The following is a 57671-nucleotide window of genomic DNA, read 5'->3' as shown; positions in this document are numbered from 1 at the left end:
AAGAAGCAGCTAAGAGCTGCTTCTTATGAAAAAACTTGAAATTATTTGTCGCTTAAGCGTTTTCCACCAACTGCATAATGGTTTTTAGACATTTCTTCGATGAAAACAACGATGTTTTCTTCAGGAGCACCAGTTGTTTCGCTTACTGCTGCTGTTACTTTCTCAGCAAGAGCTTTCTTTTGTTCCTCTGTGCGTCCTTCTAGCATTTTCACTGTTACGTATGGCATGTATAATCGCTCCTTTTATGTAAGTTACACTCTTATTATAGCGGATTATGAGGAAGAACAATCGGAAAAACAAATAATTTCTTTTTTTGACATATGGAAGAGGAGATGAGTTATGGATCAGTTATTTAGATACCCATTGCAACAAATTCCATTGGTAGCAATGGCAATTATTATTGCGCTATCTGTGCATGAATTTGCACATGCGTATGTTGCATATAAATTTGGAGACGATACAGCGAAAAAGCAAGGACGTTTAACGTTATCACCGATGGCTCATTTAGATCCTATCGGTATGATTGCTGTACTAATTCTTGGATTCGGTTGGGCAAGACCAGTACCTGTTAATCCGTATAACTTTAAAAGACCGCGTCTTGCGGGAATATTAGTTTCTATTGCGGGACCGATAAGTAATCTTATCTTAAGTGCAATTGGTTTAATTATTTGGTATAGCTTAATAACGTTTGGTGTGTTAGATGCGATGCCACTTGCAGTAGCAGATACGCTGGATCAATTTTTCCAAATTTTTATTATGCTTAATATTGTTTTACTTGTATTTAATTTATTACCAATCCCGCCACTTGATGGTTATCGCGTTGTGGAAGATTTAGCACCAGCAAATATTCGTGCGAAAATGACACAGTATGAAAAGTATGGATCAATTGCGTTATTAATTCTTGTTATTACACCGCTTAGCAATTACACAATTCAACCTATTTTCAATGTTGTTATTCCATATGTATTAGTATTTTTACAAAATATCATTGCGCCTATTTTCAGGCTTTTTTAATCATTAAGCGAGGAGGAGTTTACATATGACAGAGAAAAAGAAAAAAATCGGTTTTAATATCGTGAAAAATGATTCAACAGATGGACATGGTGGTTTTGGCGTTGGGGCATTAAGTTTAGAAAATATTTCTCCTGTATTTGTTGATGTATTAGAGAAAACTGCGTTCGTTGATATCGGTGCGATGCATGCGCGTAGTACAGTAGAAAAAGGAATTAAGTTTTTAACAAATAAAGATGAAGTTCCAAACGGAAAACCGTTTTGGCTTGTTTGGGTAACAATTGAAAGAACACCAAACGGTGCTTATTACGCAGGTGCAACAGCCTGTGAAATGACAGTTGATCGTGAAATTCGCCGCGGATATAAATCACTTCCAGAGCATGTAAATAAAATGGATAAATCCCTAAAGCGTCACATCATGATTGATCATATGGATGAATCATCTAAAAAAGTACTTGGTACATTCTTAAAAGAGCATAATGAAGCAATTTGGAACGAATCTAGTGAAGAATTGCGCCACGCATTATTAGGCGAATAAAAATAGCTGACGGATTTCCGTCAGCTATTTTTTTACCATGGGAGATATTTTTTCCACCAACCCGTCTTTTTCTTCTCTTCACTAACCTTTTCGAACTCTTCCTTATCATCAACGTGATCCATACAATACTCTGTTGGCTCTGTACCTTTTGCGAAATACATTTTCACAGAAATGGGACAATTTTTTGTAGCAATCTTACCGTTTTCAGGATTAACATCGACTGCAACAACATCTGCCGGTTGTTTGAACTCTTGTTTAGGCTGTCCATCTAATCCTTTTTCCATTGTATCGGTCCATATTTTTTTTGCGTATCCTTGTTCTGCTACGTTTGAAATGGATTTAGGTTGATCGTATCCAATCCAAACGCCTGTTACGAGCTGCGGGGTAAATCCAATCATCCAACTATCAGTTTCTGTAGAACCAGACTTTCCAGCATATGTTCTTGATAGTTTTGATAACATCGATTGACCGGTCACAGCGGCATAACTGCTTAGTTTTTTATTAAACATACCTGCCATCATTTCTTCCATCACAAAGGCTTTGCTTTTATCTAGAACTTGTTTACTTTCTAAATGAGCGTCGTATAGCATATTTCCTTCATGATCAACGATGCGCCTTATAAAGATTGGTTTTACTTCTTTCCCGCCGTTTGCAAACATGCTATAAGCATTGACCATTTCAATTGGTTTTACAGGAGATGTGCCGAGAGCAAGAGACGGAACATCTTTTAATGCGCTAGTAATACCGAATTGCTTCGCTGTTTTTGTAAGAATGTCTTCGCCTAAAAATAGATTTGTCTTCACAGCATATACGTTATCAGAAACAGCGAGTGCTTGTGCCATTGTCACAAAGTCGTCTGCATAATAGTTTTTATAATTTTTCGGTTTATATTTGGAAACACCGTCACCTAAAGTGAATACAGTATATTCGCTTTTTAAGCGCGTAGCAGGGGTGAATCCTCGTTCTAAGGCTGCGTAATATAGAAATGGCTTAAATGTAGAGCCGGGCTGACGAGCGGCTTGTGTAGCTCTGTTAAATTGACTCGTATTATAATCAGTTCCACCAACAAGGGCAGCCACTTCACCCGTTTTTGGATTCATAGAGACGAGGGCAGTTTGGATGTTTGTTGTTTCAGGTATATAATTTTTTACAGCTTGCTCTGCTACAGATTGTAATTTAGGGTCTAGCGTTGTATAAATACGTAAGCCACCTCGCTGTAAGGCTTGCTCATCTAATCCGATATCCCGAAGAAGAGAAGCTTGTACAGCATCTTGGAAATAAGGTGCGACCTCTGCAACTTTTTTCGTATCCAATGAAGCAAAAGTAAGAGTTTCCTTTTTTGCTGAGGTAGCTTGCTGTTTTGTAATATAACCTTGTTCTACCATTTCATCTAGTATGAGAGATTGACGCCCTTTAGCACGCTCCTCTTTTAAAAAGGGAGAGTAGAAGCTAGGTCCTTTCGGAATGCCTGCGAGCATACTAGCTTCTGCTAATGTTAATTCTTTTGCAGTTTTATCGAAATACAGGCGAGAAGCAGCTTCGATTCCGTAAGCACCATGCCCGTAATAAATTGTATTTAAATATCCTTCTAAAATATGATTTTTATTATAGTTCACTTCAAGGCGAACGGTATACATTGCCTCTAATAGTTTACGCTTCCACGTTTTATCATGATCTAAGTATAGGTTACGAGCATACTGTTGTGTAATAGTACTAGCACCTTGTACTTTTGCCATTGCTTTTAAATCGGCAACAATGGCACCAACAATGCGCTTTATATCAAACCCATGATGTTTGTAGAATCGTTGATCTTCAATAGATAGTGTTGCCTCTTTTACATAAGGAGAAATTTCATCAAGAGATACATTATAGCGCTTTTGTGTTTCATTACTTTGTCCTATAATAGTGTCATCATTAGCGTAAAAGACACTCGTTTGCGGCACTGCAACAGGGGGAGGCCCCATAATTTTTGCAGCTATAATGATAATAAAAAAGGAAAAAACGAAAAAAAGAACACAAGAAAACATTACGGTGAAGAAAAGACGTTTATATTTTTTAAGTTTTGGATTCATAGTTTGATCCATCTTTTTCAGCCCCTCATTAATACAAGCATTATTGTATTAGTATTGAGGGTTTTCGTTTATTTTAAACAATGAAATTTTGAAAACAAAAAAGCCCCTTCAATTAAGAAAGGAGCTCAAAGGCACGTGCTGGCCAATCGGTAATGATGACATCTACACCATAGTCAATCATAGTTTGTAAATCTTTATATTCATTAATAGTGTAAGGACGAAAAACGTATCCTTGCCCCTGTGCTAATTGGACAAACTCTTTCGTTAATAATTGAAAGTTTGGATGTAATCCAGTCGCCTCGCGCCTTTTTGCTGCAGCAATAGGATCTGCAAGTGGTGTATCGTACAAAATCGCTCTTGGAATTTCTGGAGCAATTTCTGCTAATAATGAAACGGAATCGTGGTTAAATGATGAAAATGCAATTTGATTGGATAGATGATATTCACGAACAAGAGCAACAACTTTTTCTTCAATATTTGGATAATGAAGAACATCTGTTTTTAATTCAATGTTAAGTTGTAAATTTGTTGTAGAGAGCCAAATAAATACTTCTCGTAATGTTGGGATTTTCGCCTCATGGAAAGAAGGATCTTTATGGCTACCAGCATCTAAAGCTTGTAATTCCTCTACAGTTTTCTCAGAAACAAGTCCCACGCCATTTGTTGTGCGGTCCACCGTTTCATCATGAATAACAACTAGTTCACCATCTTTTGATAGATGAACATCAAGTTCAATTCCGTGAGCCCCAATGCGTTCAGCCTCTTGGAAGGCAATCATCGTATTTTCTGGATGTGTTCCTTTTACCCCGCGGTGAGCGAAAATAAGTGGTTTATTCATGTGAAAATCTCCTTATCATCTCTTTTCTTTCATTATGAAACTGCTTTGAGAAAAATACAATTCATATGACAAACATTTACAAAAGTATAACAGTTGCACAAAAGTTAACGTTAACGTAAAATGTAATAATTGGTGAAGGGAGGAATACACATGTATAAAATTGATGAAGTAACAAAGCAAGTTGGTTTAACAAAGCGTACACTTCGTTATTATGAGGAAATTGGTTTAATTCATCCCCCAGAACGCAGTGAAGGGAACATTCGCCTGTATACAGACGAGGACATTGCGAGAATTAAAAGGATTGTGGAAGCGAAAGAAGTACTAGGAATTACGCTTCAAGAAATGCAACATTTCTTATCGTTAAAAGAAAGAATGGAACAAAGAAGAAACAGTGAGAATCCGCGTGACCGTGAAGTGATTCAAGAAATTAAAGAGATGCTTGAAAAACAAGTGCAAACGTTAGACGAAAAAATGGAGCAAATGCAGCGTGTTAAGGCAGAGCTAGAGGATAGTTTAAGCCGTGCAGTTACATTTTTAGAGAATACAAAAGGAGAGTAATCAAAATGGAGAGCAAACAAAAATTAGGGAGATTGATTACAGTGGTGGCTACCTTCCTTGCCTTTTCAGGTATAGGAGTAGTCGACCCAATTTTACCAAGTATTGCTGAACAAATTGGTGCTTCGCATTGGCAAGTCGAGATGTTATTTACAGCATATATTTTAACGATGGCAATTATGATGTTACCAGCTGGAATATTTGCATCAAGATTTGGTGATAAACGAATGATGACGATCGGTCTTGCGATTGTAACTGTATTTGCATTTATATGTGGTATATCGCAAACGATTGCTCAATTATCTCTTTTCCGCGCGGGGTGGGGATTAGGAAATGCGATGTTCTTCGCAACGGCGATGACATTATTAATTGCATTAAGTAAAGAAGTTCATGAAGCAGTAGGATTATATGAAGCAGCTATCGGTTTAGGGATGGCAGGTGGACCTTTATTAGGCGGTATATTAGGTGGACATTCTTGGCGTTACCCATTTTTTGCGACGAGTATTTTAATTTCTTTAGCATTTATTTTAGTTTTCTTTTTTGTAAAAGAACCGGAGCGAAAAGTGAAGCGTAAAGCGGCAGGCGTAGGAGAATTACTTAACCTGGTGAAGTATAAACCGTTTATGCAAGGTGCTATTTCGGGGATGTTATATTACTACGGATTTTTCGTCGTGTTAGCATATTCACCACTTATTATGCATTTATCTGCTATTCAATTAGGATTTGTATTTTGCGGATGGGGATTAGCATTAGCTTACGGATCAGCAATTTTAGCGCATAAGCTAGAAGGTAAATATGAACCAAAAACATTGTTAAAAGGTAGTTTACTCGTATTTGCGATTTTCTTAATTGCACTATTCTTCGTTAAAATTATGTGGTTACAAATCGTGTTAATTGTTCTATCAGGATTAGCATCAGGCTTAAATAACGCGTTATTTACAAGTTATGTAATGGATATTTCACCTTATGAAAGATCTGTTACATCAGGTGTTTATAACTTCGTTCGTTGGTTAGGAGGCGCGATTGCTCCAATTTTATCAGGAGTCATCGGTCATACAGTTTCACCACAAAGTCCGTTTTTAGTCGGTGGAATTGTTGTGTTAGTTGGTTGCGTAATGATCTTAATTCCGATTCGTAAACCGGTAGAAATAGAGACAAAAACCCTTTCTTAAGAAAGGGTTTTCTTTCCTATTACAGAGCAATCCCTTTTCACATATATGTTAGAACCCTCTGACTAAAATATATTTTCGGTATTTTTGTACTTTTAACTATACTTTTTGGATGTTTTGTTTTATTTTTGTTAGGGGACATTAATGATGTCCCTATTATAAATTTGCATTGAAAGGCGTGATTGTACGATGGAACTATGGTTCACTGAAAAACAAACAAAGCATTTTGGAATTACGGCGCGTATTAACCGCACATTACATACGGAGCAAACAGAATTCCAAAAACTTGATATGGTTGAAACGGAAGAGTTCGGAAACATGCTTATTTTAGATGGCATGGTTATGACAACAGAAAAGGACGAGTTCGTTTATCATGAAATGGTAGCGCACGTACCTTTATTTACACATCCAAACCCTGAAAACGTATTAGTAGTAGGTGGTGGCGATGGTGGTGTTATTCGTGAAGTATTAAAACACCCAAGCGTAAAGAAAGCAACTCTTGTTGAAATTGATGGGAAAGTAATTGAGTACTCTAAACAATACTTACCATCAATTGCAGGCGCATTAGATGATGAGCGTGTAGAAGTAAAAGTAGGAGACGGTTTCCTACACATCGCAGAAAGCGAAAATGAATATGACGTAATTATGGTAGATTCTACTGAGCCAGTAGGCCCAGCAGTAAACCTATTTACAAAAGGCTTCTACGCTGGAATTTCTAAAGCGTTAAAAGAAGATGGTATTTTCGTTGCTCAAACGGACAACCCTTGGTTTACACCAGAACTAATTACAACTGTGTTTAAAGACGTAAAAGAGATTTTCCCAATTACTCGTCTATACACAGCAAACATTCCGACGTATCCAAGTGGACTTTGGACGTTCACAATCGGATCTAAAAAACATGATCCATTAGAAGTAAGTGAAGAGCGTTTCCATGAAATCGAAACGAAATATTACACAAAAGAATTACACAATGCAGCATTCGCATTACCGAAATTTGTTGGCGATTTAATTAAGTAAGAGCGTTAAATTGAAATAAATAAAGTGTAAGTAACTCATTTAAGGTGTTTGTCTAGAAGGCTTGAACATGCTAGTTACTTACACTGCTACAAATGAAGTAGTCTTCTTGTGATAACAAGAAGGCCCAGGTAAATCGAGAAAGAGGAGCAATGCGCTCCAAATTTGAGAAATAGTGAAAGGTTGGGATACCTTAAGTTCCACATAAGGAGGAAAAGAATATGCGTTTTGATGAAGCTTATTCAGGTAAAGTATTTATTAAAAGTCATCCAAGTTTTGAAGAGTCAGAGGCAGTTATTTACGGGATGCCTATGGATTGGACAGTAAGTTTCCGTCCAGGATCTCGCTTTGGCCCTGCACGTATTCGTGAAGTATCAATCGGTCTTGAAGAATATAGTCCGTATTTAGATCGTGAACTAGAAGAGGTAAAATATTTTGATGCGGGTGATATCCCATTACCATTTGGGAATCCACAGCGCAGCATAGACATGATTGAAGAATATGTAACAAAACTATTAGATGCCGGTAAGTTTCCACTAGGTCTCGGCGGAGAGCACTTAGTGTCTTGGCCAATTTTTAAGGCAATGGCAAAAAAATATCCGGATTTAGCAATCATCCATATGGATGCTCATACTGATTTACGTGAGTCATATGAAGGAGAGCCTTTATCCCACTCTACACCAATTCGTAAAGTGTGCGATTTAATTGGTCCGGAAAACGTATATTCTTTCGGTATTCGTTCTGGAATGAAGGAAGAATTCGAATGGGCAAAAGAAGTAGGTATGAACTTATATAAATTTGACGTATTAGAACCGTTAAAGGAAGTATTACCGAAACTTGCAGGACGCCCAGTCTATGTCACAATTGACATCGACGTATTAGACCCAGCTCACGCTCCTGGAACAGGAACATTAGAAGCTGGAGGTATCACATCTAAAGAACTATTAGAGTCCATCGTAGCAATTGCAAATTCAAATATAAAAGTAGTCGGAGCAGACTTAGTAGAAGTAGCTCCAGTCTACGATCATAGTGATCAAACACCAATCGCAGCAAGCAAATTCGTGCGGGAAATGCTGCTCGGTTGGGTTAAATAAAAGCGTAGGCAGCTCGCTCAGAATCGCAGGTCATTGGAACGCTCGACCGAGAAGCGCTTTTGGCTTCGAACGAGAGTGTGAAATGGCCGGAGATTCTAGCTGCTGTAGCTGGATAAAATAAAAGCGCAAGCCACCGATCATTCTAGCCGCTGTAGCTGGATAAAGTAAAAGTGAAGCCGACTCAAAAAGTGTTTTGAGCCGGCTTCTTTTATTAATAGGTAGGTTATTATTGTCTTATTTAGTAGTTAAGTCGATATATGCGGAGTTGTGTTCAATATAATTTCACTTACCGTCACGCGACATAAAAAAGAGCTATTCTCAAACGATGAGAATAGCTCCCTTTCTTTACGCAACTTTCTCTTCCGAAGTAATTCCGCGAATTTCATCAGCAGAACGGATTGGATATTTGCGGAACACAATGGAACCGACGTATCCAACAATAGTGGTAACGATTCCACATAATACGGCAGCAATCGTTACTTTTATTACATCATTAAATCCGAACAGTACGAGAAGTCCTGGAATTGGTGATGCTGTCCCTGGTGCATTATTAACGAGCTGGAACAGCGACGTAATAATACCGGCAAGCGCACCGCCAACAAAGTTTGTCATATAGATAGGAATTGGATTTGCTGAGACAACATCGGCCTGTGTTAACGGCTCGATTGCCACGGCGATTGTATCTTTCTTTGAACAGATTTTTAGTCGTTTAAAGAAAATGAAGTTCATTGGGGCAGAAGCTGCTACGGCAAGACTACCAATTGCCATTGGTAAACCAGTTAATCCAAGCATTGCAGTTAGTGCCATAGAACTTAATGGAGATGTAGAAATAACTGTTATTAATCCACCAAGCATAATACCCATAATGATAGGACTTTCTGTAGTTGCAACTGAAATCATAGAACCGATTTTACCGAGTGTTGCGTTAACGAGTGGATCCATAAGCATGGCCATTCCACGTGAAATTGGTGCGGCAATACATAGGATTGCTAAAAATTCTACACCAGCTGGTAATTTCTTTTCGAGAAATTTCACGACGAAAGCACAAACGTATCCAGCGAAAAATCCTGGTAAAATACCGAATCCACTAGTAGCTATACCGATTAAAACAGCGTATACGGGTGAAACACCGATTGCTAATGCGACTAAAATTGCCGCTGCGACACCGCTCATACTACCAGAAGCTTCTCCTACTGATTGTAAAAAGTCATTATGAAACATTTCTCCACCAATATAACGGTGAAATGCTTCAATAAGAAAACTTGCGATTGCTGCATTAGCTAAAGCGCCCATTGCTTTCATTCCGTAAGGCGCACGGTAACTGAAAAGTGTAAATAGACAAAGTACAACAAGTAATAGTGCTAAACCTTGCAAGATAGCCATTTGAAAACTGTCTCCTTTGATTTTTGTAATAAAAATTTGTATCATTCAATAATAATATAAAAGTTTGTTAAACGGAAAAATTTTTTATTGGGAAATTGCTGTAAGGTGAAAAACTCTTACAATAATGTAAGGAAAGTGTAAGGCATTTCGATAGAGTATAGTATGCCTTTTTTCGTATAATACAGGTATAGACATACGGTTAGTGAGAAAGCAGTGCAAACAGGAGGCGCATTTATGAAATTGGTAATTAAAGTTTTAGCTGTGTTCGCCATTATTTTAGGTGGAACAGCATATTATTTAAACACGAAAACAGAAGGTGTGCATGCTTTTGTAGACAACTTCTTTTCAAATAAAGAAATACAAGATTATTATGCTGTTATAGATAAAAGTGAGAAAAAAGACGATGAATATTTGTATACATTTAAAGGGTATACAGAAGATGGAAAGTTACAAGTTATTAAAAGAATGGTGAACCGTGAATTGCATACGGGTGCTTTTATAAAAATTTATGCAAAAGGTATGCAGGGAAAAGGATGGGCTGAAATCTCGAAAGAATCAATCCCGCAAAAAGCGTTGCAAAAAATAGAAAAACCATAAAAGGAGCGAATCGTTCGCTCCTTTTTTAGTGCGTTAAAATGGTGATAGCTGAACTTTCTTTATTAGAAATGATTTTTGCCCTTCCGCCAATTGGGAAAGTAAAGATTGGAGTTGTATGTCCGAAACTGGCATTCGCAATAATAGGGATATGAGCAAGTTCAGGCTTTGAAGCAATCATTTCTTGAATGTCCTCTATCATACATTCTGCTCCTTTTTGCATTCGTCCTATAAGAATGCCTTTTACATGTTCAAAGTCAGGTTGCTGCATAAGAGAATGTAAATATCGATCAAAAGTTTTTAGGGTAGATTTTCCTGTTAAACTATCCTCTTCAAGAAATAAAATTTTGCCCTGTAAGCTTGGCATATATGGTGTACCTTGCAGTAAATTAAATGTGCTCATATTGCCACCAATAATATCTCCCATCGCTTCCCCTTCTTGAATTGAAACATATCCTTCATTTTTAATAAATTCTCGATTTTCTTGATCCATATACCAAGAGTCATCGCTCCAAGTTTCAGCTGGTAGTATTTCAATAGGTTCATGAGAAGTTAAGCACTTTAAAAAGTAATCGGTCGTATAATCGAGCCCTTTCTCCATTCCAAATGAAGAGAAGTGAGGACCTGAATATGTAACTAAGCCTGTTTTAGCATAAATCGCGTTACTTAAAGCGGTAATATCAGAATAACCGCAGAAAATTTTCGGATTTTCTCGAATTAAATCATAATCGAGATGTTTCAATAAACCATTAGAGTTGTATCCGCCAAGTGTCGTCAAAATAGCTTTTACATTAGGATCTCTAAATGCTTCGTGGAGGTCTTGAACTCGTGAAGAAATAGAAGAGGAAGCGAATCGATCTATCTCATCAGCATATTTTGAGAATGTAACTTGAAAGCCTATGTCGGTTAATCTTTTTATAGCAAGGTCTCTGTTTTCATTTGAGACAATACTTAAACTACAAGATGGTGAAATAACCCTTATTTCATCACCTTTTTTTAATTTTGTTGGTAGCACCAAATTCACCCCTTTAAATGAAAGAATATTTAGATTTAAAAAATATTTTAACATATGAAATAAAGTGAAGGTGAATTATTTTTTGAAAAGGAGTTTTCCTGATTTTTCAGCAGACAGACAGAGTCTTTTTTTGATATGATAGGAAAAGTGATTTATTATAAGTAGTATTTAATATCTATAACATTTGAAGGGTGTGCAAGACGTGAAGAAACAACTTGCAGGCTTGCCGGTACACGTTCATTTCGTAACAGAAATCCGTGAAGGGGCGAGGAAGGAAACCGTTGCTTTTGAAGCAAATGGTCAATACTATGTAAAAGGTCAAGGTACATATATAACATTCCAAGAGCCGAACGAACAAGGCGAAGTGAAAACAATTATTAAAATTCAAGATGAACAAGTTCTCATTATGCGTTCAGGTGCTATTTCTATGCGTCAGACGCATGTGAAAGGTGAATGGACAACTGGTACGTATACGAGTGAACTTGGTACGTTTGCATTGCAAACGAAAACTGATAACGTTCTTTTTAAATGGTCGGATGAAAAGAAAAAAGGACAACTCTTCTTAACGTACGCATTGCTTCTAAGTGAACAAGAAGCTGGCAGATATACAATTACACTTAATTTGAAGGAGGCAAAATAATGAATTCTTTAGAACAAGTAAAAGGATTGATTAAAGAAGAAATTCAAGCTGCTGTATTAAAGGCAGAACTAGCGACAGAAGAACAAATTCCAAACGTTGTATTAGAATCTCCAAAAGATAAAACAAATGGTGACTTCTCTACAAATATGGCAATGCAACTTGCACGCGTTGCGAAAAAAGCACCTCGTATGATTGCAGAAGACTTAGTTGCAAACTTCGATAAAGCAAAAGCTTCTATTGAAAAAATTGAAATCGCTGGTCCTGGTTTCATTAACTTCTACATGGATAATAGCTACTTAACAGACTTAATCCCAACAATCGTCAACGCTGGTGAAGCATACGGTGAAACGAATACTGGTAAAGGTGAAAAAGTACAAATTGAGTTCGTATCTGCGAATCCAACAGGTGATCTTCACTTAGGACATGCACGTGGTGCGGCAGTAGGTGACACTTTATGTAACGTATTAGCAAAAGCAGGATATGATGTATCTCGTGAGTACTACATTAATGATGCTGGTAACCAAATTCATAACTTAGCTCTTTCTGTTGAAGCTCGTTACATGCAAGCTTTAGGTTTAGAGAAAGAAATGCCAGAAGACGGTTACCATGGTGCGGACATCATTGGAATCGGTAAACGCTTAGCTGAAGAGTTTGGCGATCGTTATGCAAAAGCTGATGCAGAAGAAAGCTATGAATTCTATCGTTCATACGGTTTAAAATATGAGTTAGCAAAACTTCAAAAAGATTTAGCAAGCTTCCGTGTTAACTTCGATGTGTGGTTCTCAGAAACATCATTATACAAAAACGGAAAAATTGATCAGGCTCTTGCTGTATTAAAAGAGCGTGACGAAATCTTTGAAGAAGGCGGAGCAACTTGGTTCCGTTCAATGACTTACGGTGACGACAAAAACCGTGTATTAATTAAAAATGACGGTTCTTACACATACTTAACGCCAGATATCGCTTATCACCGTGATAAATTAGAGCGTGGTTTCGATAAGCTAATCAACATTTGGGGTGCTGACCACCACGGTTACATTCCTCGTATGAAAGCTGCTATTCAAGCACTAGGTTACGATAAAGAAACACTTGAAGTAGAAATCATCCAAATGGTACAACTGTACCAAAATGGTGAAAAAATGAAAATGAGTAAGCGTACAGGTAAAGCAGTTACACTTCGTGAGCTTATGGAAGAAGTAGGCGTGGACGCAATGCGATACTTCTTCGCAATGCGTAGCGGTGATTCTCATTTAGACTTCGATATGGACTTAGCTGTATCAAAATCTAATGAAAACCCAGTATACTATGCACAATATGCACATGCTCGTGTATGCAGTATCCTTCGTCAAGGTGAAGAGTTAGGATTAGCTATAGGCGGAGATGTAAATTACAAACTTGTTACTTCTGAGAAAGAAGTAGAGTTACTGAAAAAACTTGGTGAATTCCCGGCTGTAGTTGCGGATGCAGCGCAAAAACGTTTGCCACACCGCATTACAAGCTATGCATTTGAATTAGCTGCAGCATTACACAGCTTCTACAATGCAGAAAAAGTATTAAACCAAGATAACTTAGAATTAAGTAAAGCTCGTTACGAATTAATGAAAGCAGTACGCACGACACTTCAAAATGCATTAGCAATCGTAGGAGTATCTGCACCAGAAAAAATGTAATAAAGAAAAGATGTCTATTTTTGTTTAGAATTGATATACAAGTTGATATATAAACTTCTGATCAGTCTATAGACTGATCAGAAGTCAAAGAAAGAAGAGCACCGAAAAGTCGTGTGGCTTGATAAGGGGAAGTTGAAACAGAAAAAGAGATGGCAAAGCTATCTCTTTTTCTGTGCCAATTTTCTAATCTAAATACATGTGACAAATATATGTTATGGTGATGGAGTGAAAATAGTAAAATACCAATTAACTATTGATTTTTAGGAACGATTCTAGAATAATAGACTGTTGGGGGTAAGATTATCAAAAATCCATATATGTATTATTAGTTGGTGGAATGTTACTAGAAAATGGTGTGATTATTGTAAAAAACATTGTTACAGCTATGCCAAATACTAAAAGAACAATTCATCTAACCAAGTATTTAAACAATTAGTAATTAATCTTGAAAACTTCCAACTTAGTCAAGAAACTAGGGGTGGTATGTTTAAAATAGTACATATAGTACAATTAAAGGTTTCATGATTTGATAAAAAATAATGAAAGGATATAAATTTCTCGGTTTTGATATTATCATCATATATAAGCTCATTTTAATTCTTCGACATAGCCATGGAACCCATTAGGAAAAGGGTTTTTTCTCGACACTCATTTATATACTCCAAAAATGAAAAGGCTGAATTTCGTATTTCTATACGATTTACATGAAATCAGTTGACAATCATACTCTTTTTTAGTTACCCCCAAATTCGGTCCACTGTATTCAAATTTGGAGAATATGACTATCATCTTGCATAGGCAAACAATACTTCATCCAGAGCGTTTTTAATTATATAATGCTGGCGGTGGAACGCTTCTTGTTCTACTTGTTTCGGTGTGTAGGTCGGCTGTGTAACTAAACACAAAATGTTTTAACATATGGCCAATTTCACCTCAACTCATAATGGCAGAAAATGCATCTTCAATAACATCTTTTAGAATACGAGTATCCTAGCATGTTTCACAGTCGTAACCTTCTTCGGCTGATATGCTAAATTCGATTATAGATTGTACTTCTTGTTATTCTTTATGAGGATAAGTAAGGAAGTTGACCAAATGCATATTTACTGTGAAGTAGCTCTTCCATACTTGTCGACAATGAAATTTTTGCATTTATAGAGCAAACGTTTGCGTTGGTATGGAGAAATTTCGGAAACTCTACAGCATAATAAGACAATGACCGTCATGAGTTTTATCGTGAGTGCTTGTTGAGTGGTCTTCTTCTGACTTTGAAGTTGTTTGTTCGTTCATGGGTATTTGTAATTTGAATTCCTTTATCAAAATTTGTCCTGTATCTGTTTTTGTTAAACAGTATATACGATAAATAAAATGTCGGAGAAATTAGATGAATCTATATAAAAGTCAAACTGCAATTTTTTAAGTAGTAGAAGGATTGAAAAAGAGAAAAAGATGATAATAGCTGTCAAACAAGTTTTAGTAAAGTGGCTTAATGACATTGAATAGTAGAATCTTTGTCATAGTATGCTTGTACCAGGATCTATCTATTTTTAATTTTATAGGAGGATAACATAAAATATGTATTTAAAAAGAGTTACTTCGATTTTTTCGATTATAATGATTTTTATGTTTACTATAGGTCAAAGTCTTTTACCTATAGTAGCAAATGCACAAGAGCTAAACACAGCAGGACTTGTGGATAGTTTTCAGATTGGTAAAACAAATCTAAGTACCACAGAAAGGACTAAAGTAACTGTAAACTTCAGTGAAAAAGATGGACTTAGGCTGAAGCCTGGAGACACACTAACATTAACACTGCCTCCAGAGTTAAAAGGATTAAATAGCGAGTTTCTATTAAATGACTATGGTACTTGTAAAGTTACAGCAGGTACTGTGGTATGTACATTTAATGATCAAGTGGATACATATGAAAATATTCAAGGGTATTTAAACTTTTTCGTGGAAGCTACTAATGTAGGAACGGATCAAAAGAAAGAGATTGAAACCAATTTTGGTACAACTGTAGATAAGCAGTCTGTAACAATTACCGGTCCAAGTAGTGGTGGTGGCACAGATCCTGGAAAGCCACCGTTTTTTTATAAAACTGGTGATATGAACTCAGGTAAGGACAATGAAGTACGTTGGTTCTTGAATATAAATTTAAATAAAGAAGAGTTAAGTCGTGATATTGTTGTGACTGATAATTTACAGGAAGGTCAAACACTTAATAAGGATAGTTTCTATATAAGTGTAGATGATTATCTAGGTCGTCGATCTTTAACGCTACAAGAGTTTGAAAAGCAAGGTTACGGAACGATTACCTTTACTGGAGACAGATCATTTAAAGTTATGCTTAATAAGGATAAAGCACGTCTTGCTGCCTTTACGATTGGTTATACATCTACTATAACGGAAGCTGGGAAGAAGCAAGAGTTTTTTAAGAATGATTATACGATTGATTACCAAGTCCTAAACAAAGAACCAGTTACTGAATCGGGTACTCATCCAGTCGAAAATATGACAGCTGGTGGTGGTGCTACTGGTAACAAGGTTCCAAAAGGAAAGCTGAAAATTGTTAAACATATTGAAGGAAATAAAGAAAAAGTAATTCCGAATGTTTCGTTTAAGTTGTATAAAGAGTCTGGTGAACAAGTTGGGGGCGAATATAAAACAAATGAAAAAGGGATAGTTGAAACTCCTCAATTATCACCAGGTAAATATTATGTACAAGAGGTTTCAGCTCCAGACTATATTGATTTCGATCCTCAGAAAAAAGTAGAGTTTGAAATAAAATCAGATGATGAAAATGGAGTCGAACTGGATATTCCAAATAAAGTGAAAACTACATCTGTTTCAGGAACGAAGATGTGGAAAGGCGATAACGAGAAAGATCGTCCGACGATGATTAAAGTAGACTTACTACAAAATGGCCAAGTAATCGCAACACAAGAAGTAACAGAAGCAACAGGTTGGAAATATGAATTCAAAGATTTAGCGGCATACGATGCCGAAGGTAAGGCATACAAGTATGAAGTGAAAGAACAAGCAGTAGACGGATATCAATACGAAGTAAAAGGTTATGACATTACAAATACAAAAGTAGGTCAAACAAAAGTAGAAGGAACGAAAACGTGGAAGGATAACAATTCACCGGATCGTCCGAAAACAATCAAAGTAGACTTACTACAAAACGATAAAGTAATCGCAACGCAAGAAGTAACAGAAGCAAGCGGTTGGAAGTATGAATTCAAAGATTTAGCGGCATACGATGCCGAAGGCAAGGCATATAAGTATGAAGTAAAAGAACAAGCGGTAGATGGATATCAATCCAAAGTAAAAGGTTATGACATTACAAATACAAAAGTAGGTCAAACAAAAGTAGAAGGAACGAAAACATGGAAAGACGATAATGCGAAAGATCGTCCGAATATGATTAAAGTAGACTTACTACAAAATGGCAAGGTAATCGATACAAAAGAAGTAAGCGCAGCAAGCGAATGGAAATATGCGTTTACAGATTTAGCGGCATATGATGCCGAAGGTAAGGCATATAAGTATGAAGTAAAAGAACAAGCAGTAGACGGATATCAAACAGAAGTAAAAGGTTATGACATCACGAATACAAAGGTTGGCAAAACAAAAGTAGAAGGAACGAAAACATGGAAAGACGATAATTCATCAGAACGTCCGACGATGATTAAAGTAGACCTACTACAAAATGGCCAAGTAATCGCAACACAAGAAGTAAGCGCAGCAAGCGAATGGAAATATGCGTTTACAGATTTAGTGGCATACGATACCGAAGGTAAGGCATATAAGTATGAAGTAAAAGAACAACCAGTAGACGGATATCAATCCAAAGTAAAAGGTTATGACATTACAAATACAAAAGTGGCGCAAACAAAAGTAGAAGGAACGAAAACATGGAAAGACGATAATGCGAAAAATCGTCCGAATATGATTAAAGTAGACTTACTACAAAATGGCCAAGTAATCGCAACGCAAGAAGTAATAGAAGCAGGCGGTTGGAAGTATGAATTCAAAGATTTAGCGGCATATGATGCCGAAGGTAAGGCATATAAGTATGAAGTGAAAGAACAAGCAGTAGACGGATATCAAACAGAAGTACATGGTTATGACATCACGAATACAAAGGTTGGTCAAACAAAAGTAGAAGGAACGAAAACGTGGAAAGACGATAATGCGAAAGAACGTCCTTCAATGATTAAAGTAGACTTACTACAAAATGGCCAAGTAATCGCAACACAAGAAGTGAGTACAGCAAGTGATTGGAAATATGCGTTTAAAGATTTAGCAGCATATGATGCTGAAGGTAAGGCGTACAAGTATGAAGTGAAAGAACAACCAGTAGCGGGATACAAATCCGAAGTAAATGGTTATGACATCACGAATACAAAAATCAAGGACGAACCAGGTGTAGATCCAAAAGATCCAAGTACAGATCCGAAAGATCCAAGCACAGATCCAAAAGATCCAAGCACAGATCCGAAAGATCCAAGCACAAATCCAAAAGATCCAGGTACAGATCCAAACACAAATGCAGACAAAAATAGCGATTCAAAAGTTCCACCTACTACAGAAAATGATAAGCCAACATTACTTCCTAACACAGGAGGAACATCAGCAGAAATGAGTTCAATTCTTGGAGGTATGGTATTATTCCTTTTAGGTGGAATCCTACTCGCTCGTCAGCGAATAAAATAATAAAAAAGATTTAGATTATTGATTACACTGTAATCTGAGTAGCAGACAAATTAAAAAATTACTATTGATATTACGCCCTTTAGGTAAGTATTCAAAAACACTTCACGATAAAGTGAAGGGAAGAATGCAACCTGAAGGGCTTTTTTTAGAAAAAAGAGAACAATTTCAGGTTGGACTCAATCAGCGGCCGAATAATATGGTCAGCTTTCATAGAGATAAGCGGCTCTAAAGTAACAATGAAATCGTTTTTGATAAGTCGATTATGTATTGGACCATAAGCTTAGAATGTGGTGTGGTATCTCATGTAATTTAAGATCAATGACCATGTTCCGTTAAGTTTTGGATGAATGCATAGCCATTTTTATGGCTAATTTAGAAATAGTATTTTGTAAAGCTTTGCTCGTGAGTAGCTGCATCAGCGTTTGTTTCAGGAATAAAGGCATTTGTTCCTAAAAATAACTGTTAAAGCTAACACAAATGCAAGAATAATCTTTTCATAGTAGAAAGCCTTCTTTATTAGATGTAATTACTAGTATTATTCTACATGGTAATACCATTCAATAATACAATTACATTAATATATTACGTTTTATATTATACACAATAAATCGTATAATTGATATACTTAAATTAATGTATTAAGATTTTTTTAGGGTAATAACGCCATGTAACAAATATGCTATTATACATATTTATTTTTCCTTAATAAAAAGCCACCGATTAATCGGTAGCTTGAAATAGTATTAAGCAGCTTTTTGCCCTATTTGAGTAACAGGTTTTTGAAGAGTGTTATAAACACCAGTTCCAATAACTTCTAATGCCATTTTCATACGTTCTGGTGAAATGTTCTCAAATACGTTATCTTGCGGCGTGTGATATACCTTTTCGATATGATAGATTAATGGATTCCAACTATCGACGCCCATCCAAATAAATAGTGCAGAAGGGATACCCACTTCAGCAAATGGTACGTGATCACTAGAGCCAAATTTTCCTTGAAGAACGAGGTTATTATTTAATTGTTTACCTGCTTGTAAGGCAGCATCTGTTACAAGGTTTGTTGAGCCATCAGGAGTCATTACATATAAATTCTTTGCTTTATCATAATTTGTTGCAACCATGTCTGCGTTAAAGACACCTAAAATTCGATCACGTTCCTTTTGGGACAGACTATTAACATAATAATCAGAGCCAAGTAGGCCAGTTTCCTCAGAACCAAAAGCAATAAAACGAATTTCTTTATCAGTTTCTACATTTTGAAAAGCACGAGCCAGTTCTAATACTAATCCTGTACCAGAAGCATTATCATTTGCCCCAGGTGCTCCAACGACACTATCGTAGTGTGAACTTACAACGACAGCTTTTTCATTACCTGTACTATTTTTTGGTTTCTTTTTAGCGATGACATTTAAGGATGTTAAATTAGATTCATGTCTCGATTTTAGGGAAAGAATTGTTGCCTCTTTTTTAGCGATTTCTTCTTTAAACGCATTTCCTTGAGCATAAGCAAGACCGAAGACAGGGATAGACTGTTTTTTAGTTAAGCGAGGATTGAAAGTTTGTCCGTAGTTTCCACGCCCTCCAATTAAACTGTATAAAAGAACACCTTTTGCCCCTTTACTAACAGCATTTTCAACCTGTTTATTATAATCTGCTACTGTTGCACCCCTTTCGAATAAAACAATTTTTCCGTTTACCTCATTTGGAATATCGTCCAATTTTGTACCACCTTGAACAAAGATAAGCGGAGCTGTAACAGCTTCTGTAGAAATTAGTGAATTTGGAGCAGCACCAGCTTGCCAATTACGCTTTGTCCCTAATGGTGATTCGATAAATCCAACGTATTGATCCGGCACTTGAAAGGGTTGATACTCTACTTCATATCCCATTGATTTAAGCTTCATACCAACATAGCGAGAAGCCCATTCTTCTGATTTTGTACCACCTGGACGGGGACCGATTGTTTCGGATAAGAAACGGATATGCTCGATGGCGCGGTTTGCATCAACTTGTTTTGTAATAGGTGGAGTCTGTGTAATTTCTGACGTGGAATCAGCTTTTGCTTGTCCGATTGGAGCTAAGCTAACGGCGAGTGATACAGCAAGCAAGGAGCTTACTATTTTTTGTTTCAGTGATTTTCTCATTTTTTCCTCTCCCATTCTTCTATTCTCTCTGACTGACAAAAGAAGACGGTCAACGACTTTATTTTACCTTTATATGTATGAATTTTCAATAAATGTATGTTGAGAAATAAAAAACGCTATATGCATATTTGCATATTTTTAGCGGAGATATGTATGCTATCATTTTAAATGAAGGATCGCTTTCTGTTTGGAAGGCTCCTACATTGCATGAATCTAGTGTACCCAAACTTTAGATTATGTAGGGAAAAGAGATCCGTTATAGGATTTCTTTTCTTTTGTTTGAATCATGTGATGATAACTATGTTTCCGCATTTCATAATTATCATCAGTGATATATGTAAGGCATCCATATGAAAATACGAGGCTGTTCAAGAGTTTTCCGTACTTTTGGACAGCCTCACCCCGTTAAAAAGGTGATACTTTGATGTATCACCTTTTTATTTTTATAAGCTTTCTGTTTATGGGGATGTTACATAATCAAAAACAGCCGCTTTAGTAGAAGGAATCTACAAAACGGCTATTTTTGATTATAGTTGAGTTAAAATAATTGGCTCGCCACGAGTGACGACAACTGTATGTTCACATTGTGCAACAAGGCTTTTATCTGGTGTAACGAATGTCCAACCATCATCACCGCGCTCAATGATATGATCAGCTTTCATAGAGATGAATGGTTCTACAGCGATAACAAGACCGTCTTTTAGAAGCGCATTATCCATTGGATCATAGTAGCTTAAGATGTGGTTTGGAGCTTCGTGTAAGCTAAGACCAATACCGTGACCAGTTAAGTTTTGAATAACGTTATATCCACTTTTATGTGCAAAGTTAGAAACAGCACGACCAATTTGATTTTGTTTTGATCCAGCTTTTACTTTTTTCATTGCTTCCCAAAATGAGTCTACTGCTGCTTGGCAAAGTTTTTCTTTTTCTTCATCGTCGCCAAGAACAAATGAGATACCTGTATCTGCATAATATCCGTCAAGTGCTGCCGATACGTCTACGTTTACTAAATCGCCTTCTTTTAATACGCGATCGCTTGGAATGCCGTGAGCAACTTCTTCGTTTACACTAATGCAAGTTACACCTGGGAATTTATATTCTTTTTCAGGCGCTGAAATAGCACCGTTCTCGTCTAATACTTTTTTACCAATTAAATCAAGCTCTTTCGTTGTCATACCTGGCTTCGCTTGTTTTTTCATTTCTTCGCGTGCAAGTGCAACGATGCGGCCGATTTTTCGTAAACCTTCTAAATCTTGTTCATTACGAATAATCATGAAAACCACTGTCCTTCCTCGAATATATGTCTTATCCGATTGTATCATGTTTGTTTTTGTACTGCTACTCGCATGCGGTATGCAGGCTGATTCCTCTCATAAAGAATACATGACAATTGTCATATGGATGTCATGACGCATCATACTGTTTCCTAACTTTTCCAGCACATACAATGTAAATATAAGAAACGGCGGGGGTGGAGAGATGGAAAAGATTATTGAAGTAAATGGTGTTTCTAAAACATTTAAACATAAAAAAGCAGTAAATAACGTTTCATTTCATGTAAATAAAGGGCAAATAGTAGCATTACTCGGCCCAAATGGTGCGGGGAAAACAACGACAATTTCAATGATGCTCGGATTAAAAGATCCGACAGAAGGGAATGTTTCGATATTTGGAAAGAGCCCGAAGCATAGAGATGTTCGTAATAGCCTCGGTGCGATGTTGCAAGAAGTAAGCGTTATTGACAGCATCACAGTAGAAGAGGCAATTGAGTTATTCCGTAGTTATTATACGAATCCAGTAGCGAAAGAAACATTACTTCAGCTATCGAATTTAGAATCAGAGCGAAAGCAAAGATGTGAAAAGTTATCAGGTGGTCAAAAGAGAAGGTTGAATTTTGCACTCGCACTTGCAGGAAATCCAGAGTTGTTATTTTTAGATGAACCAACTGTAGGGATGGATATTACGTCTCGAAAAACGTTTTGGGAAACGATTAGAAAATTAGCAAGTGAAGGGAAAACGATTATTTTAACGACGCACTATTTAGAAGAAGCAGATGCGTTAGCGGACCGCATTTTATTATTCGCAAAAGGAAAAATTATCGCAGATGGTACGCCGGATGAAATGAAAGCGACGATTTCTCGAAAAACGATCTCGTTTTATTCAAAAGAAAGTATCCCTACGGGCCTGCTAAAGGAATTGCCGAATGTAACAGGAGTACAGTCAAATGAGGGGCGGATTATTTTAACAACGGAGGATACCGATGCCACGTTACAAGCAATTTATCAAAAGAACTTACCTGTAACAGATATTTCAGTTGAACGTGGAAGTCTCGATGAAGCATTTGAACAGTTTGTCGCAAATCAGAAGGGGGAAATCGCATGAGAGCACTATGGATGCAATGTAAAATAGAGGTTTTACGTACGTTCCGTAATAAATTATTTATCTTTTTCTCATTATTAATGCCAGTTATGTTTTACTACATCTTTACAAATGTTATTCAAGTACCACAAAACGGAGATGCTTGGAAAGCTCATTATTTAATTTCAATGGCGACTTTCAGTATTGTAGGGACTGCACTTTTTAGTTTCGGTGTGAGACTTTCTCAGGAAAAAGGGCAAGGATGGACACATCTTTTAAAAATTACACCACTTCCAGAGGGGGCATATTTAGCAGCAAAGATTATTGCCCAAACAGTAGTGAATGCTTTTTCAATCTTAGTTATTTTTATGGCAGGAATATTAATTAATAATGTTGAGTTAACAGTAGGTCAATGGATTGGTGCCGGATTATGGTTATTATTAGGCGTGACACCATTTTTAGCACTCGGAACAGTAATAGGTTCAATTAAGAAGGCGGATGCAGCTGCTGGCCTGGCTAATATTTTAAATATGAGCTTAGCGGTAGTTGGCGGATTATGGATGCCGATAGAAGTATTCCCAAAAGTATTAAGGTCTATTGGAGAATGGACACCGACATATCATTTTGGTAGTGGGGCATGGGATATTGTAGCTGGGAAGTCAGTTGGGTGGGAAAATATCGCGGTACTAGGAGGTTATTTCCTTATATTTGTTGTAGTATCAATATATATAAGGAAAAGACAGGAAGCGGTATAAATGATAGAGAAGAAGTTTGAGATTTTTCCGAAACAGATGGGTTTCTTCCCATATATGTGGTTAGTGTATCTGTTATTTCCGATTTACCATCTAACGCAGGTATCAGGGTGGAAACTTGGGATAGGGAGCGGTATGTTGGTGCTTTTTATTATCACATACCGTCAACTTTATTTTGTTAATAAGACGTTCATTTTATGGGCATGTATTCAAATGGTACTCATCTTTTTATTTGCCTTATTTTATAATGCTTTTATGATATTTTTTGGTTTTTTCACGGCAAGTGCGATGGGCTTTGCGCCAAGTAAAAAAGTATTTCGAGTGTTGTTAGGACTGTTGATTACAATGCTTGGGGCCTTTATATTCGTATATTTTAAGCATTTAACAACTACAAATTTAGTGAATATAGTTCCAATGTTTATTTTAATGCTTCTTACGCCATTTGGAATGCGTAATTTTAATCAAAAAAAGATGTTGAAAAATCAACTAAACGAAGCAAACGAACAAATTAAAGACTTAGTAAAACGTGAGGAACGGCAGCGAATTGCAAGAGATCTTCATGACACATTAGGACACACACTATCTCTTATTACTTTAAAAAGTCAGCTTGTGGAGAAACTGATTGTGAAGAATCCAGAACGCGCAAGTATAGAGGCGAAGGAGATTACACAAACATCTCGTACCGCTTTAAAACAACTGCGCGAGTTAATTTCGGATATGCGTATGATTACAGTGGAAGAAGAACTTGAGCAAATAAAAGCGATTTTGCAAGCTGCCAATATTGAATTAGAAGTAAAGCAGGAGGCTAATTCTAGCTCGTTATCACCAATTGAACAAAATATTTTAGGTATGTGTTTACGTGAAGCTGTTACGAATGTCGTGAAGCATAGTAAGGCAAAGGCATGTACAGTTTCTATATTAGAATCACAAGGTGAGTTGATTTTGAAAGTAGAAGATAATGGTGTCGGTTTGGAAAATCAAAGTCATGATGGAAACGGTATTCGAGGTATGAAGGAGCGGATTTCCCTTATTGATGGAGTAGTTGAACTGGATACGATCAATCCAGGGACACTGTTAACGGTGAAAGTTCCAATTGTAATTAGAACAGGAAAAGATGAGGTGAGGGCATGATTCGAATTATTATTGCAGAAGATCAACGAATGCTTCGTGGTGCATTAGGAGCCCTGCTTGATCTAGAAGATGATATTGAAGTAGTTGGGCAAGCGGCGAACGGTGAAGAGGCCTTAAAGTTAATTGAATCGTTAGAGCCAGATATAAGTATTATGGATATTGAAATGCCAATTCAAAGTGGATTAGATGTTGCAGAAACTTTAAAGAAAGAAAAATCATCTTGTAAAGTAATGATTTTAACAACATTTGCGCGTCCTGGGTATTTTGAAAGGGCAATGAAAGCTGGTGTGCACGGATATTTGTTAAAAGATAGCCCAAGTGAGGATTTAGCTTCGGCGATTCGTAACGTAATGAAAGGGAAACGAGAGATTTCTCAAGAGTTAATGTTTGGCTTATGGCAAGAGCAGAATCCGTTATCGGATCGTGAAAAAGAAGTGCTGTTACTTGCGAAAGAGGGAAAGACAGCAAATGAAATTGCGAAGGCACTTTATCTTTCACCTGGTACAGTGCGTAATTATATTTCTGAAGTATTAACGAAGCTCGATGCGAAAAATAGGATTGAGGCAATTACAATTGCGGAAGAAAAGGGATGGATATGAAAAAGAAGTTTACCTATAATCGGTAAACTTCTTTTTTGCTTATTTTCCTTGTTGTACTTCTACTACTTTACTAATTTTTGCTAGTGCTTTATATCCATGTGCTTGGAAAGCCTTTTCGAATTCTGTCGATGTTGTATTGCCATATAAATCTTTTGCAGCCTGTACGATGTGGGATTGAAGTGATTCAAAATCTTCTGCTGAAGTTGCGTAATTTTGCAATGCACGCATAACAACTTTACTTACTTTTTCATTTCCTTGTCTTTGAACAGATATACCGTTATACGTTTTACCTTCAGCTAATTGATATAATACATGGCTGATAATTCCAGAATTCACGTGAGATTCTTGATCATTTCCATCATTATAGAAATCTTTTAAGTTTGTGTATAGTTTGTTGCCGCCGTCACCAATTTCCCCTGGGATGTCACGAATTGTTAGACCACCTAACGTATCACCCATAATCCAATTTCCTTTATCTTTCTTTACGTAATATTCTATTTGTGTACCCCAAAAATCTGCTAGACCTTCATTTAGCGCAGATGTTTCAGCACTTGGATATCGCACAATTTTATTTTTCGTCGTACCACTAAATACAGCATGTCCAAATTCATGAGCTGTTACGTCAAGAGCAGAGGTTAATTTTCCATTTAGCCCGTCACCAAAGACCATTTGATTCCAACCTGGATGCCAAAATGCATTTACATAGTTTTCTTTTACACCATCACTAACTTCAGTAGAATCAAATCCGTGGACGCTAGCAACAACTTTTGAGTCTTTATTATCGTAACTTTTCAGATTATGTTCTTTCTTAAAATAGTCGTAAATATCACTCATATTTTTCATAACACCAGCTGCTTCTTTATCTAAGAAGTTAGAGTTATCGCTTGAAATAAGTGTCCCTGGATAACCAGCTTGGCTATCGCCACCAAGGGAATCAGCGTAGTTTGCGTTGTAAATATAAATACCATTTCCGCGGGATAAATCAGCTAAATAAAATTTTCCATCAGAGCCTTTCGCAATATTAAATAATACATTTTCTTGTAGCGCATTTTTCCCAGTTCCTTGTTCTTTCGCTGGTGATAGTTTAGGTGCTGTTACTTGATTAATAGTTTTATTCTCTTTATTTTTAATAAACTTTTCTTGGAAAAGTACTTCACCAGTTTGTAAGTCCATGATTGCATTTCCGTTTATAACTTGTTCATTGTTTTCATAAGTAAATGTAAGGACCGTTGCGTATGTATAGTAGCCATCTTTTTTCTTATAAACTACCGTTTCGCTAGAAAATTCTGTTTCTGTCGCATCACTTGGAATTTGAAGTATATTGCGTAATTTAGATTTTACTTCATTTTTCGACAAAAAATTTGTTATAGTAAGATTAAGTTGTTGGTCTAAATTTTGGGCAACTTTACCACTAACAGTTGTAATTACTCCATTTTTATCTACTTTTACAATGAGATCTTGACCATATACTTTATAATTTTTGTATGTTTGTGCAAGGCGTAATTCGGTTTGATTTTCTTTTGTTTCTTTATTTGTAGGTTGAAAATCGACATTCTTTTCAGTAGTAACTTGCTCTTGTTGAGCTTTAGCCCCATTTACCTCACCTTTTAAATACTTTTTAGCAATATTCTCTTTTGTATCGTTTTGAGGTTGTGTTAATTTTCCGATTGTTAAACCAGGCTGAGCAATTTCAACTTTCACTTCATTTTTATCTAATTCTTGAGCGTGAATAGCTTCTGTTGATAAAGGACAAAGAAGACCGAATGTAACGACAGCACTAGCAAGTTTTCTATAATTCATCTATAACACTCCTAATCTTGTATTGTGTATGTGAGATGAATTGTATGAGGAATTTGCCGAATTTTATATATATTATGCATTATTTCATATCAAAAATTGTCGAATTCACATTATTGTAGTGGTATGACAACTTAAAAAAATTAGATTGTTATAATGGGATGGTGAGTAAGTATGCACGCAGAAAAATTAGGAAGTGAAATAAAGAAAATTAGGGTAATGAGAGGATTAACACAGAAACAACTCTCCGATAATGTATGTCATCAATCGGAAGTGAGCCGAATTGAATCGGGCGCGGTATACCCAAGTATGGATATACTGCAAGGTATAGCAGCAAAATTACAAGTTCCCATTATTCATTTTTATGAGGTACTCATTTATTCCGATATTGAGAGGAAAAAGTTATTTAAAGATAGAATTCAAATGTTGAGTAAGAAGAAACAATATGCTGAAATTTATAGCATTGTTTCAAATGAATTAAAAAAAGAAAAGTTTCATCCAGAATTTAATCAGTTTCTTCTTTGGTACTATTACTTATCTGCATATGTTTTACAGAAAATTAATTTTGAATATTGCATTTTAGAGTTAAAAAAAATTGTACATCAATCATACGGAGGGATAGATGTATTTCAAAATTTATATATTGAAAATTCTATTGCAAGTATTTGTGCAGAAAATAATCAATTAGATAGGGCAATAACTTCATTTCGAGCTATTTTAGAACGGTTAGAATCGCTACATAATAATGAGGCATTCACAGTTAAAGTTCGATACAATTATGCAAAAGCTTTATATTTGAGTGATCAGTTTGAAGAGGCATTGTATCAAGTAAATGAAGCGATTGAAGCTTCTCGGTATATGGGAAGTATGGAATTAATCGGTCAATTGTATTATCAAAAGGGCGAGTGTCTTGAGAAATTAGAGTATTCATCAGGTGATATTAAAGAAGTGTATAAAAAAGCGTCTTTCTTCTTTGATTTATTAGATTTACATTCTTACAAAGAGACGTTATTAAAAAAAAAGAAGTATTTAAATTAAAATGATTTGGAATATGTATAGTGGTATATTTCGTAAGTTACATCCACAAAAAGTAATTAAATCTCCAAAAAATGGGTATGCATAATTGCATAAGTTGTGGATAAATTTTCATGATATATTAAAAGAAAACGATGTGGGTGATGGAATATGAAAAAACTACTTATTGGTAGTCTATTAACGTTAGCAATGGCATGGGGTATTTCATTAACAGATACAGCTTTAGAGAAAAGCCAAGTAATTTCTCATAATGATCAAGAGGTACAATTAGCTTCAGATTTACCATTTGAACATTAAAAAAACAACCGTCTTACTTAGACGGTTGTTTTTTTGTGGAGTAACCTCCAAACGTCTTTACTAGAAACAGGTTTGCTAAAGAGGAATCCTTGAATATGGTCACAGTTTTGTTCATGTAAAAACTTCCATTGTTCTTCTGTTTCTACACCTTCCGCAATAACCTCTAAATTTAATTCTTTTGATAGCGTAATAATGGAAGCGATAATGGCTTCTTCTAAAGGGCTATTTGTAATTCCACAAATAAATTCTCGAGCAATTTTTAATGTATTGATTGGATATTTCGTTAAATAAGCTAAAGAACTATAACCAGTTCCAAAATCATCAATTGAAATTTGAATACCGAGATTTTGAAGTTCTTCTAGTTTAGCAATTACAGAATGATTTTGATTAATCGCGATACTTTCCGTAATCTCAATATCTAGTGCTTCCGGTTTTAGTTCGGTTTCTTCCAAGACTTTTGAAATAGTTGGGATTAAATCTGAACGGTTAAATTGAACAACAGATAAATTCACACCAACCTTTAAGTGAGAAAACCCTTGGTTATGCCACTTCTTTGCTTCTAAGCAGGCGGTACGTAAAATCCAATTACCAAGTTCAATAATAAATCCTGTCTCCTCTGCTAGAGGGATGAATTGGGCAGGTGATACAATTCCGAGTTTTGGGTGTTTCCAACGAATTAACGCCTCGAAACCGATAATTTGTTTTGTTTTTGTGTTTACTTGTGGCTGGTATTCAAGGAAAAATTCATTTTGTTGTAGTGCTTTTGAAAGCTCACCTTCTAGGAAGTGTATTTCATTTTGCGCAATACTCATTTCTTTTGAGAAGAAAACGAATCTGTTTTTTCCATTTGCTTTTGCTCGATACATAGCCATATCTGCATTTTTCATTAATTCGGTTACATCGGTTCCGTAGTCAGGGTACATTGCAATTCCGATACTCGGCGTAACAGAAAGTTCTTCATCTTTAATGAAGTAAGGTTTATTTAATATAGTTAAAATTTGTTCGGCTATAAAAGCAGCACTTTTTTCAGAGTACATATCTGGTAATAAGATTGTAAACTCGTCTCCTCCTTGGCGGGCAACGATATCTTTTGAACGCAAACATCCACGTAATCTTTTTGCTACTTCAATTAATAATAAATCCCCAACATCATGGCCGAGTCGATCGTTAATTTTTTTAAATCGATCTAAGTCAAGGAACATGACAGCAACGTCATTTGCGCTATTTTGAGCTGTATTTAAAATGGTTTTTAAATCTTTTTCGAATTTTCGACGATTCGGTAGTCCTGTAAGTGCATCATGGAAAGCCAAATGTTCTACTTGTTTTTGTTTTTCATATAAAGTTGTAATATCACGTGCTATACCAAACATCCCAACAACTTCTTTATTTATAAAAGTCGGGATGAGTGTAATGTGAAGGTAATAATAATAGCCCTCTTTTTCTTTTGTACGAACTTCTAGAGTTTGTGGTCTACCTTCTTTTGTAATTTGCAAGGATTTCTTCAATAATTTATGATCTTGTGAATCAATGAAGTGCAGAAGAGAATAGCTTGTTACTTCACAATAGTAGGCTGTAAATAAACTTTCGCAAGCCGTATTAGATTGTTGAAAAATCCCGTTCATATTTAAAGAAAAAACAGCATCAGGATGATCCTCGAATAAAGATTTATAACGTTGTTCACTTTTTGATAGTGCAGATGCGCCTTCTTCAACTTTACCTTCTAGTTGTGTAGTCAACTGTTCGTACGTATCGATTAATACTTGATTATCTTTCCACATGTAAAGTTGTCGTAGGAATAATAAGATAAGTGATAATACGAGACCGATTAACATGAACTTATCATCCCAAGGTTGAATGACAATAAAGGAAAAAGTAATGATTATACTAAAATAAGGTAATATAAAGCGTACATAATCGAATCGATAATATTTAGTCTTAGTTTCATGTTGCATTGGTTTATCTAAAATGTATAGTATGGACGATAAACCGATTAATAAAATTGAAGCAGTATGTATTAAATAAGAGACTTCAGAAGAAGTTTCCATTCCTGATCTTAACTGGAACAGGTGTATATATCCGTAAACAAGTATGATAGTGAAGCCGACAATTAATGAGATTCTACTAGAAGAATACTGTTCTCTTCTATATAAGCTAATAACGGCGTAAATTACTAATGATTGTGCAATGAAATATCCAATTAAAACCCATGTATCTGTTGTTAACATACGAAAGCTTGAAATGTCTAAAATAAAGGTTAAGGTAAAGTAAATATTCATAATAACAATAAAGATGCTATCGAATGAAAATTGAGCAAGGCCTCTAATAGAGTAATGTTTTATAAACTTTATAGCAAAGCCAGAAAAGAGCAAAATATATTGTATGATGAAGAAAGGCAATGCCTTATATGAGAATATGACTTGATCATATATAGAAAGTGAATGAAGAAATAAAGTTATCTCCATAGCTAATCCACATATACAAGTGCATAGTACTAGAACCCAAAATAGTTTGTCACCGTGCTTCATTTTCTTAATTGCTTTATATAAGCAATAGCAAGAAAAGAGTGCAGCAAAACAAAATAAGAAGAGAATTCCAATTTCTTTTATATTCAAGTCCTTAGGGATAAGGAATATCCAAAGAGAAAATATAATAATATACATCATGACAAATTGTACATATTTTTTTTGATTGATCATATAATGGCTCCGTTTCAATAAAGTTGAATCACAGGGGGAAAATGCTAATTTAAATAATAGCATATAAAACAGGAGCTTTTTTACTATAAGAAATACTTTTTGAAAAAAATAGCGCAACGTTACAATTTACCATTGTATTGTTGCGCCTTTTATTCTTTTCACTCCCCTTATAGAAGAGATTTCATCTATTAACTGAAGAAGTGCTAAATCCTTTTGTTTACTTTCAATCATAATATCGAAATCATGGTCAATTTTTTTTGTAATGTGTAAAAAGGGTTTAATAAACTCTAAATCAATATAATTTGCGTGAGCCCTAAATTCTTTTTCTGATCTAGGAGAAGAAATATGAACTTTAGGAAGGACATTTGTATGTGACCAAGTTTTAAATATCATAGGAAGCAATTCTTCTAGCGGTTCATTACAAAGGTTCGCTATGTGATGATGATAATCGAACACGAAAGGGATTTTTTCTTTTTGACAAATAGCCAAAGTTTCAGAAGTTGTATACGTTTTATCGTCATTTTCAAGGGTCATTTGTCTTTTTATATGGTAAGGGAGTTTTTGTATGTTTTCATGAAAACGTTCGATTGCCTTTTCCTTATTTCCATACGCGCCACCTACATGGATATTAATGTAGGAAGAATCTGCAATTCCCATAGCATTTAACACGTTATAATGATAGGTCATATCTGTAATTGCATTAGTTGTAATATGTGGTTTGTCGCTTGTAAATAGTGTGAATTGGTTTGGGTGAAAACTTACGCGTAAATTGTGTTCTTGAATTAATGCTCCTATTTTACGCCATAGTGGAGCAAATATTTGAATGTAATCAAATTCAACTTCAGGATGTGTTGCAAGCGGGACGATAGAAGATGATAAACGATATAATGGAATTTCGTGTGCAATATTGTAATGAAGGATGCGTATTGTGTGTTCTAGATTTTGCAGTGTAACATTATATAATTTATCTTCACGCTCTTGTTTTTTTAGCTTTTTCCAGCTTGTAAATGTCATTGTTTTGGCAGGCGAACAGTCCCATAATGCCGTAGCATGTGAGACATATCCAAATCGAATTATCATATGTGATGCACCTCATTGGCCCTTGAAATTTCTCTATAAAAAGAACGCGAGTATCGTTCCTATCCATTCCTTTCCTCTATCGATAATGGAGAGAGGATTGACATCTTCGAAGGAAAGTAATAAGGAGCGTTCCAAATCTTCCTCGAATTTACGTTTTACTTCTTGTATGAAATGTTTATCGTATAAAAGGCAATTGATTTCATGGTTAATATATATACTTCTCATATCGAAATTAGCAGTTCCGATATCACAAGTATGATCGTCTACTATAATAATTTTTGCGTGGAAAAATCCTTGCTGAAAAGCGTAAATATTACAACCAGCTTGTATTAACTTTCGGCAATATGGGAATTTTGCTTCTCGAACGAGGGCGTGATCAGCTTTTTGTGGAACGAGAATAGTTATTTGAACCCCACGTTTTCGCGCTTTTAATAATGCATTCATAATTTTTTTTCCAGGAATAAAATATGGTGTACCGATAAAGAGTTCTTTTTTCGCGCTTTCGATTAAATGTAAAAATGTATTTTGTAAATAGGCACCATCAGTAGGGATGAAACGATGTAGAATGGTCCCTGGTTGTTGCATAGGAAAATAAAGAGATGAATCTAATAAATTTTGGTCTGTATCGTCGAGCCAATCATGTAAAAATTGTTTTTGTAAATCTTGTATCCCTTCTCCTGTAAGACGTAAATGATAATCTCGCCATAACCCTAACCTTTGATTATGCCCTAAATATTCTTCGCCAATGTTAAATCCACCAATATAACCAATTTTCCCGTCAATAACTGTAATTTTTCTATGGTTTCTTTGATTTGCAGAAAAGAAAGGAAAAGGAAATTTCACTTTATGACAAAATGAAAAAGAGACACCATGTTTTTGTAGGGAGTAAATCGCTTCTTTTGATAAATAATGACTTCCAAACCGGTCGAGTAAAAGTCTTACTTCAATTCCTTCTTGTGCTTTATCGATAAGTAACTTTAAAAACGTACGACTTATATCATCGTTTTTTACAATAAAAAATAAAACATGCACATGGTGTTTAGCTTGTTTTATATCAGTAAAGAGAGCATCGTATAGATCATTTCCATATGTATAAAGGCGAAAATCACTTTGACGTAAAGGGAAAGAACGAGAGCGTACACGCTTTAAATGAACAATTCTCCCATATGAAAGGTCGATTGTAATCCAGAGAGCGCTGCCTAATAACAAGAGAGATAAGAAAAACATAAGTAAATTCCCTCCTTCACGGTCTTTTCACCATCAATTTTTTACAAATCAAAATTTCACTGTATCCCGCTATTTGCGGACAGTAAGACGCCCACCTAAAGCAAAGAAGTTGGTTGGGATTCGGGCCGCCCGTAAAAGCCCGATTGGTGAGGGCTTTTACTCAGTGGGGATGAATAGCTCTCCGCCGATTAAAGTTTCACTTTATAGTTTCACCGAAATAAACAGCTTTATTAAAAAATGTGTTGTTGTATAACAAAAAACTGTTGACTGAATGCTCACTCATTATATAATGGGAATAGGGGATATAATTCAGAAAATTATATATTTTCGAAGATTCTAAAAAAGAAAGAGAGCTTACAAAGAGAGGGGTAGCATAAAATGAATAGCTTACTAATCATTAATTGGCTGGCTGCCATTGCTGTTATTGCTTATGCGGGGTATTTGTTTGTATATCTTATACGAACAAGGATGGCCTACATACAATTAGGAAAAAAGATTGAATTTGACCGTCGTTTTAAAGAGCGTTGGGATCTTCTTAAGGTCAATGTTTTCGGTCAGAAAAAGCTGCTGAAAGATAAAAAGAGCGGCATCATTCACGTTATGTTCTTTTACGGATTTATTCTTGTCCAATTTGGAGCAATTGACTTCGTTTGGAAAGGACTTGCACCAGGATCGCATCTTCCACTTGGACCACTATACCCTGCATTTACATTCTTCCAGGAAATTGTCACACTCGTTATTTTAATTGCAGTCTTTTGGGCTTTTCATAGACGCTATATTGAAAAGCTTGTTCGTTTGAAACGTAATTTTAAATCAGGCCTTGTTCTTATCTTTATTGGTGGCTTAATGATTTCTGTGCTACTTGGTAATGGGATGGGAATTATATGGCACGGCGAGGAGCTTTCATGGAGTGAACCGATCGCTTCTGCAATCGCTTACGTTTTCTCGGGATTAAATGAAACCGTAGCCATTTCAGTGTTCTATTTCTCTTGGTGGGTGCATTTACTAATTTTGTTAACGTTTTTAGTTTATGTTCCACAATCAAAACATGCGCATTTAATTGCTGGACCAGTTAACGTGTTTTTTGGTCGTCTTTCAAATCCGGGAAAACTTGAAAAAATTGATTTTGAAGATGAAACACAAGAAACATTCGGTGTTGGTAAAATTGAAGACTTTAGACAAAATCAACTTATCGACTTATATTCCTGCGTCGAATGTGGTCGTTGTACAAATATGTGTCCGGCAACAGGAACAGGGAAAATGTTATCACCGATGGATTTAATTTTAAAACTTCGTGATCATTTAACTGATAAAGGAGCAGCGGTAACATCAAAAGCACCGTGGGTTCCAGTTGTTGCTTTTAATAATACACAAGGAAATCAGTTAGCGATGATGGCAGCTGGAAAAGGACAACAAGAATCAGCGGCTACAGCGCTAGCGTACGACCCAAGTTTAATCGGAGACGTTATTACAGAAGAAGAGATTTGGGCGTGTACAACGTGCCGTAACTGTGAGGACCAGTGCCCAGTTATGAATGAGCATGTTGACAAAATTATTGATTTACGCCGCTATCTCGTTTTAACAGAAGGAAAAATGGACGCGGAAGCGCAGCGTGCAATGACAAACATTGAGCGTCAAGGTAATCCGTGGGGACTGAACCGTAAAGAGCGTGAAACATGGCGCCAAGGTGACGATGAAGTAACAGTTCCAACTGTAAAGGAGAAATCAAAAGCTGGCGAAGAGTTTGAATACTTATTCTGGGTCGGATCAATGGGTTCGTATGACAATCGCAGTCAGAAGATTGCGATATCATTTGCGAAGCTAATGAATGAAGCAGGTATTTCATTCGCAATTCTTGGTAATAAGGAAAAGAACTCTGGTGATACACCGCGCCGCCTTGGAAATGAATTTGTATTCCAGGAAATGGCGACTAAAAATATTGAAGAATTTGAAAAAGCAGGAGTGAAGAAAATCGTTACGATTGACCCTCATGCTTATAACACTTTTAAAAATGAGTACCCGGACTTTGGCTTACAAGCAGAAGTCTATCATCATACAGAATTACTAGCCCAGTGGGTGAAGGAAGGTCGTTTAAAACCTGTCCATTCTATTGAAGAGACAGTTACGTACCATGATTCCTGTTACTTAGGAAGATACAACGAAGTATACGAAGCGCCGCGCGATATTCTAAAAGCAATTCCAGGTGTAAACCTTGTAGAAATGGCGCGTAACCGTGAAACGGGAATGTGCTGTGGTGCGGGTGGCGGCCTAATGTGGATGGAAGAAACGACAGGTTCTCGTATTAACGTTGCTCGTACAGAACAAGCGCTAGCTGTACAGCCGTCAATTATCGGTACAGGATGCCCGTATTGCTTAACGATGATTAGTGATGGCACGAAAGCGAAAGAAGTTGAAGAAACAGTTCAAACTTTGGACGTAACAGAGATTTTAGAACGCTCAGTTATCGGACAGAAGAAAGAAGCAATGTAGTTTGTAGGAATGCATTCAAATTTAGAAAGAGGTGCAATAATTGCACCTCTTCTAGGCGCAAGGATACCGAGCGAGCGCTCGGTGCTAAAAAAAGAAATGGGGGAAAGAAACATGAGTAAAACAGTTATTTTAAGTGCTGCAAGAACACCGGTTGGAAAATTTGGAGGAACTTTAAAAGACGTGAAAGCAACAGAGCTTGGAGGAATCGCAATTAAGGCAGCGCTTGAAAGAGCGAATGTTTCCGCTAGTGATGTTGAAGAAGTTATATTTGGAACGGTTATCCAAGGAGGGCAAGGACAAATTCCATCACGCCAAGCAGCAAGAGCGGCCGGCATTCCTTGGGAAGTGCAGACAGAAACAATAAATAAAGTTTGTGCATCAGGGCTTCGCGCAGTTACGTTAGCAGATCAAATTATTCGTACTGGTGATCAATCACTGATTGTAGCTGGTGGAATGGAATCGATGAGTAACAGCCCTTACATTTTACGAGGGGCAAGATGGGGATACAGAATGGGTAACAACGAAGTTATCGATTTAAACGTTGCAGACGGTTTAACATGCGCATTTTCAGGTATACACATGGGTGTTTATGGCGGAGAAGTTGCGAAGGAAGATGGAATCTCTCGCGAAGCACAAGATGAATGGGCATATCGTAGCCATCAACGTGCGGTTTCGGCACATAAAGAAGGGCGTTTTGAAGAGGAGATTGTACCAGTAACAATTCAGCAAAGAAAAGGCGATCCTATCGTCGTGGCTAAGGATGAGGCACCACGCGCGGATACAACGATTGAAAAATTAGCGAAATTAAAGCCTGTATTTGATAAGACGTCAGCGGTGACAGCAGGTAATGCTCCGGGACTAAATGATGGCGGTGCTGCACTTGTATTAATGAGCGAGGACAGAGCGAAGCAAGAAGGAAGAAAACCATTAGCGACAATTTTGGCGCATACGGCGATTGCGGTAGAATCGAAGGATTTCCCAAGAACGCCAGGTTATGCAATTAATGAATTGCTGAAAAAGACAGGTAAGACAATTGAAGACATAGATCTATTTGAAATCAATGAGGCATTTGCGGCTGTAGCAATTGCAAGTACAGAAATCGCAGGGATCGATCCGGAAAAATTGAATGTAAATGGCGGTGCCGTAGCAATGGGGCATCCAATTGGAGCGAGCGGGGCACGTATTATCGTTACACTTATCCATGCACTGAAGCAGCGCGGCGGCGGAATTGGAATTGCTTCTATTTGTAGCGGTGGCGGTCAAGGTGATGCAGTGATGATTGAAGTTCACTAATTAAGATTAGAAGATATATAGTTTATTAACAATTAAGGGGGAAGAAAAAATGAGTGTACAAAAGATTGTTGTAATTGGTGCAGGGCAAATGGGTTCAGGTATCGCACAAGTGTGTGCAATGGCAGGCTATGATGTGAAAGTGCAAGATTTAAAGCAAGAGCAATTAGATAGAGGGCTAGCTGTTATTTCAAAAAATTTAGCCCGCCAAGTAGAAAAAGGCCGTATGAAGGAAGAAGAGAAAGATGCGACTTTAAATCGTCTTACATGGACGCTCGATTTAAATAGTGTCAAAGAAGCTGATCTTATTATTGAAGCAGCTGTTGAAAAAATGGATATTAAAAAGAAAATTTTTGCGAATTTAGATGAAATCGCTCCAGAACACGCAATTTTAGCGACGAATACGTCATCGTTACCAATTACGGAAATTGCAGCGGTAACGAAACGTCCTGAGAAAGTAATCGGCATGCACTTTATGAATCCAGTTCCAGTTATGAAACTCGTTGAAATTATTCGTGGTTTAGCTACAGATGATGCAGTGTATGAAACGATTGAGGATATTACGAAAAAAATTGGGAAAGTGCCAGTTGAAGTAAATGATTTCCCAGGGTTTGTATCGAACCGTATTTTATTACCGATGATTAACGAAGCGATTTATACGTTATACGAAGGAGTGGCGACGAAAGAAGCAATTGATGAAGTAATGAAACTCGGTATGAATCATCCGATGGGACCACTTACGTTAGCTGACTTTATCGGTTTAGATACGTGTTTATACATTATGGAAGTGTTGCATGAAGGATTAGGAGATAGTAAATATCGCCCATGTCCATTATTACGTAAGTATGTGAATGCAGGATGGTTAGGACGTAAAACGGGTCGTGGTTTCTACGTTTACGAATAAATTCCTCCCTTTATTAAAGTAGTGGTCTGACCAAATTGTTAAAAAGATATATAGCAAACGGAGGCGAAGTACATGAATTTTCACTTTACTGAAGAGCAACAAATGATGAGGAAAATGGTTCGAGATTTTGCACAGAAGGAAATAGCTCCCTTTGTTCCTAGTATGGAACAAGGGGTGTTCCCGAAAGAGATTTTGCAAAAGATGGGTGAGCTTGGACTAATGGGTATTCCAGCGCCTGCAAAATATGGCGGGGCAGAAATGGATTTTATTTCTTACATTCTAGCAATTGAGGAAATTTCAAAGGTAAGTGCAACGGTTGGTGTAATTTTGGCTGTACATACGTCAGTTGGAATGAATCCGATTTTATACTTCGGAACAGAAGAACAGAAGCAGAAATATGTTTCTAAATTGGCGACTGGTGAATATTTAGGCGCATTTGCTCTAACAGAACCGAATGCAGGATCAGATGCAGGTAGTTTGAAATCAAGAGCTGTAAAGAAAGACGATCACTACATCATTAATGGATCGAAAGTCTTTATTACAAATGGTGGTGAAGCAAGTACATATATCGTCTTCGCGTCTACAAATCCAGATGCGGGGAAAAGCGGGATTTCAGCATTTATAGTAGAGAAAGATACACCAGGCTTAATCATCGGAAAAGATGAGCATAAGATGGGGCTTCTTGGTTCTCGTACAGTACAACTTACGTTTGAAGATATGAAAGTACCGGCCGAGAATTTACTTGGTGAAGAAGGACAAGGATTTAAGGTGGCAATGGCGAATTTAGATGTTGGACGAATTGGGATCGGAGCGCAGGCATTAGGAATCGCGGAAGCGGCGCTTGCATGTGCGATTGATTATGCGAAAGAGCGCGAGCAATTCGGCAAGCCAATTGCGGCGCAGCAAGGAATCGGATTCAAACTTGCAGATATGGCGACTAGCGTAGAAGCAGCGCGATTACTTGTATACAGAGCGGCATCGCTAAGAGCACAAGGGTTACCATGCGGTAAAGAAGCTTCTATTGCGAAATTATTTGCTTCTAAGACGGCCGTTGAAGTTGCGATTGAAGCGGTGCAAGTATTTGGCGGTTACGGTTATACGAAAGATTATCCAGTAGAAAGATTTTTCCGTGATGCGAAGATCACGCAAATATATGAAGGAACGAGCGAAATACAAAAGCTTGTAATTAGTCGAGCTTTATAAAAAGGCAGAGGGGGAGACGGGAATGCATTTTAAATTATCAGAAGAACATGAAATGATAAGAAAAATGGTTCGGGATTTTGCAAGGAATGAAGTAGCGCCGACAGCAGCAGAGCGTGATGAGGAAGAGCGATTTGATCGCGCTTTATTCGATCAAATGGCAGAGCTTGGTTTAACCGGTATTCCGTGGCCTGAAGAATACGGCGGAATTGGAAGCGATTACTTGGCGTATGTAATTGCCGTTGAAGAATTATCCCGCGTTTGTGCTTCTACAGGTGTAACGTTGTCTGCACATACTTCACTTGCTGGATGGCCAATTTTTAAATTTGGAACGGAAGAGCAAAAACAAAAGTTTTTGCGCCCAATGGCTGAAGGGAAGAAAATTGGTGCATATGGCTTAACAGAACCAAGCTCTGGATCAGATGCTGGTGGAATGAGGACGACTGCAAAACGAGATGGAGACCATTACATTTTAAATGGTTCGAAAATCTTTATTACAAATGGCGGTATTGCTGATATTTATGTTGTTTTTGCATTAACAGATCCTGATTCGAAGCAGCGCGGCACGAGTGCATTTATTGTGGAGAGTGATACGCTAGGATTTTCGGTTGGGAAGAAGGAAAGTAAGCTGGGGATTCGTTCTTCGCCAACAACTGAAATTATATTTGAAGACTGCCGTATTCCTGTAGAGAATTTACTAGGGGAAGAGGGCCAAGGATTTAAAGTTGCGATGCAGACATTAGATGGCGGCCGTAATGGTATTGCGGCACAAGCAGTCGGTATTGCACAATCCGCTTTAGATGCTTCTGTAGAATATGCAAGAGAACGTCATCAGTTTGGGAAGCCAATTGCGGCGCAACAAGGAATTGGCTTTAAACTTGCGGATATGGCAACGGATGTAGAGGCAGCGCGTCTTTTAACATATCAAGCGGCTTGGCTTGAATCTGAAGGGCTTCCGTATGGGAAAGAGTCAGCGATGTCAAAAGTATTTGCAGGTGATACAGCGATGAAGGTAACGACTGAAGCGGTACAAGTATTTGGTGGTTATGGTTATACGAAAGATTATCCAGTAGAGCGTTATATGCGCGATGCAAAGATTACACAAATATATGAGGGAACACAAGAGATTCAAAGGCTTGTAATTTCTCGTATGTTAACGAAGTAGGAACAAAAGCGTAGGTATTTTCCTACGCTTTTTACTTCCAAAAATAATAGAGAGAGGTGAAGGGATGGTTAAACATAATGTACATGCGTCAGTGAAAGATGAAAAATTAGTTGCGTTAAGACGTGAACAAATGATTAAAGGTGCGGTGCAGCTGTTTAAGCAAAAAGGATTCCCGCGTACAACAACGAGAGAAATTGCGAAAGCGGCTGGATTTAGTATCGGAACACTTTATGAGTATATTCGCACAAAAGATGATGTATTATATTTAGTTTGTGATAGTATTTATGAACATGTAAAAGAGCGGTTAGAGGAAGTAGTGTGTACAGAGAAGGGAAGTATAGAAAGCTTAAAGATAGCGATAATGAATTATTTTAAAGTGATGGATGAATTGCAAGAAGAAGTATTAATTATGTATCAAGAGGTACGTTTTTTACCGAAGGAATCACTCCCATATGTATTAGAAAAAGAGTTTCAAATGGTCGGGATGTTTGAGGATATTTTAGAGCAGTGTACGGAAAATGGGACATTTACACTAAATAAAAAGGAAATACAGCTTCTTGCACATAATATTTTCATACAAGGACAAATGTGGGGATTTAGACGTTGGGCCCTGCAAAAACTGTATACTCTCGAAGAATATACAGAAATGCAAATTAGGTATGTACTGCAAGGAGCACATATGTCTCCGAAATAAAGAATGGACAAATTATAATTTTATTGCCCGTAAATAGCGCGATAAAAGTTTCCCGTTTTTTTTGTAGCATATTTGTGCGACTTTTGTTTATAATGAATAGTATGGATTTTTTTAAGCAGACCGTTATATATAAGCTTATATTTGAAGAAAGGAAGTGCCGCATAAGTGGGTTTTAAGCAATATTCACCAGAAGAGCTAAAAGAATGTTCAATGATTGAAGTTGTACATAGTGTTTTAGGGAATAAAAGACAAGCAACGACATTCAACGAGTTGGTTCAAGAAATCGCTCAAGTGCTGGGACTATCTCAAGGGCAAGTTAATACGAAACTCGCACAATTTTATACAGATTTAAACATCGATGGACGTTTCATTAATTTAGGAGAAAATCGTTGGGGGCTACGTAGCTGGTACCCATATGAGCAAATTGATGAAGAAATTCTGCCTCAGCCAAAACCGAAGAAGAAACGCAAAGTTGAAGAAGACGGTTTTGACGACTACATTGAAGAAGATGATGTAGAAGAAGTAGAAGAAGTAGAAGAAGATGTAGTAGATTTGGACAAAGTTCTTGAAGACGAAGACGCAGATGATGAAGATGATGATCTTGATGATTTAGAAGAAGATAATGAAGACTTCGCAGAAGAAGAACTTGAGTATGATGAAACTGAAGAAGAAGAGGAAGAGCGGTAGTTCTTGACTTTTCATTATCGTCCATGTAGAATCATTTTTGGGCTCTTTAAAAAAAGACGATAATACTTTTAAAGTGTAAATATAAAAGAAAATTGCTCCCTACTTATTACTTTATGTGATGAGGGGAGCAATTTTCTTTTTTGTTTTTTGTTTAGAAAATAAAAAGAGTCTAACAATAAGATGGATACAGTGTTATCTACATACGTTGCGCTTTGCAACGGTGATTATATAACAGCAAAATAGGAGGGAGCTTTTTCATGACTAAGTATATTTTTGTAACAGGCGGTGTAGTATCGTCTTTAGGTAAAGGTATTACAGCAGCATCTCTTGGAAGACTTTTAAAGAATCGTGGTTTAAACGTAACTATTCAAAAGTTTGATCCATACATTAACGTAGACCCAGGGACTATGAGCCCCTACCAACACGGTGAGGTATTCGTAACAGATGATGGTGCAGAAACGGACTTAGACCTAGGTCACTATGAGCGTTTTATCGACATCAACTTAAATAAATACAGCAACGTAACAACAGGTAAAATTTACTCTTCAGTTCTTCAAAAAGAGCGTCGTGGTGAATATTTAGGAGGAACAGTTCAAGTTATTCCTCACATTACTAACGAAATTAAAGAACGTGTATATCGTTCTGGTCGCGAAACAAATGCCGACGTTGTTATTACAGAAATCGGTGGAACTGTTGGTGATATCGAGTCTCTACCATTCTTAGAAGCAATTCGTCAAATTAAGAGCGACATCGGTCGTGACAATGTAATGTACATTCACTGTACGTTAATCCCGTACTTAAAAGCAGCGGGTGAAATGAAAACAAAACCAACGCAACATAGCGTTAAAGAGCTTCGCAGCTTAGGTATTCAACCAAATATTATCGTTGTTCGTACAGAACTACCTGTTTCTCAGGACATGAAAGACAAGCTTGCATTATTCTGTGACATTGATACAAAAGCAGTTATCGAAGCACGCGATGCAGATACTTTATATGCGGTTCCATTATCTCTTCAAGAACAAAACATGGACCAAATCGTTTGTGATCACTTGAAGTTAGACAATCCAGCTGCAGATATGACAGATTGGACTGCGCTAGTTAATAAAGTACGTAACCTTTCTAAGAAAACAAAAATCGCTCTTGTTGGTAAATACGTAGAGCTTCAAGATGCATACATTTCTGTTGTAGAAGCGCTTCGTCATGCAGGTTATTCATTCGACACAGATGTAGAAGTGAAATGGGTAAATGCTGAGCACGTAACAGCAGAGAACGTAAAAGAATTAGTTGGCGATACAGATGGTATCCTTGTACCAGGTGGCTTCGGCGATCGTGGTGTAGAAGGTAAAATCGTTGCAATTCAATATGCTCGTGAAAACAAAGTTCCATTCTTAGGAATTTGCCTAGGTATGCAACTTGCATCAATCGAATTTGCACGTAACGTATTAGGATTAGAAGGAGCTAACTCTTCTGAAATTAATCCTGACACACCTTATGCAATTATCGATTTATTACCAGAACAAAAAGATGTAGAAGATTTAGGTGGTACACTTCGCCTTGGTCTATACCCATGTAAGCTTGCTGAAGAAACAAATGCTTACAATGCTTACAATGAGCCGGTTGTATATGAGCGTCATCGTCATCGTTATGAGTTCAACAATCAATTCCGTCCAGATATGGAAAAAGCAGGATTTGTATTCTCTGGTACAAGCCCAGACGGTCGTCTAGTGGAAATTATTGAATTACAAGATCACCCTTGGTTCGTGGCAGCACAGTTCCATCCAGAACTTGTATCTCGTCCAAACCGTCCACAACCATTGTTCCATGACTTCGTAAGTGCTTCTATTACGAATAAAGAGAGCAAGTAATAAAAAAAAGCGCCTGAAATAGGGCGCTTTTTTTAATATTCGTTTAACATTTCATCAATTGTAAATTTCAATCCGTGATAAGCAAATAAAGCTATAATTAAACTTGGGAACCCATAGCGGTTACCTTCATCATCTGGAATAAGACCTTTTAACAGCTTTGTATCAATATGTACATCTGTATATTGTTCCAGTGATTCAACACCTTCTTGAATAGCCGAGATTCCAACGATAGATTGGCCTTCTTCATGAAGTTTTTTCGCGGTTTTTATAATTTCTTCATCTGTCGAAAAACGACTAATAAGAAGTACGCGGTCCGCAGAAGTCACTGCCGCCGGTTCACCGTTTTCTATTAAACGTTTTGCTTGTTTCATTGGTTCGGCGCCAAATAATGCTTCTGAAACAATACCTTCCATTTCGTTTGTACCATGCAAGTAAATGAAGCCATCGCCAACTAACGCCTGGGCAAGTAGACGAGCGCTATCTTCTATATTCATTTCCTCTTTTTGAGAAATTTTGGAGAAATATCCACTTAATTGAGTCGAGAAAATTTTTAACATGTTGTTGCTCCTTTCTTTCGTGTTAGCTGGTTCTCATTATAGCTTATTTTTTTTGGAAAGGGGAAATAGTAGGGTGGCATAACGAAATAGTAAACGGTAAAATAAGAAAGAATAGGAAGGGATTTGGCAAAGAGTAGCGAAAATAAACCGATAAGATATAAGAAGCTTTAAATCTTGTACTTACACAGAAAGGTTGGGAGTTATGGAAGGGAAAATTTTAATCGTTGATGATCAATATGGCATTCGTGTTTTATTGCATGAAGTGTTCCAAAAAGAAGGTTATCAGACGTTCCAAGCAGCGAATGGATTTCAAGCTTTAGATATCGTGAAAAAAGATAATCCGGATTTAGTAGTGTTAGATATGAAAATCCCAGGTATGGATGGTATAGAGATTTTAAAACATGTAAAAGAAATTGATGAGAGTATTAAAGTGATTTTAATGACTGCTTATGGAGAATTGGATATGATTCAAGAAGCGAAAGATTTAGGAGCTTTAATGCACTTTGCTAAACCGTTTGATATTGATGAGATTCGTCAAGCAGTGAGAGATCAGCTTGCTGTAGAGGCGTAAAAAATGAATTTTTTATAAAAAATATGAAAAAAAGCGTTTACATGGACTATTGAGCAGGTGAATACAGTTGAGTTTTTGAGTACAAGTTGTTATCCTATTGAGTGTAGAAAGAAGTCCGGTATGTAAATATACATATTTTACCTTATTCTGGTCATACTACCAGCGATAAGAATTTATCGGATACAAAAAACGTTTTTTAGGAGGATTCACCATGCCTTTAGTTTCTATGAAAGAAATGCTAAACACAGCACTAGAAGGAAAATACGCAGTTGGTCAATTCAACATGAACAACTTAGAGTGGACTCAAGCTATCTTAGCTGCTGCGGAAGAAGAAAAATCTCCTGTAATCTTAGGTGTATCTGAGGGTGCAGCTCGTCATATGACTGGTTTCAAAACAGTTGTAGCTATGGTTAAAGCTTTAATCGAAGAAATGAACATTTCTGTTCCTGTAGCGATTCACCTTGACCATGGTTCAAGCTTCGAAAAATGTAAAGAAGCAATTGATGCAGGTTTCACATCTGTAATGATCGACGCTTCTCACCACCCATTCGATGAAAACGTTGAAACTACTAAAAAAGTGGTAGAATACGCACACGCTCGTAACGTATCTGTTGAAGCTGAGCTTGGAACAGTTGGCGGACAAGAAGACGACATCATCGCTGAAGGCGTAATTTACGCTGATCCAGCAGAGTGTAAGCACCTTGTTGAAGCAACAGGTATCGATTGCCTAGCTCCAGCTTTAGGTTCTGTACACGGTCCTTACAAAGGTGAGCCTAACTTAGGATTCGCTGAAATGGAACAAGTTCGCGACTTCACTGGCGTACCTTTAGTATTACACGGTGGTACTGGTATCCCAACTGCTGATATCGTAAAAGCTATTTCTTTAGGTACTTCAAAAATTAACGTAAACACTGAGAACCAAATTGAGTTTACAAAAGCTGTTCGTGAAGCATTAAACAAAGACCAAGAAGTTTACGATCCTCGTAAATATATTGGACCTGGCCGCGACGCTATCAAAGCAACTGTTGCTGGTAAAATGCGTGAGTTCGGTTCTAACGGTAAAGCGTAAGAATAAAATTCCGTTTTGGAAACCGTCTAGTCTTTTAGACGGTTTCCTTTCGTTGTATAATGAAAGCGCGAACAAGTCTAAAGATTTTATAAAGTGAATTTTTGGTTTGCGAATATAGAAAATAATGTGCATAGTCCTATTAATAAATGTGGTAAGTATCTGAATTGAGTAATTTGATTCGATGAATAGTTAATCTTCATCTATTTGTACAGCAGGGGAGCTACAGGTGATGGTTTTCTACTTATTGAGTTTCAGGATGGAAAGAGTGATTGAGATTCTTAAGGGGGAATCTTCTACTTCTTATCAAGAAGTAGAAGATAAATACATTCACAAGAAGGGAGCTCAATATGGAAAAGTTGCTAATTGAAGGCGGAAGAGCTTTAAATGGAACGATTCGTGTGAGTGGTGCAAAGAACAGTGCTGTTGCACTAATTCCAGCGACAATTTTAGCAGATACTCCAGTAACTATTGGCGGTGTTCCTAATATTTCGGACGTGAAAATGTTAGGAGACTTACTAGAGGAAATTGGAGGGAAAGTAACTTATGGGCAGGAAGAAGAGATGGTAGTCGATCCTTCTAACATGGTTGCGATGCCTTTACCAAATGGAAAAGTGAAAAAATTGCGCGCCTCTTATTATTTAATGGGTGCAATGCTTGGCCGTTTTAAAAAAGCTGTTATTGGGCTTCCAGGTGGATGTCATTTAGGGCCACGACCGATTGATCAGCATATTAAAGGGTTTGAAGCGTTGGGGGCATATGTTACAAATGAACAAGGTGCCATTTATTTAAGAGCAGACGAACTACGTGGGGCACGTATTTATTTAGATGTTGTTAGTGTAGGAGCTACGATTAATATTATGCTAGCGGCTGTACGAGCGAAAGGTAGAACTGTTATTGAAAATGCAGCGAAAGAACCAGAGATTATTGATGTAGCTACATTGTTAACGAGTATGGGAGCACGTATTAAAGGTGCTGGTACAGACGTAATCCGAATTGATGGTGTGGATTCACTGCACGGTTGTCACCACACTATTATTCCAGACCGTATTGAAGCTGGTACGTATATGATTTTAGGAGCAGCATCAGGAGGAGAAGTAACAGTTGATAATGTTATTCCTCAGCATTTAGAATCCGTTACTGCGAAGCTAAGAGAAGCTGGTGTTCAAATTGAAACGAACGATGACCAAATTACAGTGAACGGCAATAGAAGGTTAAAAGTAGTTGATGTAAAAACGCTTGTATATCCAGGGTTTCCAACGGATTTACAACAGCCGTTTACAACGCTTTTAACAAAAGCGCATGGAACAGGAGTTGTAACTGATACAATTTACAGCGCACGTTTCAAGCATATTGATGAATTGCGCCGTATGAACGCGCAAATTAAAGTAGAAGGCCGTTCAGCAATTGTGACTGGACCGGTTTTATTGCAAGGTGCGAAGGTGAAAGCGAGTGACCTACGAGCTGGTGCATCCCTTGTTATTGCGGGTTTAATGGCAGATGGCATTACAGAAGTAACGGGACTTGATCATATTGATCGAGGTTACGAAAATATAGTAGACAAGCTTAAAGGGCTTGGTGCAAACATTTGGCGAGAACAAATGACAAAGCAAGAAATTGAAGAAATGAAGAATGCATAAATTGAAGCTTTAATCAGTATGGGGTATCCCACGTCGATTATTAACCCTCACCAATCGGGATAAGGTGGTGATACTTCCGTTAATGGGGAGCGAAGAATCACTACTAACGGAAGTACACTTTATAGAAAAATAAGGTTCACAAAATACGGCAGAAATATAAAGGCTTAAAGGAGAGGGATTATCGTGGAAAGAAGTTTATCTATGGAGTTAGTACGTGTAACAGAGGCTGCGGCATTATCATCAGCGCGTTGGATGGGGCGCGGAAAAAAAGATGAGGCAGATGGTGCAGCAACATCAGCTATGCGTGATGTATTTGATACAATTCCGATGAAAGGTACAGTTGTAATTGGCGAAGGTGAAATGGATGAAGCGCCAATGCTATATATCGGAGAAAAATTGGGTACAGGATATGGACCACGCGTAGACGTTGCAGTTGATCCTTTAGAAGGGACAAATATCGTAGCGGCTGGCGGCTGGAATGCGCTTGCTGTTATTGCAATTGCAGATCACGGCAATTTGTTACATGCTCCTGACATGTACATGGATAAAATAGCGGTTGGTCCAGAAGCAGTTGGTGCAGTTGATATTGACGCACCTATTATCGACAACTTACGTGCAGTTGCGAAAGCGAAAAATAAAGATATCGAAGATGTTGTAGCGACAGTTTTAAACCGTCCACGTCATCAAGCAATTATCGAAGAAATTCGTAAAGCTGGTGCTCGTATTAAATTAATTAACGATGGAGATGTAGCTGGAGCAATCAATACAGCATTTGACCGTACTGGTGTAGATATTCTATTCGGTTCTGGTGGAGCACCTGAAGGTGTATTAGCTGCGGTCGCATTAAAATGCTTAGGTGGAGAAATTCACGGGAAGCTCTTACCTCAAAACGAAGCTGAACTAGCTCGTTGTAAAAGAATGGGTATTGAAGATATCAATCGTATCCTTCGTATGGAAGACTTAGTAAAAGGTGACGATGCAATCTTTGCAGCAACAGGTGTAACAGACGGAGAACTATTACGAGGCGTTCAATTTAAAGGTAGCGTCGGAACAACACAATCCCTTGTTATGCGTGCAAAATCAGGCACAGTACGCTTCGTAGACGGCCGCCATAGCTTAAATAAAAAACCGAATTTGGTTATTAAATAAAAAGCGTAAGCAGCTCGTTCAGAATGGGAGGGGGATGGAGCTTCAGACGTAGAGGCGCTTTTTGCCTCGCAGGAAGAAGTGAAGCCACCGACCATTCTAGCTGCTGAAGCTGGATTAAATAAAAAGTGCAAGCGGCTCGTTCAGAATCGCAGGACACTTCAAACTCCTGACGAAGAGGCGCTTTTTGCCTCGCAGGAAGAAGCGAAACCACCGACCATTCTAGTTGCTGGAACTGGATTAAATAAAAGCAGAAATGCCTTATTTATTCTGCCTTAAAATCAGGTGAGTAGAAAAAAGAAAGAAATATCAAAAGGCGAAGACAAATTTTCTTGTCTTCGCTTCTTGTATTTGTGTTTCAACGTATTGATTAAAACTAGATAAAAGGGTTACAATAGTGAATATTATCCTACTTGAACTTATTGCCTTTCATTATTATTTATTTGCCTTCCGTATTTTTCCCTTTACCCATGTGAAAAGAGAATAAAGTTAAAGTGTGGTGTCTGAATGAATTTGTCAATTGCAGCATTAGAAAACATGAAATTAAAAGAGTTATACGAGCTTGCGAAGGAATTTAAGATTTCGTATTACAGCAAGTTAACGAAAAAAGAGCTAATCTTCTCTATCTTAAAAGCTCGAGCAGAAAAAGAAGGTTTCTTTTTCATGGAAGGCGTATTAGAAATTATTCAATCAGAAGGATTTGGATTCTTACGTCCTATCAATTATTCTCCAAGCTCAGAAGATATTTATATCTCGGCTTCGCAAATTCGTCGTTTCGATTTACGTAATGGAGATAAGGTTTCTGGTAAAGTACGACCTCCGAAAGAAAATGAGCGCTATTTTGGATTGCTACAAGTTGAAGCTGTAAATGGAGATGATCCAGACTCAGCAAAAGAGCGTGTACATTTCCCTGCATTAACACCGTTATACCCAGATCGCCAAATGAAATTGGAGACGGAAACGAAAAAGTTACCGACACGCATCATGGATTTAATCGCACCAGTTGGATTTGGACAACGTGGTTTAATTGTTGCGCCTCCAAAGGCTGGTAAAACAAGTCTGTTAAAAGAAATTGCACACAGTGTCACAACAAATCATCCGGAAGCAGAATTAATTGTACTTTTAATTGATGAGCGTCCAGAGGAAGTAACAGATATTGAACGTTCTGTTAAAGGTGATGTTGTAAGTTCTACTTTTGATGAAGTGCCAGAGAATCATATTAAAGTAGCGGAGCTTGTATTAGAGCGTGCAATGCGTCTTGTAGAACATAAAAGGGACGTTGTCATTTTAATGGATAGTATTACCCGTTTAGCGCGTGCTTACAACCTTGTTATTCCGCCAAGTGGTAGAACCTTATCGGGTGGTATTGATCCTGCTGCTTTTCATAGACCGAAGCGTTTCTTTGGGGCTGCGCGTAATATCGAAGAGGGCGGTAGCCTAACGATTTTAGCAACAGCGCTTGTTGATACAGGATCTCGTATGGATGATGTAATTTACGAGGAGTTTAAAGGAACTGGAAATATGGAACTTCACTTAGATCGCTCATTAGCTGAGCGCCGTATCTTCCCAGCGATTGATATTCGTCGCTCTGGTACGCGTAAAGAAGACCTATTAATTCCGAAAGAACATTTAGACAAGCTGTGGGGTATTCGTAAAACAATGCGTGATACACCAGACTTTGTTGAAGGCTTCTTACGTAAACTTCGTCAAACAAAGACAAATGAAGAATTTTTACAAAACATTGTTGCAGACTCAAAAAGGTATGTAACCACTAAGTAAAGGGAAAAGATGGGAACTCGCTTATTTCGTAGTAAGCGAGTTTTTTATGTTTTTAAGGGAATATTAGAGAGAGTAATATATGGAAAAAATTTGTTTTTTAAGATGGAAATCATATTTGGATTGAGAGCTTGAAGTGCCCTACGATTCTGGGCGAGCCGCTTGCGCTTTAAGGTGTATCTAGTTCCATCTCCAGCGGCTAGAATGGTCGGTGGCTTCGCGTCTTCCTACGAGGCAAAAAGCGCCTCTACGTCAGAAGCTCCATCCCCCCTCTCATTCTGAACAAGCCGCTTGCGCTTTTAGGTATATCCAGCTCCAGCGGCTAGAATCTCCGGCCATTTCGCTCTCTCGGTCGAAGCAAAAAGCGCTTCTTGGTCGAGAGCTTGAAGTGACCTGGATTCTGAACGAGCCGCTTGTGCTTTTAATTGATATCCAGTTCCGGCGGCTAGCTCTTCGTGTCTAAGAACCTCCGCTACTCAAGGTAAAAAGCACCTTTTGTGCGAGAGAACCTTAGCCAGTCAGAGCTGAGCGAGCCGCCTCCACTTTTAATTTTAAAAAGACAAAAACAGGTAGTTGCAAAATGGAGTTAGCCTTGTTATAATTTCATCATATGTGTTTCATCAATATAGTTGTGTAAGCAGCTGAAGATGAAAAACTCTGTTTCGAAAATGATTCAGGGCGGAAGGAGATGAAAAGAATGAAAGCAGGAATCCATCCAAATTACAATAAAGTTGTATTTATGGACACGAACACTGGCTTCAAATTCTTAAGCGGGTCTACAAAAGGCTCTAGCGAAACTGTTGAGTGGGAAGATGGTAACACTTATCCATTACTAAAAATTGAGATCAGTTCTGATTCTCACCCATTCTACACTGGACGTCAGAAGTTTGCTACTGCAGACGGACGTGTTGACCGCTTCAATAAGAAATACGGCATCAAGTAATAAAGAACATAAAACAGGCAAGTGTATGTATTCGCTTGTCTGTTTTTTTTGCGAAAATATTAAACCTTTACCCTACTTTGGATTAGGAAAGTAGATGAAAGGAGAGCTCAATGTACTTAATGAATCAAAATGGTTGGATTGAAGTGATTTGCGGGAGTATGTTTTCTGGGAAATCAGAAGAGCTCATCCGCCGTATACGCCGTACACAATTTGCGAAACAACATGCGATTGTATTTAAACCATGTATTGATAATCGTTATAGTGAAGAAGATGTTGTATCACATAATGGATTAAAGGTTAAAGCAGTTCCTGTTTCAGCTTCAAAAGATATATTTAACCATGTAACAGAAGAAATGGATGTTATTGCAATCGATGAGGTACAATTTTTTGATGGGGACATTGTGGAAGTGGTGCAAGTATTGGCAAATCGTGGCTATCGTGTCATTGTAGCTGGATTAGACCAAGATTTCCGTGGTCTACCATTTGGACAAGTTCCTCAGCTGATGGCGATTGCTGAACATGTAACTAAATTGCAGGCAGTTTGTTCTGAATGTGGATCTCCTGCAAGTCGTACGCAACGTTTAATCGATGGAGAACCAGCGGCATTTGATGATCCAATTATTTTAGTTGGGGCTTCAGAATCGTATGAACCACGTTGTCGTCATTGTCATGCAGTACCTACAAAACAAAGATAAGTGAAACTCGCTATGTAGAGCGGGTTTTTTTCAAAAATAGATGAAGATTGGTGGCAAGCTCTTCGTGTCTAAGAACCGCCGCTACTCAAGGTGAAAAGCACCTTTTGTGCGAGAGAACCTTAGCCAGTCAGAGCTGAGCGAGCCGCTTGCGCTTTTAAATATTATCTAGCTCCAGCGGCTAGAATGGTCGGTGGTTTCGCTTCTTCCTGCGAGGCAAAGAGCGCCTCTCTGTCAGAAGCTCCAACCTCCTCCCATTCTGAGCAAGCCGCTTACGCTTTTAAATATTATCTAGCTCCAGCGGCTAGAATCTCCGGCCATTTCACTCTCTCGCTCGAAGCAAAAAGCGCTTCAAGGTCGAGAGTTCCAATGTCCTGCGATCCTGAGCAAGCCGCTTACGCTTTTAAATATAATTTGCGTTTTTTTGATTAAGTACCATATACTATTTGTATTAGATACTAGGATGTAGAGGTGAATGGTGTGTTAGATCGTTTGCAAGCTGTAGAAGATCGTTATGAGAAGTTGAATGAGTTGTTAAGTGACCCAGAGGTTATTAGCGATACAAATAAGCTTCGTGAGTATTCAAAAGAGCAATCTGATATTCAGGACACGGTAGAGGTGTACCGTGAGTATAAAGATGTTCGTGAGCAATTACGAGATGCAAAAGCAATGTTAGAAGATAAGTTAGACGCTGATATGCGTGACATGGTAAAAGAAGAGGTTTCTGAATTAGAAGGAAAAGAGAAAACATTATCAGAACGTCTGAAAATTTTACTTGTTCCAAAAGACCCTAATGATGATAAAAACGTTATCGTTGAGGTTCGTGGCGCTGCTGGTGGTGACGAAGCAGCTTTATTTGCTGGTGATTTATATCGTATGTATAGCCGTTATGCTGAGGTGCAAGGTTGGAAAACTGAAATTATCGAAGCGAGCTATACAGAGTTAGGTGGATATAAAGAGATTATCTTTATGATTAACGGTAAAGGTGCTTTCGCGAAGCTGAAATTCGAGAATGGTGCTCACCGTGTACAACGTGTTCCTGAAACGGAATCTGGCGGACGTATTCATACATCTACAGCAACTGTAGCTGTACTACCAGAGGCAGAAGAAGTAGAAATTAATATTCATGAAAAAGATGTTCGTGTTGACACGTTTGCTTCTAGTGGTCCTGGTGGACAAAGCGTTAATACAACGATGTCAGCGGTACGTTTAACGCATTTACCGACTGGTGTAGTTGTATCTTGTCAGGATGAGAAATCACAAATTAAGAATAAAGAAAAAGCGATGAAAGTATTACGCGCACGTGTTTATGATAAATTTAGACAAGAAGCGCAAGCTGAGTATGATCAAAACCGTAAACAAGCTGTTGGTACGGGAGATCGTTCAGAGCGTATTCGTACGTATAACTTCCCGCAAAACCGTGTTACAGACCATCGAATCGGTTTAACGATTCAAAAGCTAGATCAAATCCTACAAGGTAAGTTAGATGATTTCATCAATGCCTTAGTGATGGAAGATCAGGCGCAAAAGATGGAGGCAGCTGAGTAATGCGTGTCTATGAAGCCCTGAAATGGGCTTCTTCTTTTTTACAGGAAAATGGACGAGATGAAAATGCGGGAGAAATTGTCCTTTGTCATGTATTAAAGACGAACAGAACCGGAATGCTCATGAATATGCGTGAAGAAATAACTGCGGAACAAGAGAAAAGTTTTGCAGAATTTATCCACAAGCATGTAGAAGGTATTCCGATCCAATATATGCTCGGTTATGAAATGTTTTATGGCCGATCATTCTTTGTAAATGAAGAGGTATTGATACCAAGACCGGAAACAGAGGAACTTATAGTTGGAGTGCTAGAGAGAATTGAGCGCCATTTCGGTAATGAGGAGCTTCACATAGCGGATATTGGAACAGGTAGTGGAGCGATTTCTATTACGCTCGCTTTAGAAAATAAAAATCTTCATGTGTATACAGTAGATATCGCACAGGAGTCGATTGAAGTTGCAAAAGAAAATGCAAAAACTTTAGGGGCGGATGTAACATTCTATCACGGCGATTTACTGTCTCCGTTTTATGAAACAGGTCAGAAGTTAGATGTTGTTGTTTCCAATCCTCCGTACATACCAGAGGAAGATTGGCGTGGTCTTTCTACTGTTGTGAAGGAGCATGAGCCGAAGCGTGCGCTTGTTGGTGGGGAAGATGGACTAGATTTCTATCGTCGTTTTATGGAGGAATTGCCGAATGTATTACAGAAAAAGGCGATTGTGGCGTTTGAAATTGGTGTAGGGCAAGGTGAAGATGTGAAAGCATTATTACAGCAAACTTTCCCGCGCGCTCAAGTTGAAGTTGTATTTGATATTAATGGAAAAGATCGCATGGTATTTGCAGAGATGGAGTAAGGCATAAGCCTTACTCTATTTTTTGTATGAAAAATTCGTAACTACTCAGCCATACATTTCATTTAGAAGTTTGGTAAGGGGTATTATTTCAGCGAAAATACGCACCTTATTACCTATAGATTGCTGTCATAAAGATAAAAATGGACATACACCTTGTTGCCTGTCTTTGTTTTAAAACTTTGCGCGTGGCAGGAAAAGGCCCTGACCGCTTCTATACATAGCCAGTCCCTCTCGCCAATTAAAAAAATGCTTTTCTATCGGTTTTTTATATAGATTTTGAATTTAATAGTTTAGAAAGATGAAAGTCTGTCCACACTGTTTCTAGAGGGGACGGTGGAGGAAATGAAAAAACAAGTTATTGCTTACTTTCTTTTATTATTAATTGGTGCACAGTTACTTGTGCAGTTTGGATATATGAAAGCTGATGCAAAAGGGCCTACTGTTATTCCGAAAGAGGCCGTTCGATTACGTATTTTAGCTAATAGTGATTCCGATAAAGATCAGGCGTTAAAGCGTAAAGTACGCGATGAAGTAAAAGCGCAAATTGATGGATGGGTAGCGGATTTAACGTCATTTGAAGAAGCTCGAAAAGTAATTCAAAATCATATTCCTGAAATTGAAAAGACAGTGGCAAATACACTGAAAAGAGAAGGAAGTAAAGAGGCGTTTCAAGTGAAATTCGGTAAGAATGTGAAGTTTCCTACAAAGGTATATGGGAATTTTATTTATCCGGCAGGAGAATATGAAGCGGTACTTATTACAATTGGAAAAGGTGAAGGTGCAAACTGGTGGTGTGTATTATTTCCACCGATGTGTTTCTTAGATTTTTCAAGTGGTACAGCTGTAAGGAAAGAAGAACATGTTGTGAAAGCTGAATCTCCTGAAGAGGAGCAGGTGAGACAACTAGATGAGGAAGTAGTGGATGTACCGGAGAAGAAAGAGGATAAGGTGAAAGAAAAGAAAGTAGTAAAGCCGGAAAAAGCTGAAAAAGTAACAGCACAGGAAAAGAAAGTAGTAAAACACGAAACACAAGTAGAAGAACAGCCTGTAAAAAAAGTAGAAACAAAAACTGTGGAAAAAGTGGAGAAACCTGTGGAGCAAAAACAAGAAAAGCAAAATGAATATGTAACAGTAGAAGAGGAAGAGAAACCAGAGGTTAAATTATTTATCGTCGAAGCTTTTACATCTTTATTCTCTAAATAGTGCTATTAATAAATCCTTCCTCATATATATCAATGAGGAGGGATTTACTATGAAGAACGTGTATTTTGCTACGAAAGCAGATGTAGAAAGATTACATTCTTTTTTCGGACAAGCTAATAAAAAAGATGATAAAATAAATGAGTTGTACGCACAATTTATGATCTTGGAAGAGGCGGGAGAAATACGAGCAGTAATTGGATATGAACAAAGTGGAGAAAATGCACTTATCCGTTCTTGTTTATTCACACCTAATGTGGATAAACAGACTTTCTTATATTTTTTCGAGATGTTTTTGCAGTATATGAAAGAAAAAGATATTCGACAATTGTACTTACTCACAAATCATCCACAATCTGTGACCATCTTTCAGTTTTTTAACTTTGTCATTGTAGAGAAAGAGGAAGTGCCAGAGGAAATTCGACAGTTAGAACACTTTTGTAAAAATATAAAAGAGCTAAATGCAATAATACTAAATTGTCAGCTATTCACAAAGTTATCCACGGATTAACAAGGTTTATCCACATTTTGTGGATAAACCTTGTTTGTCTTTTGGATAAATCTCATAGTAAACTAAAAATAGACAAGTATTTCATGGTAGAAAAGGACGTGGGAAAAAATGCATACAAATATGTGGGTTGTGGATAATGTTGTGGAAAGAAAAAAATATTATCCACAATTAAAAGAAGCAGCGAGATTATTAAGAGAAAATGAAGCGGTGGCCTTCCCAACGGAAACGGTATATGGGTTAGGAGCAAACGCAATGGATGATGAAGCGATAGCAAAAATTTTTGAAGCGAAAGGGAGACCGAGCGATAATCCACTGATTGTCCACATAGGAACAAAATCTCAGTTAGATGGTATCGTAAGAGAAATTCCGCCGGTTGCAGAAAAGTTAATGGAGCATTTTTGGCCAGGACCATTAACAATCATTTTACCGAGAAAAAAAGGGATTTCAGAGAGGGTTACGGCAGGACTTAATACAGTCGGAGTGAGGATGCCAGATCATCCAGTAGCGCTCGCCCTTATTGAAGAGGCAAACGTGCCTGTTGCAGCACCGAGTGCGAATCGTTCAGGACGCCCAAGTCCAACGTTAGCTTCTCATGTGTATGAAGATTTGAATGGGAAAATTGCTGGTATTGTTGATGGCGGGGCAACAGGAGTAGGCGTTGAATCAACTGTAATTGATTGTACGAGCGAGGTTCCGACGATTTTACGTCCAGGTGGGATTACGAAGGAGCAATTAGAGGCCGTGATAGGAAATGTTTCTTTAGATCCAGCTTTAAAGGATGAGAAAGAAAAACCAAAATCACCTGGAATGAAATATACACATTATGCACCGAAAGCGCCACTTAGTATTGTTGAAGGGTCCCGTGAGTTTATTCAACGTATTGTGGATGAGAAAAAGAAAGAAGGATTTAAAGTAGGTGTATTAACGACAGAAGAGTATCAGCATGTGTATAGTGCAGATGTTGTATTGTCTTGTGGTGTGCGAAGCGATTTAGCCAGCGTTGCGACTAAGTTATATGATGTGCTTAGAACGTTTGATGCAAGTGAAGTAGATGTTATTTTTAGTGAATCATTCCCGAATGAAGGCATAGGAAATGCAATTATGAATCGTTTAACAAAAGCTGCGGGACATCAGATTATTATTGAATGATAATGTACCTTTAGCAAACAGAATATTTCTCCTCGGATAAGCATATTGTGAAGTAGCACGTCCGAGGGGGGATATGAATGACACTTGAACAATTAATACCTTTAATAATTATGGCATTTGCCCTGGGGATGGATGCATTTTCAGTGAGCCTCGGTATGGGGATGGTAACATTAAAGTTAAGACAAATCCTTTATATAGGTATGACGATTGGGATATTTCATATTATTATGCCATTTATCGGAATGGTACTAGGACGTTTTCTATCAGAGAGGTATGGGGATGTCGCAAATTTTGC

50 protein-coding genes and 1 pseudogene (2 of these 51 cut by a window edge) are annotated in these 57671 nt (G+C 37.5%); 38 read left to right on the top strand and 13 right to left on the bottom strand.

The annotated features are described in order from the left end of the window. Nucleotides 1-2 carry a 2-nt sliver of an HD domain-containing protein gene (locus NSQ08_RS25575; protein ID WP_002130105.1) on the top strand. It extends 1303 nt beyond the left edge of the window, so just 2 of its 1305 coding nucleotides fall inside the window; the start codon falls outside the window, past its left edge; the stop codon is cut by the window's left edge — 2 of its three bases fall inside, at nucleotides 1-2. A 39-nt stretch (nucleotides 3-41) separates the two neighbouring features. Here the strand turns inward: NSQ08_RS25575 and NSQ08_RS25570 are convergent, their stop codons facing one another. Next, nucleotides 42-227 carry a 2-hydroxymuconate tautomerase gene (locus NSQ08_RS25570; RefSeq protein WP_001147171.1) on the bottom strand — a complete coding sequence of 62 codons (186 nt, stop codon included), beginning with the start codon at nucleotides 225-227 and terminating at the stop codon, nucleotides 42-44. A gap of 112 nt (nucleotides 228-339) precedes the next feature. Here NSQ08_RS25570 and NSQ08_RS25565 point away from each other — a divergent pair, with 112 nt between their 5' ends. After that, on the top strand, nucleotides 340-1014 hold the full coding sequence (locus NSQ08_RS25565; RefSeq protein WP_002016358.1) for a site-2 protease family protein: 675 nt from the start codon (nucleotides 340-342) through the stop codon (nucleotides 1012-1014). A gap of 25 nt (nucleotides 1015-1039) precedes the next feature. Further along, nucleotides 1040-1549, top strand: coding sequence for a YwhD family protein (locus NSQ08_RS25560; RefSeq protein ID WP_002016357.1), 510 nt, complete (start codon nucleotides 1040-1042; stop codon nucleotides 1547-1549). A 32-nt stretch (nucleotides 1550-1581) separates the two neighbouring features. Here the strand turns inward: NSQ08_RS25560 and NSQ08_RS25555 are convergent, their stop codons facing one another. Both NSQ08_RS25555 and NSQ08_RS25550 read right to left on the bottom strand, forming a co-directional pair. Next, nucleotides 1582-3633 (bottom strand): transglycosylase domain-containing protein, encoded by a 2052-nt coding sequence (locus NSQ08_RS25555; protein WP_340779678.1) that lies wholly within the window; start codon nucleotides 3631-3633, stop codon nucleotides 1582-1584. A gap of 100 nt (nucleotides 3634-3733) precedes the next feature. Next, the gene (locus NSQ08_RS25550; RefSeq protein WP_340779676.1) at nucleotides 3734-4459 is read right to left on the bottom strand and encodes a glycerophosphodiester phosphodiesterase; all 726 of its coding nucleotides are present in this window, start codon (nucleotides 4457-4459) and stop codon (nucleotides 3734-3736) included. 150 nt (nucleotides 4460-4609) lie between these two features. Between NSQ08_RS25550 and NSQ08_RS25545 the strand changes: the two genes are divergently transcribed. The 4 genes from NSQ08_RS25545 to speB all read left to right on the top strand — a co-directional run bounded on the left by NSQ08_RS25545 (nucleotide 4610) and on the right by speB (nucleotide 8291). Further along, nucleotides 4610-5017, top strand: coding sequence for a MerR family transcriptional regulator (locus NSQ08_RS25545; RefSeq protein WP_002016353.1), 408 nt, complete (start codon nucleotides 4610-4612; stop codon nucleotides 5015-5017). Between the two features lie 5 nt (nucleotides 5018-5022). Further along, nucleotides 5023-6186, top strand: a complete 1164-nt coding sequence (locus NSQ08_RS25540; protein ID WP_002016352.1) for an MFS transporter — start codon at nucleotides 5023-5025, stop codon at nucleotides 6184-6186. 186 nt (nucleotides 6187-6372) lie between these two features. Continuing rightward, nucleotides 6373-7200, top strand: coding sequence for a polyamine aminopropyltransferase (gene speE, locus NSQ08_RS25535; RefSeq protein ID WP_000424693.1), 828 nt, complete (start codon nucleotides 6373-6375; stop codon nucleotides 7198-7200). Nucleotides 7201-7418: 218 nt separating this feature from the next. After that, nucleotides 7419-8291, top strand: coding sequence for an agmatinase (speB, locus tag NSQ08_RS25530; protein ID WP_002016350.1), 873 nt, complete (start codon nucleotides 7419-7421; stop codon nucleotides 8289-8291). A 345-nt stretch (nucleotides 8292-8636) separates the two neighbouring features. On the opposite strand, the gene NSQ08_RS25525 is transcribed toward speB, so the two are convergent. Further along, nucleotides 8637-9674, bottom strand: a complete 1038-nt coding sequence (locus tag NSQ08_RS25525; protein WP_002068536.1) for a PTS sugar transporter subunit IIC — start codon at nucleotides 9672-9674, stop codon at nucleotides 8637-8639. A 234-nt stretch (nucleotides 9675-9908) separates the two neighbouring features. Between NSQ08_RS25525 and NSQ08_RS25520 the strand changes: the two genes are divergently transcribed. Beyond that, entirely contained in the window at nucleotides 9909-10271 is a 363-nt protein-coding gene (locus NSQ08_RS25520; protein ID WP_002130097.1) for a YxeA family protein, read from the top strand. Between the two features lie 25 nt (nucleotides 10272-10296). Here the strand turns inward: NSQ08_RS25520 and NSQ08_RS25515 are convergent, their stop codons facing one another. Next, the gene (locus tag NSQ08_RS25515) at nucleotides 10297-11337 is read right to left on the bottom strand and encodes a S66 family peptidase (protein ID WP_080683308.1); all 1041 of its coding nucleotides are present in this window, start codon (nucleotides 11335-11337) and stop codon (nucleotides 10297-10299) included. Nucleotides 11338-11485: 148 nt separating this feature from the next. On the opposite strand from NSQ08_RS25515, the gene NSQ08_RS25510 reads away from it, so the two are divergent. The 3 genes from NSQ08_RS25510 to NSQ08_RS25500 all read left to right on the top strand — a co-directional run bounded on the left by NSQ08_RS25510 (nucleotide 11486) and on the right by NSQ08_RS25500 (nucleotide 18315). After that, a complete protein-coding gene (locus tag NSQ08_RS25510) occupies nucleotides 11486-11923 on the top strand; it encodes a DUF1934 domain-containing protein (protein WP_002089794.1) in 438 nt (145 codons plus the stop codon). Beyond that, nucleotides 11923-13593, top strand: coding sequence for an arginine--tRNA ligase (gene argS / locus NSQ08_RS25505; RefSeq protein WP_002034868.1), 1671 nt, complete (start codon nucleotides 11923-11925; stop codon nucleotides 13591-13593). Before NSQ08_RS25510 ends, argS begins: the two co-directional genes overlap by 1 nt. A 1575-nt stretch (nucleotides 13594-15168) precedes the next feature. Next, the gene (locus NSQ08_RS25500; RefSeq protein WP_340779666.1) at nucleotides 15169-18315 is read left to right on the top strand and encodes a Cna B-type domain-containing protein; all 3147 of its coding nucleotides are present in this window, start codon (nucleotides 15169-15171) and stop codon (nucleotides 18313-18315) included. Between the two features lie 190 nt (nucleotides 18316-18505). On the opposite strand, the pseudogene NSQ08_RS25495 reads toward NSQ08_RS25500, so the two are convergent. From NSQ08_RS25495 to map, 3 genes and pseudogenes are all read right to left on the bottom strand, one after another. Then, nucleotides 18506-18684: pseudogene (locus tag NSQ08_RS25495) on the bottom strand (type I methionyl aminopeptidase); the annotation flags it as partial. Nucleotides 18685-19058: 374 nt separating this feature from the next. Next, nucleotides 19059-20459 carry a M28 family metallopeptidase gene (locus tag NSQ08_RS25490; RefSeq protein WP_340779664.1) on the bottom strand — a complete coding sequence of 467 codons (1401 nt, stop codon included), beginning with the start codon at nucleotides 20457-20459 and terminating at the stop codon, nucleotides 19059-19061. 527 nt (nucleotides 20460-20986) lie between these two features. Then, nucleotides 20987-21781, bottom strand: a complete 795-nt coding sequence (gene map / locus NSQ08_RS25485; RefSeq protein ID WP_016121123.1) for a type I methionyl aminopeptidase — start codon at nucleotides 21779-21781, stop codon at nucleotides 20987-20989. 157 nt (nucleotides 21782-21938) lie between these two features. Here map and NSQ08_RS25480 point away from each other — a divergent pair, with 157 nt between their 5' ends. Genes NSQ08_RS25480 through NSQ08_RS25465 form a run of 4 tightly spaced genes read left to right on the top strand, consistent with a single transcriptional unit; the run spans nucleotide 21939 to nucleotide 25299 of the window. Next, nucleotides 21939-22841, top strand: coding sequence for an ABC transporter ATP-binding protein (locus tag NSQ08_RS25480; RefSeq protein ID WP_340779660.1), 903 nt, complete (start codon nucleotides 21939-21941; stop codon nucleotides 22839-22841). Continuing rightward, nucleotides 22838-23572, top strand: a complete 735-nt coding sequence (locus NSQ08_RS25475) for an ABC transporter permease (protein ID WP_044438291.1) — start codon at nucleotides 22838-22840, stop codon at nucleotides 23570-23572. Before NSQ08_RS25480 ends, NSQ08_RS25475 begins: the two co-directional genes overlap by 4 nt. After that, complete coding sequence (locus NSQ08_RS25470) at nucleotides 23573-24700, top strand: sensor histidine kinase (RefSeq protein ID WP_060749178.1); 1128 nt, start codon at nucleotides 23573-23575, stop codon at nucleotides 24698-24700. It begins immediately after the preceding gene. Beyond that, nucleotides 24697-25299 (top strand): response regulator transcription factor, encoded by a 603-nt coding sequence (locus NSQ08_RS25465; RefSeq protein WP_044438293.1) that lies wholly within the window; start codon nucleotides 24697-24699, stop codon nucleotides 25297-25299. The genes NSQ08_RS25470 and NSQ08_RS25465 overlap by 4 nt, the downstream gene beginning before the upstream one ends. A 39-nt stretch (nucleotides 25300-25338) precedes the next feature. On the opposite strand, the gene NSQ08_RS25460 is transcribed toward NSQ08_RS25465, so the two are convergent. Beyond that, nucleotides 25339-27099, bottom strand: a complete 1761-nt coding sequence (locus NSQ08_RS25460; RefSeq protein ID WP_113770384.1) for a M4 family metallopeptidase — start codon at nucleotides 27097-27099, stop codon at nucleotides 25339-25341. A 171-nt stretch (nucleotides 27100-27270) separates the two neighbouring features. On the opposite strand from NSQ08_RS25460, the gene NSQ08_RS25455 reads away from it, so the two are divergent. Together NSQ08_RS25455 and papR are read left to right on the top strand one after the other, a co-directional pair. After that, a complete protein-coding gene (locus tag NSQ08_RS25455; RefSeq protein WP_305926903.1) occupies nucleotides 27271-28134 on the top strand; it encodes a helix-turn-helix domain-containing protein in 864 nt (287 codons plus the stop codon). A gap of 147 nt (nucleotides 28135-28281) precedes the next feature. Then, a complete protein-coding gene (papR, locus tag NSQ08_RS25450) occupies nucleotides 28282-28428 on the top strand; it encodes a quorum-sensing peptide PapR (protein ID WP_000734740.1) in 147 nt (48 codons plus the stop codon). Nucleotides 28429-28445: 17 nt separating this feature from the next. Here the strand turns inward: papR and NSQ08_RS25445 are convergent, their stop codons facing one another. From NSQ08_RS25445 to cls, 3 genes are all read right to left on the bottom strand, one after another. Next, on the bottom strand, nucleotides 28446-31124 hold the full coding sequence (locus tag NSQ08_RS25445; RefSeq protein ID WP_340779649.1) for a DUF4084 domain-containing protein: 2679 nt from the start codon (nucleotides 31122-31124) through the stop codon (nucleotides 28446-28448). A 126-nt stretch (nucleotides 31125-31250) separates the two neighbouring features. Then, entirely contained in the window at nucleotides 31251-32204 is a 954-nt protein-coding gene (uvsE, locus tag NSQ08_RS25440) for a UV DNA damage repair endonuclease UvsE (protein WP_340779647.1), read from the bottom strand. Nucleotides 32205-32237: 33 nt separating this feature from the next. After that, nucleotides 32238-33431 (bottom strand): cardiolipin synthase, encoded by a 1194-nt coding sequence (cls, locus tag NSQ08_RS25435; protein WP_002089773.1) that lies wholly within the window; start codon nucleotides 33429-33431, stop codon nucleotides 32238-32240. Between the two features lie 378 nt (nucleotides 33432-33809). Between cls and NSQ08_RS25430 the strand changes: the two genes are divergently transcribed. The 8 genes from NSQ08_RS25430 (at nucleotide 33810) to pyrG (ending at nucleotide 43726) form a co-directional block, all read left to right on the top strand. Beyond that, nucleotides 33810-35921: a heterodisulfide reductase-related iron-sulfur binding cluster gene (locus NSQ08_RS25430; protein ID WP_002130078.1), complete on the top strand. Its 2112-nt coding sequence runs from the start codon at nucleotides 33810-33812 to the stop codon at nucleotides 35919-35921. 9 nt (nucleotides 35922-35930) lie between these two features. After that, the gene (locus tag NSQ08_RS25425) at nucleotides 35931-37214 is read left to right on the top strand and encodes an acetyl-CoA C-acetyltransferase (RefSeq protein WP_078203580.1); all 1284 of its coding nucleotides are present in this window, start codon (nucleotides 35931-35933) and stop codon (nucleotides 37212-37214) included. Nucleotides 37215-37263: 49 nt separating this feature from the next. Beyond that, on the top strand, nucleotides 37264-38115 hold the full coding sequence (locus NSQ08_RS25420; protein WP_002016322.1) for a 3-hydroxybutyryl-CoA dehydrogenase: 852 nt from the start codon (nucleotides 37264-37266) through the stop codon (nucleotides 38113-38115). A 72-nt stretch (nucleotides 38116-38187) separates the two neighbouring features. Then, nucleotides 38188-39318, top strand: coding sequence for an acyl-CoA dehydrogenase (locus tag NSQ08_RS25415; protein WP_002130075.1), 1131 nt, complete (start codon nucleotides 38188-38190; stop codon nucleotides 39316-39318). Nucleotides 39319-39340: 22 nt separating this feature from the next. After that, complete coding sequence (gene acdA / locus NSQ08_RS25410) at nucleotides 39341-40480, top strand: acyl-CoA dehydrogenase AcdA (RefSeq protein WP_002016320.1); 1140 nt, start codon at nucleotides 39341-39343, stop codon at nucleotides 40478-40480. Nucleotides 40481-40544: 64 nt separating this feature from the next. Continuing rightward, nucleotides 40545-41174 carry a TetR/AcrR family transcriptional regulator gene (locus NSQ08_RS25405; protein WP_002034889.1) on the top strand — a complete coding sequence of 210 codons (630 nt, stop codon included), beginning with the start codon at nucleotides 40545-40547 and terminating at the stop codon, nucleotides 41172-41174. A gap of 165 nt (nucleotides 41175-41339) precedes the next feature. Next, nucleotides 41340-41861: a DNA-directed RNA polymerase subunit delta gene (gene rpoE, locus NSQ08_RS25400; protein ID WP_340779639.1), complete on the top strand. Its 522-nt coding sequence runs from the start codon at nucleotides 41340-41342 to the stop codon at nucleotides 41859-41861. Between the two features lie 257 nt (nucleotides 41862-42118). Continuing rightward, entirely contained in the window at nucleotides 42119-43726 is a 1608-nt protein-coding gene (gene pyrG / locus NSQ08_RS25395) for a CTP synthase (protein WP_002016314.1), read from the top strand. A 32-nt stretch (nucleotides 43727-43758) separates the two neighbouring features. Here pyrG and NSQ08_RS25390 read toward each other — a convergent pair whose 3' ends face one another. Continuing rightward, the gene (locus NSQ08_RS25390) at nucleotides 43759-44283 is read right to left on the bottom strand and encodes a DUF2529 domain-containing protein (protein ID WP_002034892.1); all 525 of its coding nucleotides are present in this window, start codon (nucleotides 44281-44283) and stop codon (nucleotides 43759-43761) included. Between the two features lie 202 nt (nucleotides 44284-44485). Here NSQ08_RS25390 and spo0F point away from each other — a divergent pair, with 202 nt between their 5' ends. The 13 genes from spo0F to NSQ08_RS25325 all read left to right on the top strand — a co-directional run. Beyond that, nucleotides 44486-44854, top strand: a complete 369-nt coding sequence (gene spo0F, locus NSQ08_RS25385) for a sporulation initiation phosphotransferase Spo0F (RefSeq protein ID WP_000398592.1) — start codon at nucleotides 44486-44488, stop codon at nucleotides 44852-44854. Between the two features lie 211 nt (nucleotides 44855-45065). Beyond that, nucleotides 45066-45923: a class II fructose-bisphosphate aldolase gene (locus NSQ08_RS25380; protein ID WP_002016312.1), complete on the top strand. Its 858-nt coding sequence runs from the start codon at nucleotides 45066-45068 to the stop codon at nucleotides 45921-45923. 347 nt (nucleotides 45924-46270) lie between these two features. Further along, the gene (murA, locus tag NSQ08_RS25375; protein ID WP_002034893.1) at nucleotides 46271-47560 is read left to right on the top strand and encodes a UDP-N-acetylglucosamine 1-carboxyvinyltransferase; all 1290 of its coding nucleotides are present in this window, start codon (nucleotides 46271-46273) and stop codon (nucleotides 47558-47560) included. Nucleotides 47561-47743: 183 nt separating this feature from the next. Further along, entirely contained in the window at nucleotides 47744-48709 is a 966-nt protein-coding gene (gene glpX / locus NSQ08_RS25370; RefSeq protein ID WP_002016310.1) for a class II fructose-bisphosphatase, read from the top strand. A 504-nt stretch (nucleotides 48710-49213) separates the two neighbouring features. Further along, nucleotides 49214-50485, top strand: coding sequence for a transcription termination factor Rho (rho, locus tag NSQ08_RS25365; RefSeq protein ID WP_002016308.1), 1272 nt, complete (start codon nucleotides 49214-49216; stop codon nucleotides 50483-50485). A 694-nt stretch (nucleotides 50486-51179) separates the two neighbouring features. Further along, on the top strand, nucleotides 51180-51425 hold the full coding sequence (locus tag NSQ08_RS25360; RefSeq protein ID WP_000643447.1) for a type B 50S ribosomal protein L31: 246 nt from the start codon (nucleotides 51180-51182) through the stop codon (nucleotides 51423-51425). Nucleotides 51426-51535: 110 nt separating this feature from the next. Further along, nucleotides 51536-52120 (top strand): thymidine kinase, encoded by a 585-nt coding sequence (locus NSQ08_RS25355; RefSeq protein ID WP_002016305.1) that lies wholly within the window; start codon nucleotides 51536-51538, stop codon nucleotides 52118-52120. Nucleotides 52121-52597: 477 nt separating this feature from the next. Beyond that, on the top strand, nucleotides 52598-53665 hold the full coding sequence (gene prfA / locus NSQ08_RS25350; protein WP_340780264.1) for a peptide chain release factor 1: 1068 nt from the start codon (nucleotides 52598-52600) through the stop codon (nucleotides 53663-53665). Further along, nucleotides 53665-54516: a peptide chain release factor N(5)-glutamine methyltransferase gene (gene prmC / locus NSQ08_RS25345; protein ID WP_340779624.1), complete on the top strand. Its 852-nt coding sequence runs from the start codon at nucleotides 53665-53667 to the stop codon at nucleotides 54514-54516. Before prfA ends, prmC begins: the two co-directional genes overlap by 1 nt. Nucleotides 54517-54858: 342 nt before the next feature. Continuing rightward, the gene (gene spoIIR, locus NSQ08_RS25340) at nucleotides 54859-55719 is read left to right on the top strand and encodes a stage II sporulation protein R (RefSeq protein ID WP_002130069.1); all 861 of its coding nucleotides are present in this window, start codon (nucleotides 54859-54861) and stop codon (nucleotides 55717-55719) included. A gap of 49 nt (nucleotides 55720-55768) precedes the next feature. Continuing rightward, complete coding sequence (locus NSQ08_RS25335) at nucleotides 55769-56227, top strand: mechanosensitive ion channel protein (RefSeq protein ID WP_002034898.1); 459 nt, start codon at nucleotides 55769-55771, stop codon at nucleotides 56225-56227. Between the two features lie 108 nt (nucleotides 56228-56335). Beyond that, nucleotides 56336-57376 carry an L-threonylcarbamoyladenylate synthase gene (locus NSQ08_RS25330; RefSeq protein WP_002016299.1) on the top strand — a complete coding sequence of 347 codons (1041 nt, stop codon included), beginning with the start codon at nucleotides 56336-56338 and terminating at the stop codon, nucleotides 57374-57376. A 77-nt stretch (nucleotides 57377-57453) separates the two neighbouring features. Then, nucleotides 57454-57671, top strand: partial view of a manganese efflux pump MntP gene (locus NSQ08_RS25325; protein WP_002016298.1) — the 5' portion only. The gene runs 331 nt beyond the window's last position; 218 of the gene's 549 nt are visible here — the first part of the coding sequence; it begins with the start codon at nucleotides 57454-57456; its stop codon lies beyond the right edge, outside the window.

Origin of the sequence: Bacillus sp. FSL E2-8887 (assembly GCF_038007205.1) — a bacterium.
Taxonomy (GTDB): domain Bacteria; phylum Bacillota; class Bacilli; order Bacillales; family Bacillaceae_G; genus Bacillus_A; species Bacillus_A mycoides.
Note: the sequence above shows the minus strand (reverse complement) of the source record. Positions and strands in the feature narration are given on the sequence as shown.

Bases quoted from the DNA above. Each gene is read 5' to 3' on its own strand.
- NSQ08_RS25555 (WP_340779678.1), bottom strand. From the start codon at position 3,633: ATGGATCAAACTATGAATCCAAAACTTAAAAAATATAAACGTCTTTTC.
- speB (WP_002016350.1), top strand. From the start codon at position 7,419: ATGCGTTTTGATGAAGCTTATTCAGGTAAAGTATTTATTAAAAGTCAT.
- speE (WP_000424693.1), top strand. From the start codon at position 6,373: ATGGAACTATGGTTCACTGAAAAACAAACAAAGCATTTTGGAATTACG.
- cls (WP_002089773.1), bottom strand. From the start codon at position 33,431: ATGTTTTTCTTATCTCTCTTGTTATTAGGCAGCGCTCTCTGGATTACA.
- NSQ08_RS25355 (WP_002016305.1), top strand. From the start codon at position 51,536: ATGTACTTAATGAATCAAAATGGTTGGATTGAAGTGATTTGCGGGAGT.
- NSQ08_RS25380 (WP_002016312.1), top strand. From the start codon at position 45,066: ATGCCTTTAGTTTCTATGAAAGAAATGCTAAACACAGCACTAGAAGGA.
- NSQ08_RS25425 (WP_078203580.1), top strand. From the start codon at position 35,931: ATGCATTCAAATTTAGAAAGAGGTGCAATAATTGCACCTCTTCTAGGC.
- murA (WP_002034893.1), top strand. From the start codon at position 46,271: ATGGAAAAGTTGCTAATTGAAGGCGGAAGAGCTTTAAATGGAACGATT.
- NSQ08_RS25525 (WP_002068536.1), bottom strand. From the start codon at position 9,674: ATGGCTATCTTGCAAGGTTTAGCACTATTACTTGTTGTACTTTGTCTA.
- spo0F (WP_000398592.1), top strand. From the start codon at position 44,486: ATGGAAGGGAAAATTTTAATCGTTGATGATCAATATGGCATTCGTGTT.
- NSQ08_RS25550 (WP_340779676.1), bottom strand. From the start codon at position 4,459: ATGAATAAACCACTTATTTTCGCTCACCGCGGGGTAAAAGGAACACAT.
- NSQ08_RS25460 (WP_113770384.1), bottom strand. From the start codon at position 27,099: ATGAATTATAGAAAACTTGCTAGTGCTGTCGTTACATTCGGTCTTCTT.
- NSQ08_RS25360 (WP_000643447.1), top strand. From the start codon at position 51,180: ATGAAAGCAGGAATCCATCCAAATTACAATAAAGTTGTATTTATGGAC.
- argS (WP_002034868.1), top strand. From the start codon at position 11,923: ATGAATTCTTTAGAACAAGTAAAAGGATTGATTAAAGAAGAAATTCAA.
- pyrG (WP_002016314.1), top strand. From the start codon at position 42,119: ATGACTAAGTATATTTTTGTAACAGGCGGTGTAGTATCGTCTTTAGGT.
- NSQ08_RS25520 (WP_002130097.1), top strand. From the start codon at position 9,909: ATGAAATTGGTAATTAAAGTTTTAGCTGTGTTCGCCATTATTTTAGGT.
- NSQ08_RS25415 (WP_002130075.1), top strand. From the start codon at position 38,188: ATGAATTTTCACTTTACTGAAGAGCAACAAATGATGAGGAAAATGGTT.
- NSQ08_RS25475 (WP_044438291.1), top strand. From the start codon at position 22,838: ATGAGAGCACTATGGATGCAATGTAAAATAGAGGTTTTACGTACGTTC.
- NSQ08_RS25455 (WP_305926903.1), top strand. From the start codon at position 27,271: ATGCACGCAGAAAAATTAGGAAGTGAAATAAAGAAAATTAGGGTAATG.
- NSQ08_RS25500 (WP_340779666.1), top strand. From the start codon at position 15,169: ATGTATTTAAAAAGAGTTACTTCGATTTTTTCGATTATAATGATTTTT.
- NSQ08_RS25430 (WP_002130078.1), top strand. From the start codon at position 33,810: ATGAATAGCTTACTAATCATTAATTGGCTGGCTGCCATTGCTGTTATT.
- NSQ08_RS25470 (WP_060749178.1), top strand. From the start codon at position 23,573: ATGATAGAGAAGAAGTTTGAGATTTTTCCGAAACAGATGGGTTTCTTC.
- papR (WP_000734740.1), top strand. From the start codon at position 28,282: ATGAAAAAACTACTTATTGGTAGTCTATTAACGTTAGCAATGGCATGG.
- NSQ08_RS25390 (WP_002034892.1), bottom strand. From the start codon at position 44,283: ATGTTAAAAATTTTCTCGACTCAATTAAGTGGATATTTCTCCAAAATT.
- NSQ08_RS25445 (WP_340779649.1), bottom strand. From the start codon at position 31,124: ATGATCAATCAAAAAAAATATGTACAATTTGTCATGATGTATATTATT.
- prmC (WP_340779624.1), top strand. From the start codon at position 53,665: ATGCGTGTCTATGAAGCCCTGAAATGGGCTTCTTCTTTTTTACAGGAA.
- NSQ08_RS25490 (WP_340779664.1), bottom strand. From the start codon at position 20,459: ATGAGAAAATCACTGAAACAAAAAATAGTAAGCTCCTTGCTTGCTGTA.
- uvsE (WP_340779647.1), bottom strand. From the start codon at position 32,204: ATGATAATTCGATTTGGATATGTCTCACATGCTACGGCATTATGGGAC.
- NSQ08_RS25465 (WP_044438293.1), top strand. From the start codon at position 24,697: ATGATTCGAATTATTATTGCAGAAGATCAACGAATGCTTCGTGGTGCA.
- NSQ08_RS25560 (WP_002016357.1), top strand. From the start codon at position 1,040: ATGACAGAGAAAAAGAAAAAAATCGGTTTTAATATCGTGAAAAATGAT.
- NSQ08_RS25405 (WP_002034889.1), top strand. From the start codon at position 40,545: ATGGTTAAACATAATGTACATGCGTCAGTGAAAGATGAAAAATTAGTT.
- NSQ08_RS25420 (WP_002016322.1), top strand. From the start codon at position 37,264: ATGAGTGTACAAAAGATTGTTGTAATTGGTGCAGGGCAAATGGGTTCA.
- NSQ08_RS25480 (WP_340779660.1), top strand. From the start codon at position 21,939: ATGGAAAAGATTATTGAAGTAAATGGTGTTTCTAAAACATTTAAACAT.
- NSQ08_RS25330 (WP_002016299.1), top strand. From the start codon at position 56,336: ATGCATACAAATATGTGGGTTGTGGATAATGTTGTGGAAAGAAAAAAA.
- acdA (WP_002016320.1), top strand. From the start codon at position 39,341: ATGCATTTTAAATTATCAGAAGAACATGAAATGATAAGAAAAATGGTT.
- NSQ08_RS25335 (WP_002034898.1), top strand. From the start codon at position 55,769: ATGAAGAACGTGTATTTTGCTACGAAAGCAGATGTAGAAAGATTACAT.
- NSQ08_RS25545 (WP_002016353.1), top strand. From the start codon at position 4,610: ATGTATAAAATTGATGAAGTAACAAAGCAAGTTGGTTTAACAAAGCGT.
- NSQ08_RS25565 (WP_002016358.1), top strand. From the start codon at position 340: ATGGATCAGTTATTTAGATACCCATTGCAACAAATTCCATTGGTAGCA.
- rho (WP_002016308.1), top strand. From the start codon at position 49,214: ATGAATTTGTCAATTGCAGCATTAGAAAACATGAAATTAAAAGAGTTA.
- map (WP_016121123.1), bottom strand. From the start codon at position 21,781: ATGATACAATCGGATAAGACATATATTCGAGGAAGGACAGTGGTTTTC.
- NSQ08_RS25540 (WP_002016352.1), top strand. From the start codon at position 5,023: ATGGAGAGCAAACAAAAATTAGGGAGATTGATTACAGTGGTGGCTACC.
- spoIIR (WP_002130069.1), top strand. From the start codon at position 54,859: ATGAAAAAACAAGTTATTGCTTACTTTCTTTTATTATTAATTGGTGCA.
- NSQ08_RS25515 (WP_080683308.1), bottom strand. From the start codon at position 11,337: ATGTTAAAATATTTTTTAAATCTAAATATTCTTTCATTTAAAGGGGTG.
- NSQ08_RS25570 (WP_001147171.1), bottom strand. From the start codon at position 227: ATGCCATACGTAACAGTGAAAATGCTAGAAGGACGCACAGAGGAACAA.